The 57671-nt window shown below is 66.0% G+C and carries 39 protein-coding genes and 1 pseudogene (2 of these 40 running past the window's edge); 26 read left to right on the top strand and 14 right to left on the bottom strand.

Annotation, left to right across the window (positions count from 1 at the left end; genetic code table 11):
• On the bottom strand, positions 1–3462 hold the 5' portion of the coding sequence (locus ACPDIX_RS04980; RefSeq protein WP_423430680.1) for an autotransporter-associated beta strand repeat-containing protein. The gene continues 930 nt to the left of window position 1, outside the view; the window shows 3462 of its 4392 coding nt (coding positions 1–3462); its start codon is at positions 3460–3462; its stop codon lies off the left edge, out of view.
• Positions 3463–3759: 297 nt separating this feature from the next.
• Between ACPDIX_RS04980 and ACPDIX_RS04975 the strand changes: the two genes are divergently transcribed.
• The 5 genes from ACPDIX_RS04975 (at position 3760) to ACPDIX_RS04955 (ending at position 9554) form a co-directional block, all read left to right on the top strand.
• A complete protein-coding gene (locus ACPDIX_RS04975) occupies positions 3760–4581 on the top strand; it encodes a LysM peptidoglycan-binding domain-containing protein (protein WP_423430679.1) in 822 nt (273 codons plus the stop codon).
• Between the two features lie 361 nt (positions 4582–4942).
• On the top strand, positions 4943–6217 hold the full coding sequence (locus tag ACPDIX_RS04970) for an outer membrane beta-barrel protein (RefSeq protein ID WP_423430678.1): 1275 nt from the start codon (positions 4943–4945) through the stop codon (positions 6215–6217).
• Between the two features lie 59 nt (positions 6218–6276).
• Complete coding sequence (locus ACPDIX_RS04965) at positions 6277–8466, top strand: GumC family protein (RefSeq protein ID WP_423430677.1); 2190 nt, start codon at positions 6277–6279, stop codon at positions 8464–8466.
• A gap of 33 nt (positions 8467–8499) precedes the next feature.
• On the top strand, positions 8500–9165 hold the full coding sequence (locus ACPDIX_RS04960) for a polysaccharide biosynthesis/export family protein (protein ID WP_423430676.1): 666 nt from the start codon (positions 8500–8502) through the stop codon (positions 9163–9165).
• Positions 9165–9554, top strand: coding sequence for an FHA domain-containing protein (locus ACPDIX_RS04955; RefSeq protein WP_423430675.1), 390 nt, complete (start codon positions 9165–9167; stop codon positions 9552–9554). Before ACPDIX_RS04960 ends, ACPDIX_RS04955 begins: the two co-directional genes overlap by 1 nt.
• 20 nt (positions 9555–9574) lie before the next feature.
• Here the strand turns inward: ACPDIX_RS04955 and purH are convergent, their stop codons facing one another.
• Positions 9575–11131, bottom strand: coding sequence for a bifunctional phosphoribosylaminoimidazolecarboxamide formyltransferase/IMP cyclohydrolase (gene purH, locus ACPDIX_RS04950; RefSeq protein WP_423430674.1), 1557 nt, complete (start codon positions 11129–11131; stop codon positions 9575–9577).
• A gap of 180 nt (positions 11132–11311) precedes the next feature.
• On the bottom strand, positions 11312–14290 hold the full coding sequence (locus ACPDIX_RS04945) for a two-component regulator propeller domain-containing protein (protein ID WP_423430673.1): 2979 nt from the start codon (positions 14288–14290) through the stop codon (positions 11312–11314).
• A gap of 1381 nt (positions 14291–15671) precedes the next feature.
• Between ACPDIX_RS04945 and ACPDIX_RS04940 the strand changes: the two genes are divergently transcribed.
• Complete coding sequence (locus ACPDIX_RS04940) at positions 15672–16304, top strand: hypothetical protein (protein ID WP_423430672.1); 633 nt, start codon at positions 15672–15674, stop codon at positions 16302–16304.
• A gap of 53 nt (positions 16305–16357) precedes the next feature.
• Positions 16358–16996 carry a PEP-CTERM sorting domain-containing protein gene (locus tag ACPDIX_RS04935; RefSeq protein ID WP_423430671.1) on the top strand — a complete coding sequence of 213 codons (639 nt, stop codon included), beginning with the start codon at positions 16358–16360 and terminating at the stop codon, positions 16994–16996.
• A gap of 1812 nt (positions 16997–18808) precedes the next feature.
• Here ACPDIX_RS04935 and ACPDIX_RS04930 read toward each other — a convergent pair.
• The 3 genes from ACPDIX_RS04930 to ACPDIX_RS04920 all read right to left on the bottom strand — a co-directional run bounded on the left by ACPDIX_RS04930 (position 18809) and on the right by ACPDIX_RS04920 (position 23945).
• Positions 18809–20149, bottom strand: coding sequence for an MFS transporter (locus ACPDIX_RS04930; protein ID WP_423430670.1), 1341 nt, complete (start codon positions 20147–20149; stop codon positions 18809–18811).
• 615 nt (positions 20150–20764) lie between these two features.
• Positions 20765–21616, bottom strand: coding sequence for an HDOD domain-containing protein (locus ACPDIX_RS04925; RefSeq protein WP_423430669.1), 852 nt, complete (start codon positions 21614–21616; stop codon positions 20765–20767).
• 259 nt (positions 21617–21875) lie between these two features.
• Positions 21876–23945, bottom strand: a complete 2070-nt coding sequence (locus tag ACPDIX_RS04920; protein ID WP_423430668.1) for a prolyl oligopeptidase family serine peptidase — start codon at positions 23943–23945, stop codon at positions 21876–21878.
• Positions 23946–24112: 167 nt separating this feature from the next.
• Here ACPDIX_RS04920 and ACPDIX_RS04915 point away from each other — a divergent pair, with 167 nt between their 5' ends.
• Entirely contained in the window at positions 24113–25675 is a 1563-nt protein-coding gene (locus ACPDIX_RS04915; protein WP_423430667.1) for a hypothetical protein, read from the top strand.
• A 208-nt stretch (positions 25676–25883) separates the two neighbouring features.
• On the opposite strand, the gene ACPDIX_RS04910 is transcribed toward ACPDIX_RS04915, so the two are convergent.
• A complete protein-coding gene (locus ACPDIX_RS04910) occupies positions 25884–26117 on the bottom strand; it encodes a hypothetical protein (RefSeq protein ID WP_423430666.1) in 234 nt (77 codons plus the stop codon).
• A 580-nt stretch (positions 26118–26697) separates the two neighbouring features.
• On the opposite strand from ACPDIX_RS04910, the gene ACPDIX_RS04905 reads away from it, so the two are divergent.
• Both ACPDIX_RS04905 and ACPDIX_RS04900 read left to right on the top strand, forming a co-directional pair.
• The gene (locus ACPDIX_RS04905; RefSeq protein ID WP_423430665.1) at positions 26698–26877 is read left to right on the top strand and encodes a CPXCG motif-containing cysteine-rich protein; all 180 of its coding nucleotides are present in this window, start codon (positions 26698–26700) and stop codon (positions 26875–26877) included.
• Positions 26878–26892: 15 nt separating this feature from the next.
• Entirely contained in the window at positions 26893–27186 is a 294-nt protein-coding gene (locus ACPDIX_RS04900; RefSeq protein WP_423430664.1) for a TMEM14 family protein, read from the top strand.
• Positions 27187–27477: 291 nt separating this feature from the next.
• On the opposite strand, the gene metX is transcribed toward ACPDIX_RS04900, so the two are convergent.
• The 3 genes from metX to ACPDIX_RS04885 form a co-directional block, all read right to left on the bottom strand.
• Positions 27478–28629, bottom strand: coding sequence for a homoserine O-acetyltransferase MetX (gene metX / locus ACPDIX_RS04895; protein WP_423430663.1), 1152 nt, complete (start codon positions 28627–28629; stop codon positions 27478–27480).
• Positions 28630–28692: 63 nt separating this feature from the next.
• On the bottom strand, positions 28693–29982 hold the full coding sequence (locus tag ACPDIX_RS04890) for an O-acetylhomoserine aminocarboxypropyltransferase/cysteine synthase family protein (RefSeq protein ID WP_423430662.1): 1290 nt from the start codon (positions 29980–29982) through the stop codon (positions 28693–28695).
• A 1142-nt stretch (positions 29983–31124) separates the two neighbouring features.
• Positions 31125–31862 (bottom strand): PEP-CTERM sorting domain-containing protein, encoded by a 738-nt coding sequence (locus ACPDIX_RS04885; RefSeq protein WP_423430661.1) that lies wholly within the window; start codon positions 31860–31862, stop codon positions 31125–31127.
• 1269 nt (positions 31863–33131) lie between these two features.
• Here ACPDIX_RS04885 and ACPDIX_RS04880 point away from each other — a divergent pair.
• Positions 33132–33659 (top strand): S-adenosylmethionine decarboxylase family protein, encoded by a 528-nt coding sequence (locus ACPDIX_RS04880; protein WP_423430660.1) that lies wholly within the window; start codon positions 33132–33134, stop codon positions 33657–33659.
• Between the two features lie 3 nt (positions 33660–33662).
• Positions 33663–34754 (top strand): bis-aminopropyl spermidine synthase family protein, encoded by a 1092-nt coding sequence (locus ACPDIX_RS04875; protein ID WP_423430659.1) that lies wholly within the window; start codon positions 33663–33665, stop codon positions 34752–34754.
• A 67-nt stretch (positions 34755–34821) separates the two neighbouring features.
• On the opposite strand, the gene ACPDIX_RS04870 is transcribed toward ACPDIX_RS04875, so the two are convergent.
• Entirely contained in the window at positions 34822–36435 is a 1614-nt protein-coding gene (locus ACPDIX_RS04870; RefSeq protein ID WP_423430658.1) for a glycoside hydrolase, read from the bottom strand.
• Between the two features lie 175 nt (positions 36436–36610).
• Here ACPDIX_RS04870 and ACPDIX_RS04865 point away from each other — a divergent pair, with 175 nt between their 5' ends.
• Positions 36611–39379 (top strand): glycoside hydrolase family 95 protein, encoded by a 2769-nt coding sequence (locus ACPDIX_RS04865; RefSeq protein ID WP_423430657.1) that lies wholly within the window; start codon positions 36611–36613, stop codon positions 39377–39379.
• A gap of 158 nt (positions 39380–39537) precedes the next feature.
• Here the strand turns inward: ACPDIX_RS04865 and ACPDIX_RS04860 are convergent, their stop codons facing one another.
• Together ACPDIX_RS04860 and ACPDIX_RS04855 are read right to left on the bottom strand one after the other, a co-directional pair.
• The gene (locus ACPDIX_RS04860; RefSeq protein ID WP_423430761.1) at positions 39538–40161 is read right to left on the bottom strand and encodes a dihydroxy-acid dehydratase; all 624 of its coding nucleotides are present in this window, start codon (positions 40159–40161) and stop codon (positions 39538–39540) included.
• 528 nt (positions 40162–40689) lie between these two features.
• Positions 40690–41802, bottom strand: a pseudogene (locus ACPDIX_RS04855) (dihydroxy-acid dehydratase); the annotation flags it as partial.
• A gap of 181 nt (positions 41803–41983) precedes the next feature.
• On the opposite strand from ACPDIX_RS04855, the gene ACPDIX_RS04850 reads away from it, so the two are divergent.
• The 13 genes from ACPDIX_RS04850 (at position 41984) to ACPDIX_RS04790 (ending at position 57034) form a co-directional block, all read left to right on the top strand.
• Entirely contained in the window at positions 41984–42775 is a 792-nt protein-coding gene (locus tag ACPDIX_RS04850; RefSeq protein ID WP_423430656.1) for a response regulator, read from the top strand.
• A gap of 98 nt (positions 42776–42873) precedes the next feature.
• Complete coding sequence (locus tag ACPDIX_RS04845) at positions 42874–43506, top strand: prepilin-type N-terminal cleavage/methylation domain-containing protein (protein WP_423430655.1); 633 nt, start codon at positions 42874–42876, stop codon at positions 43504–43506.
• 3 nt (positions 43507–43509) lie between these two features.
• Positions 43510–44688: a B-box zinc finger protein gene (locus tag ACPDIX_RS04840; RefSeq protein WP_423430654.1), complete on the top strand. Its 1179-nt coding sequence runs from the start codon at positions 43510–43512 to the stop codon at positions 44686–44688.
• On the top strand, positions 44666–45565 hold the full coding sequence (locus tag ACPDIX_RS04835; RefSeq protein ID WP_423430653.1) for a hypothetical protein: 900 nt from the start codon (positions 44666–44668) through the stop codon (positions 45563–45565). Before ACPDIX_RS04840 ends, ACPDIX_RS04835 begins: the two co-directional genes overlap by 23 nt.
• 612 nt (positions 45566–46177) lie before the next feature.
• The gene (rpoD, locus tag ACPDIX_RS04830) at positions 46178–47989 is read left to right on the top strand and encodes an RNA polymerase sigma factor RpoD (protein WP_423430652.1); all 1812 of its coding nucleotides are present in this window, start codon (positions 46178–46180) and stop codon (positions 47987–47989) included.
• Positions 47990–48064: 75 nt separating this feature from the next.
• Positions 48065–48745, top strand: coding sequence for a metal-dependent hydrolase (locus ACPDIX_RS04825; RefSeq protein WP_423430651.1), 681 nt, complete (start codon positions 48065–48067; stop codon positions 48743–48745).
• A 180-nt stretch (positions 48746–48925) separates the two neighbouring features.
• Positions 48926–49741: a 3-deoxy-8-phosphooctulonate synthase gene (kdsA, locus tag ACPDIX_RS04820; protein ID WP_423430650.1), complete on the top strand. Its 816-nt coding sequence runs from the start codon at positions 48926–48928 to the stop codon at positions 49739–49741.
• 140 nt (positions 49742–49881) lie between these two features.
• A complete protein-coding gene (locus ACPDIX_RS04815; RefSeq protein ID WP_423430649.1) occupies positions 49882–51882 on the top strand; it encodes an LptA/OstA family protein in 2001 nt (666 codons plus the stop codon).
• 122 nt (positions 51883–52004) lie between these two features.
• Positions 52005–52721 carry an LPS export ABC transporter ATP-binding protein gene (gene lptB / locus ACPDIX_RS04810; RefSeq protein WP_423430648.1) on the top strand — a complete coding sequence of 239 codons (717 nt, stop codon included), beginning with the start codon at positions 52005–52007 and terminating at the stop codon, positions 52719–52721.
• 41 nt (positions 52722–52762) lie between these two features.
• A complete protein-coding gene (hprK, locus tag ACPDIX_RS04805; protein WP_423430647.1) occupies positions 52763–53719 on the top strand; it encodes an HPr(Ser) kinase/phosphatase in 957 nt (318 codons plus the stop codon).
• A 219-nt stretch (positions 53720–53938) separates the two neighbouring features.
• A complete protein-coding gene (locus ACPDIX_RS04800) occupies positions 53939–55144 on the top strand; it encodes a hypothetical protein (protein ID WP_423430646.1) in 1206 nt (401 codons plus the stop codon).
• An 18-nt stretch (positions 55145–55162) separates the two neighbouring features.
• Positions 55163–56164: a DUF72 domain-containing protein gene (locus ACPDIX_RS04795; protein ID WP_423430645.1), complete on the top strand. Its 1002-nt coding sequence runs from the start codon at positions 55163–55165 to the stop codon at positions 56162–56164.
• Between the two features lie 144 nt (positions 56165–56308).
• Entirely contained in the window at positions 56309–57034 is a 726-nt protein-coding gene (locus tag ACPDIX_RS04790; RefSeq protein WP_423430644.1) for a 3-keto-disaccharide hydrolase, read from the top strand.
• 41 nt (positions 57035–57075) lie between these two features.
• On the opposite strand, the gene recG is transcribed toward ACPDIX_RS04790, so the two are convergent.
• Positions 57076–57671, bottom strand: the final stretch of a protein-coding gene (gene recG / locus ACPDIX_RS04785; RefSeq protein ID WP_423430643.1) for an ATP-dependent DNA helicase RecG. It continues 1507 nt past the right edge of the window; only the last 596 of its 2103 coding nucleotides appear in the window; the start codon falls outside the window, past its right edge; its stop codon occupies positions 57076–57078.

Here is a 57671-nt window from a genome sequence, read left to right as displayed (position 1 = left end):
CACCTGGCTGCCCAGATGCACGCGCGCCAGGGGGAAGCCGGCCGGGTTGCCCACGCGGAAATCGTCATAGTTGGAGGATGCCCGCGTGCCGGGGCTGGCATGCACGCGCAGCAGACCGTTGAACGCGGTCCAGTCGCCGGTCACCTCGCCCCGCACGTAGTCCACGAACAGGTCCAGTGTTCCGCCGCCCAGGACGCGGCTGGCGAGGGTCTGTCGCGGCCCCGCACGAATCGTGCCGGTCTGCCCGGGCGGAACCAAAAGCAGGTTGGTCAGGGCACCGTAGGTGGCGGTGTTGTCCCGTTCACCATGGCCGAACAATTGCAGGGTGCCTCCGTAAAACTGGATCGGCCCGCTGCCCACGGCATATTGATTGGCCGTGTACGGGCCGGTGGCGCTGCCGCTCAAGGCGACCACACCGTTGCTGAGCATCAAACCGCCGCTGAAGGTGTTGGTCGTGGCCAGCACGAGCGTACCCGTCCCGGACTTGACCAGGCGGTTGGTGCCGGTCAGGGATCCCGTGCCGGTGAACTGGTAATCCACGTGTGCTTCCACGACGACCAGCGCCGGCGCCACCGCCTCCACCAGATTCACGACCGGCGCCTGCGAACCGGAGTTGTCGAAGCGCACCCGGTCGCCGTTCCAAAAAACCGTCGCTTGACCTTCATGCGTCCAGTTGGCCGTGCGACCGACGTCCCAGTCCGACCCCGCGCCCCGCCAGACCAGCCAACGACCTTCATCGGGCGGGGCTTCCGGAATGACCAGGGCAATGGCCCCCGGGAGCAACGCCAATTGCAGGCCGGGCAGCGGCGGCTCTCCTTCCCATTCGAGTTGCGAGAGGGAGCCGGTCAAGGGCCCGGTGAATTCGATCAGTGGATAAATCCCGGGTGGCGGCGGCACGTCCGTCCATCGGATGGTCACGCGGTTGGTCCCCTCCAGGTGCAGGGCGCCGTGCACGCGGACCTGGTCGTGCCCCTCGGATGCCCCGGGCGGCTGCGAAGACAGATCGAACCACAGGCGGGCCTGCCGAAGGACCAAATGGTTGGAAAACGTCAGCGTGCCGATCAGGCCATGGGCGGGACCGGGGTCCAGGATACAGCCTCGCTCCAGCACGGCGCCTGCGCCGGCCACGCCCGTTCCGCCCAGCCGGCTGTTCAACCAGACACCCGGCCGCACGCGGACAGGGCTGGCGGCCAGCAGGCCGTTGAGGATCAATCCGCCTTCGGACACCTCTGTGGGCCCGGCAAACGTGTGGAGACCCGGGAGCTTCAGGTCGCCGCTGCCGGCCTTTAGTAATGACATCGGCCCGGCCAGCGACCCGCCCAGGAATTCGAAGTCCACCGGCGCATGTACCCGCACACTCGAAGGCCGGAGTTCACCCCCCAACACCACCCGGGGATGAGCCGCACCGCGAAGATCGAACACCACGGATTGTCCGTCCTGGTACACCGAGGTCACCGACTGCGTCCAGACGTGGTTCAAGACCCAGCCGCTCCGGCCCGTCCCCCACACAGAGTCCGGGCCACCGGTCCACGCCAGTTCGGCGTCGCTGACCGGGTAGAGGGGTGGTTCGTCCATGCCGGGGCCGACGTAGAATCCGGGGTGGGGCGGTTGGTTGTAGGCGACGTTTTGCCAGGCCAGGGCCAGGCGATACTGCGGGTCGTGCAGGAGGGTACGGAACCGGTTGGTGGCCGGGACGACCGAGACGAACAGCATGAGACGCGTGTTGTCGGCGCTGCGCAGGAGGATTTCCTCGCGCCAATCGCCCACAAGGTCGCCACTGAGACACGGGTTGGCCTTGGTGCCGTTGATGTTCAACGCGCCCCCGTCCACGGAGTAGAAACTGACCAGCCGCTGAACCCCGTCGCCGGTCCACTTGTCCAGCTTGGCGGCGGTTCCGCCGCTGCCGGCGCTGTCGTGCAATTCGCGCAGCACGTCGGCGTCCCACCACACGGCAAAGTTGATCGAGGGCCGGCTCGAAGAAATCACCTGACCGGTCCGATCCAGCACGCCCGGTGAGGCCGATGACCAGAACTGATATCCGCGGTACCGACCGTCAATGGGCGAGGCCAGGCCGCGCCCCGTGTCGCCCGTACCTTCCAGACCCCAGAGCAAGGTGCCCGTGGCAGCATCGCGAAACGAGCCGCCGCCGACGGCCGACGGGGTTTCGTGGACCTGCCAGACCTCCAAGCCCGGATGGTCCGGATCCATGTCCGACACGTGCATTGCGTCGCCGTGTCCCCAGCCGGTGCTGTAAAGTCCGCGTCCGTCGTCGTCAATGACGCACGCCCCGTAGACGATTTCATCGCGACCGTCGCCGTCCACGTCGGCAACCGAGAGGTTGTGGTTGCCCTGTCCGGCATACTCGGGCCAGCCCTGGTTGCTGTCGAACGTCCATCGGCGGGTCAGTTGTCCGTCGCGCCAGTCCCAGGCCACCAGCACGGTGCGCGTGTAATAGCCGCGACACATCACCAGACTGGGACGGATGCCGTCGAGGTAGGCCACACACGCCAGGAACCGGTCCACGCGGTTGCCGTAGCTGTCGCCCCAGGCGCTGACCGGGCCGCGCGGCGGCAGGTAGTTGGTCGTCCAGAGGGCCGCGCCGGTCCGGCCGTCGAAGATCGTGAGATATTCCGGCCCGCTGAGGATGTAGCCCGAGCTGTTGCGATAGTCGGCCAGGGGATTGTCCCCCGGCATGAGAACCCAGCGGCCCAGGCCGTCGCGGGTGCCGGGCGCGGTCCTGCAGGCGACCTCGGCGCGGCCGTCGCCGTCGAGGTCGTACACCATGAACTGGGTGTAATGCGCACCGGCGCGGATGTTCCGGCCCAGATCGATCCGCCAGAGGCGCGTGCCGTCCATGCGATAGGCGTCCAGGTACACGTTGCCGGTGTAGCCGGACTGCGAATTGTCCTTGCTGTTCGAAGGGTCCCATTTCACGACCAGTTCATACTCGCCGTCGCCGTCGAGGTCGCCCGGACTGCAATCGTTCGGCGAGTAGGTGTAGTCCACGTCATCCGGGGTGGTGCCGGCGGGCGGCACGTCCAGCGGGATGGCCAGGTAGGGGGCGGTGCGCCGGCCCGAATCGGTGGGCACGTTCGGGTTGGCCGGCAACGTGTAGAGCGAGCGGCCAAGCGGGTGCGCCCAGCGGTCCTCCACTTCCGTGCCTTGCCGGACGGGCCGCAGGAAGTAGGTGTGCGGCACGGCGAACGTGGGCGGGCGATCCACGAAGTCGGTCGTCTGTTGCAACGGTTCGCTGTTGAGACGATTCGTGACGCCCGCCGTCACGCGGTAAAGGTTGAACGCCAGATCAGCCGGATCCTGCCCCAGCCAGCGCCAGCCCAACCAGACCTCGGTGGAGCTCCGACGCAGCGCGATCAGGCCGCGGCCGAGCCGTTCCATCTGGCGTTCGCCGGATGCCGGGAACGCCAGCACGCAAAGAAGCCCCACCCATCCGGCGCATGCCATCCCGCGGACCCCCGGGCGGACGTCGAGCCCTCGCCCCTTCCGAGCATGCCTCCCTGTTGACATCGTGTGCGCGGTTGCTTGGCGCCAATCTGCCCCAGCCTGGCCGCTCTCACAATGACCAGAATTGGCCATGCCACGCCGGAGACCGGAATCGCCTGCTGCCATTCGTCGGGTGGAACTGACTTCAGGGTTTCCTCCTCATTCCATCCGGTCGGAAGCGAAGAGGGAAGGAAACGGGTGAGGTGGCGGTTCAAGGGGACGTTGCGCGGTTCCGGCCGGCTGGTTTAGGTTCGGGCGATGCATCGCGGCGGTTGGGCATGGCAGGCGCTGCTGGGATGCGGGCTGGTGGCGGTGTGGATGGCGGGTTGCATGCCCGGGCCGGGAGGCCCCCTCGACGAACAGAAAGAGCCCCACTACCGCCTCGGCAAGGCCCGCGTCAACAGCATGGATTATGCTGGGGCGATCGAAGCCTTCCAGCGCGCCCTGGAGGTCAACCCCAGATCGGCTTCCGCCCATTTCGAACTGGGTTGGCTCTACGATGTCAAGGTGCCGGATCCGGCCGCGGCCGTGTACCACTACGAGCGTTATTTGAAGCTGCGACCGCGGGCCGAGAACGCCGACATCGTACGGCAACGAATCCAGGCCTGCAAACAAGAGCTGGCCCGAACGGTCCTGCCGCTGCCCATCGGTCCGGGACTTCAACGCGAGCTGGAACAACTGGTGGAGGAAAACCGCAGGCTCAAAGCCGACCTGGCCCGCTGGCAGGCTTACGCAGCGCAACTGGCCCGTGCACTTTCCAACGCTGCTGCCGTGAGTGAGCCGGACGACGCTCAACGCGCTGCCCCGCCACCGCCGGCCCCCACCGGCCCGGCGATTGCGGGTTCTTTCCAGGCAGGGCCCGCGCCCATCGCCGGTGCCCCGCGCCGGCCCGTGCCCGAGCCCCGGGAGACCGCACCCGGCTGGCGCATGCACGTGGTGCAGCCCGAAGAGACTTTGACCCGCATCGCCCGGCGATACGGCGTGAGCCTGCAGGCCCTGTTGGAGGCCAACCCCGGGATCGAACCCCGTCGGATGCGTGTCGGTCAGGAGGTTCGCATCCCGCCGGCGGGTCAACGTTGAGGCGCCCGCCACGCTGCTTCCCAACCCGATTTCCGCCCCGCCCCGGCCCAGGGTAGGGGGACAGGGCGTCATGCTGCAGGGGCGGCGGGATGGGGATGCCCGAGTCCGTACAGGACGAGAACGCGCATGGCGCAAGAGCCGCCAAACCGGTGCGGGGTGCATGTGGGGCGGAAATGAGGGCGGGTGCGGGCGGGCGTTTTTTTTCTTTTCACGCAAACATTTCGCTTGCAGGAAGCTGTGGAAGGCGTTAAATGGGCGCAAGATTTGTTGACGAACCCATCGAGCATGGTAGAAATGGAAGCGGCTTCGGTGGCGTAGGAACGTGGCGCCGGGGCGTGCATCAAACCAAAGGTCAAAGCTTATGAAAAGGATCGTGGCATCTGTCGGCTTGGTGACGGTCGGGATTTCGGGCGTCTCTGCCTATTCTCCCGGGCTGGTGGGGCCGGACGCAACCAAGACCTGGAGTGTCTCCGCCACGTTGCGTGGCTTCTACGACGACAACTACGCCTACGGCTACAGTAATCAGCAGGAGCGTGACAGCTTCGGCTTCAACATCGCGCCCTCGGTTCAGTTCAACCTGCCGCTGGAGCAGACCTACCTCGGTCTCCGCTACCTCTATTCCGGCAAATACTACGAGGACCGTAGCAGTGACGCCTGGGATCACAGCCATCAGGTGGATCTCCAGTTCAACCACGCGTTCAGCGAACGCTACAGCGTCGAGTTGAGCGACACCTTCGTGGTGGCCCAGGAACCCGAGCTGCTGGACAACGGGGTGCCCTACCGGACGGAAGGCGACAACATCCGCAACCGGGCCCGGCTGGTGGGGAACGCCCAGTTGACCCGCCTGCTGGGTGTCCAGCTCGGATACAACAATGTCTATTGGAACTACGACCAGGACCGCATCGTCACCGGGCCGGGCGGTGTGTTCCAGCGTGCCAGTCTTTCGGGTTTGCTGGACCGGGTGGAACACCTGATCGTGGGCAACCTTCGGTGGCAGGCCCTGCCCGAGACGACGGCGCTGGTCGGCTACAACCTGGGTCTCACTCACTACACGGGCGACCAGCAGATCGCATGGGTCGGCGCCACACCGGTGATGTCCGAGGATCGCGACAACATTTCCCACTACATCTATGCCGGTGTGAACCATGCGTTCCTGCGCAATGCCAGCGCGTCGTTGAAGTTGGGGGCCACCCAGATCGACTACGACAACGACCGGATCAACCAGGACAAATGGATCCCGTACGTGGACGTGAGCGCCAATTACGGGTACGCCCGCGGCGGCAACGTGCAGATCGGGTTCGTCCATTCGTTCTATGCGACCGACGTGATTGCTCCGTTCGCCGGGCGGATCACCGGTTCGCAGGAGAGCAGCACCGTCTATGGTTTGATCAGCCACCAGATCACCCCGAAACTGGTGGCCATTGCCAACGTGCGATACCAGGATTCCACGTTCGACGGTGGTCTCTACGGCGACCAGAGCGACCAGTTCTTCTCGGCTGGGATCAACTTGACCTACCAGATCAATCGCTTCCTTTCGTGCGAGGCCGGTTACAACTTTGACCGGCTGAATTCGGACATCCCGGGCCGGTCCTATGACCGCAACCGGGTGTACATCGGAGTCACGGCCAGCTACTGAACCGGATGTGAGTCGCAGGGGGCTGGATCGGTACGGGTTCTGGCCCCCTGCTTTTTTGTATGGAAGCCAACAAAGTCGCCCCTCCTCCCCCCGAAACCAAGCTGCACTTCCTGGACTACTGGCGGATCATCCGGATCCGCAAGACGGTCATCCTGGCCGTTTTCACCCTGGTGGTCCTGACGGCCATCCTGGTCACCTACATGATGCCCCAGCGGTACGCCAGTACCGCGCTCATCAAGGTGGAGCGGGACATCACCGACATCCGGGGCTTCGTGGACCCCCTCTACAACCCCGGGTACGATCCCTACTTCATCGAGACCGAGTTCCAGGTCATCAATTCGGAGGTCGTGCTGACCAACGTGGTCAACGAGCTCGACCTCATGCGCCGGTGGGGCGAGAAGTACAACGCGGGCCAGCCACTCACGATGACGGAAGCCCTCATGCTGTTGCGCAACCGCATGGATCTGAGCCCGCGGCGCAACACCAGCATCATCGAAATCCGCGTCGTCAGCGAAGACCCGCAGGAGGCCGCCGACATCGCCAATGCCATCGCCCGCAGTTACGAACACTACCGCATCGAGCAGCGCAAGAAGCTCAGCATGGGGGGGATCGCCGTGCTGATGGAACGCCTGGAGGAGCACCAGAAACGGATTGACGAGACCCAGCGTGAACTCGACCGCCTGCGGCGTGAACTGCAAATCTCGGACGTCGACGCTGCCGGCACCGGCCCCACGCTGTTGTTGGAGGCGGAAACCGTGCGCCGGCTCGAGGCGATGCGCATCGAGGCTCAGTCGCAGTACGAGGCGGAAGCCAAGCTGCTGGAGCAGCTGAAGTCGGTCCCGCGGGATCAGCTTCCCCAGGTCATCTCCGCCGCCATGCGGGACGATCCCCAGCTCACCGAACTGCTCCAGAGCCTCAATCTGGCGGAGCAGACCCTGATCCAGCTCCGGCGCGATTACGCCGACGAACACCCCACGGTGGTCACCGTGCGGAAGCAGATCGAGGAGTTGAAGCGCAAGATCACCAACCGCGTGGACGGTCTGTTGCTCGGGCTGGAGGTCCGGGTGGCGTCGTTGAAGGAACGGCTCGACTCGATCGTGGCCGCGTTCGAAGACGCCCGGAAAAAGGACATCGAGAAGGTGGAGAAGAGCCGCCCCTATTTCGAAAAGAAGCGCGAGCTGGAGAACCTGATTGCCTTCCAGCGCGTGCTCGAGAACAAACTCAAGGCCGAACGAATTGACGTGGACCTGCCCAAGACCGCCATGGTCACCATCGTGGAGCAGGCCAAGCCCGGCATCCGTCCCGTGCAGCCCAACAAGACCCTCAACATCGGGCTGGGCGTCATCATCGGTTTGGTTGTCGGCGTCGGCCTGGCGTTCTTCATCGAGTACCTCGACACCAGCGTGAAGACCATTGACGACGTGGAACGTGCGCTCGGTGCGCCCGTTCTGGGTGTCATCCCGCAGAACGTGGGTCTCCTGTTGGAAGAAGGTGCCGAAAGCCCGCATGCCGAGGCCTACCGGGTGCTGCGCACCAACATTCTCTTCTCGAGGAAGGACGAGCGACTCAACACGTTGGTGGTGGTCAGCGCCGGTGCGGGCGAGGGGAAGACCACCACGGTGCTGAACCTGGCCACCGTCTTTGCCCAGAGCAACCAGCGGGTGTTGATCGTCGACTCGGACCTTCGCCGGCCCGCCCTGCACAAGCGACTCAAGGTCAGCAACGCCATCGGCCTGACCAACTACCTGCTCCGTCAAAACAAACTCGAGGAGGTCATTCAAACCACGCAACTGCCCACGCTTGACTTCCTGCCCAGCGGCAAACTGCCCAGCAGCTCGCTCGGAATCCTCAGCTCGCAGGCCATGCGCGAGCTCATCAACGAACTGAAGCAACGGTACGATTTCGTCTTCTTCGATTCCCCGCCGATCATGGGTGTGAGCGACGCCTCCATCCTCGCCAGCGAGGTGGACATGGCCTTGCAGGTCATCCAATACCGCCGTTATCCCCAGCCGATGAACATCCGCGCCAAGCAGTTGATCGAAAAGGTCGGCGGCAACCTGATCGGCATCGTCCTGAACAACATCAACCTCTCGCAGGACGAAAGCTACTACTATTACAGCGGCTATTATCACGACTACTACTACCGGAGCGACGACTCGGAAAAAGCCGACTCCGGCAGGGACAAGGAGAAGACCGGCAAGGCGATCTCGGGCGAGGTGGCCCGGGCGGAGATCAAACCCAAGTACTGAGCCGGTCGGTCCAGCGGAATGGCAAAGGGACGCATGAAAAGCGCACGGGAGCGTTGGAGGGGATGGACTGTCCTCATCTGCGGGCTGATCCTCACAGGGATGCTGGCAGGTTGCGGTACCACGGACAACGGTTGGGCGACCTTCCCGGAGCCGGCCGCAGTGGGACCGTCCGTCTCCCAGGTCCAGTACACCTCCTCCACCAATGGCGCCAGCGGCGCAGTTGCCGTGGAGAGGTTCCGAATCGGCGACACGGTCACGGTCACCTTTTCCGGCGTGGAACCCCCGCCGCCCCCGCACGAGGAACGGATCAAGGAAGACGGCACCATCACCCTGCCGATGATCGGTTCGGTGATCGCCGCCGGGAAAACGGCGGGCGAACTCCAGAAGGAAATCCAGGAACGGTACTCCCGCTACTACACGCGGCTGACCGTCACCGTGAAGTCTCTGGAGCGGTTCTATTACGTCGGTGGCGAGGTCCGGTCCCCGGGGCGATACCCGTGGTTGGGTGAACTGACCGTGACCCAGGCCATTCAATCGGCTGGAGACTTCACGGATTTCGCCCGCAAAACCCGCGTGTTGTTGGTCCGGGCCAACGGCCAGACCGAGGTGGTGAACTGCCGCAAGGCGATCGAGAATCCCGAACTCGATCCCAAGGTCATGCCCGGCGACCGCATCCATGTCCCGCGGCGGTTCTGGTGATGATCGAACTGCTGGGACTGAGCGACCCGATCCGCAACCGCCGCATCACGATCGGGCGGTTTCCCGCCTCGCTCGGCCGGGCACCCGGCAACGGTGTTGTATGGGAGGCGCCGGGTGTGTGGGATCATCATCTCCGCTTCGAATGGGTCCGGGGCGACGGCATTCATGTGCGTGCGGTGGGCGAGGCCCCGTTGTGGGTCAACGATCGGTCGGTGCGGGAAGCCCGCCTCTCCAGCGGTGACATTCTGACGTTCGGCGGCGCGCGGGTCCGGTTCCAGCTTTCACCGCTCCGGGTCCGGCGCCGCGTTCTTGCGACAGCTGCGAGCTGGGCGCTGATCGTGGGGACCTTGGCGCTTGAACTCTGGCTGTTGAACCGGGCCGAAGGCTGAGCGCCGCATCCGCCGGCCGTTCAGTGCCGGAAATGCCGGACGCCTGTGAACACCATCGCCATGCCGCGGGCGTCGGCGGCAGCAATGACCTCCGGGTCCCTGACCGATCCGCCGGGTTGAATGGCGGCGGTGGCCCCCGCGTCGGCCGCCGCAATCAGGCCATCCGGGAAGGGGAAGAACGCATCGCTGCATACCACACTCCCGGCCAGCGACAACCCCGCCTCGTGCGCCTTCCAAACGGCAATGCGGCTGGCGTCCACCCGGCTCATCTGACCGGCGCCAATTCCCAGCGTCCGATCCGGGCCGGCATACACGATGGCATTCGATTTGACATGTTTGACCACACGCCAACCGAAACGCAGGGCCCGCCATTCGGTCTCGGTCGGGGCCCGGTGCGTCACCACCTTCACCCCGGACGGCGGTGTGGGCACGCGATCGCGCGTCTGATGCAGCCAGGACTCAAACCCCACGCTGCGGGTCTCCCATTCCGGTGCCGGCGGCTGCGGTTTCAACTGCCGGACCAATCGGAGGTTCTTCTTGCGCTGCAGGATCTCGAGCGCCTCATCGGCAAAGTCCGGAGCCACGATCACCTCGCTGAAGATCTCGGCGATGGCGGCGGCGCAGTCACCGTCCAGCGTCCGGTTGACGGCGATGATCCCGCCGAAAGGCGCCTGGCGGTCCGTGGCAAACGCCTTTTCCCATCCCTCGCGCAAGGTGGCTCCCTGGCCCACCCCGCACGGATTGGTGTGCTTGAGGATCGCTACCGTGGGCGGGTCCTCTGCGAATTCGGCCATCAACGCCGCGGCGGCCGTCAGATCCAGGATGTTGTTGTAGGAAAGCTCGCGACCGTGCAACTGGGCGAAGTACTCGCCAAAGCGACCGTACACCGCCGCGCTTTGGTGCGGGTTTTCCCCGTACCGAAGCAGCTGCACGCGCGGGGCGTGGATCCAGAGGTGCTCGGGCGGCCGGGTCCCGGGGTCCGTTTCAGGCTCCTGCTGCGCCAACCACGTGCGGATGGCGGCGTCGTAGGTGGCGGTCCGTTCGAACACCTTGCGGGCGAGCCGACGGCGCAGTTCCGGTGTGGTTTGCCCGTTCTGCCGGATCTGCTCGGCCACGATCGGGTAATCGGCCGGGTCCACCACCACCGTCACGCTGGCGTGGTTCTTGGCCGCACTGCGCAGCATCGCCGGGCCACCGATGTCAATGGTCTCGATGGCCTCCTCGTAGGTGACGCCGGGCCGGGCCACCGTCTGCTCGAACGGATAAAGGTTGACCACCACCAGGTCAATGGGCCGAATGCCGTGCGCGGCCACCGTGGCCTGATGCTCCGGGTTGTCCCGCACGAACAGCAGGCCGCCGTGGACCTTGGGATGCAGGGTCTTCACCCGCCCGTCGAGCATCTCCGGGAAGCCCGTGTAATCGCTCAACTCCACGACCGGCAACCCGGCCTCGCGCAGCACGCGGGCCGTTCCGCCGGTGGAAAGAATCTCGATGCCCGCCTCTGCCAGCGTTCGGGCAAAGGGAACCAAACCGGTCTTGTCCCACACCGAGATCAGCGCTCGCTCGATCCGTCCCATGGTGCGCCCCAGACTCGGCAAGCCCCCACAGGCCGTCAATCTTCGAATGGCCGTAGAGCCGCCCGGAAAAGCCGGGGCCGTGTTCGAAGCCACTGACCCGGGTGCCTTCCGGGGGCCTTTCATCGTGGCGGGGGAGAACCGGACTTCGTGTTCGCGTCCGGGCCGGGTACAGAAGCACACTCAGAAGATCACGCCGCCTCGATCAATCCTGAAGCGCACCCGCGTGCCGGCACCGGGCCGACTTTCGATTTCGCAACGGCCGCCCACGTCGGCGAGCCGTTGCCCCATGTTCTGCAGTCCTTGCCCCCGCCGCCGCAGCGGTTCGGTGGAGGGGGATTGCAGGGGGGCGGGGTCGAAGCCGCAGCCGTCGTCTTCCACCAGCAACGTGAATCCCTGTGGACAGGTTTCCAGCCGCACGCGGACCTCGGCGGCTCCCGCGTGCTTGACCGCGTTGTGGAGCGCTTCCTTGAAGGCCAGGAAGAGGTTGTGTCGCACCTCGGCCGTCAACGGCCAGGCCGGCAGATCCACCGGTACGTCCAACCGGCAACGGATTCGCGCCGCCGCCAGGTATTCCTGCGCGAATCGGCCGAGATACGTGGCCAGGCTGTCCAATGTGTCGTGGCGCGGATTCACCGCCCATACGATTTCATCGAGTGCACGGGTCAGTTCGCGTGCGGTGTCGAAGATGCGGTCCAATGTGGGTGCCACCGTTGCGGGGTCTCCCGGCTCGCCACGTGCGGTTTGACTCAGCAGGGTGATGCGCGTCAGGCCCGCACCCAGCTCGTCGTGCATGTCCTTGGCGATGCGGGCTCGTTCACGTTCCAGCGCCTGTTGCCGTTCCAGCCGCTCCAGTTTGCGTCGCATCCGGGCCCGGGCCCCGGCGGCCACGCCGCCCGCCACGGCGCCCGCCGCGCCCAGACCTGCCAGCAGCCGGAACCACCAGGTCTGCCAGAAGAAAGGCGCCACTGCGAAAACCACGCGCGCGCCCACCGGATTCCAGATTCCGTCGTTGTTGCAGGCGGTGACCTGAAAGGTGTACTGCCCCGGCGGCAGGTACTGGTAAACCGCACTTCGTTCGGTCCCTCCCTCGGTCCATTCCCGATCCACACCTTCCAGGCGGAAACGGAACCGCACCTTTTCAGGGACCGTGAAACTTAATCCTGTGAAGCGGAACTCGATTCGGTGTCGGCCGGGGGGGATCCGGACCACTGCCGCTGTCGAAATGGGCTGCTGTACGACGAGCGTCCCGTTGAGGCGGACCTCTTCGATGATCACGGGCGGGGGCTGGCGGTTGGTCTTGTTCATGGAAGGGTCCACGCCCACCAGTCCCTTGCTCGTGGCGAACCACAGCCGGCCGTCGGGTGTCCGGCACCCGGCCGGTTGGAGGCCGCCGGAGCATTCCAGCGTGGGCATGCCTTCGCCCTTGCCGAAGACCACTGCATGAAGGGGACCGGCGCCGCCCCCGGCCACGCGATCCAGCTCGCCCCGGGGCACACGGATCAACCCGCCAAAGGTCGACAGCCAGACCGCACCACGGTCGTCGGCCGTGATGTGACAAATGACTCCGTTCGGCAGCCCTTGCCGCGGCCCCACGGGCGCGAACCGCCCGTCAAGGAACCGGACCAGTCCTTCGCCGGCCGTGCCGAGCCAGAGTGCGCCCCGCTCATCCCGCCACAACGCCTGCACGTAGTCGCTGGGCAACCCGTCCCTCCGCTGCCACTGTTCCAAAAGGCCTTCTCGCAAGCGTCCCAGCCCGCCTCCGGACATCCCGAACCACAACGTTCCGTCGCCCTCTTGCAACAGGGCACGCACATCGGGCGAACGCAGTCCCTCCGCACGGCCGAAGCGTTGCACGCGCCCATCCTGATACCGCAGGAGGCCGTCCCCGGTCCCCAGCCACATCTCGCCCCGTTGCCCGCGCAACATCGCCAGCACCGGCACGGTCAGGTTCGTCAATCCGGGTGGAGGCGCGAATCGCCCGTCCGCGCCCCGCACGAACACCCCGCCGCCCCAGGTGCCCACCCACAACCGGCCGTGGCTGTCCTCGGCCAGGGACCAGATGAAGGGATTGGCCAGACCCGCCTCGCTTCCGAACCTGTCCCACTGCCCCTGGTGCCACCGGTAAAGACCCGCACCCTCGGTGCCCATCCACAACGCACCGTCCCGGCCGTACAGGACGCTGAGCACTGGCCGGCCCTCCCAGCGGTCCGGCGGTGTCAATGTGCGGACCTTGGCCGCGCGAACCGCCACCAGCCCCGCACTTCCCACGCCCACCCAGAGATTCCCTTCACGATCCTCACACAGCGAGCGCACCCAGTCCTGCGGCAGGCCGTTCGTCCGCGTGAAGTGCAACGGCGGATCCCCGACCGGCAGGAGAAACAACCCGGCTTCGGTCGTTCCGGCCGCCAAGGTGCCGTCCTGCAGCTCCAACATCACCGGCACGCCATGCTCTCCCCAGGGCGCCTCACCGGGCGCCTGTGCCCATTCGGTCCCCGTCCAACGTCCCACCCGCCCGTTTCGAGAGACCCACACCCCCCCTCGGCGCGCAGGACAGATGCCTTGGACAAAGCCTTCCGCGCCGGGTTCATGGAAATCCTCGGGTTCCAACCGCCCGTTGCGCAGCGCCGAAAGCCGGCCATTTCGGGCGAGCCATACCTCGCCACGGTCCGTCCGCGCTACCGCGACCAACCCGCGTCCGGGGCCGCTCTCCGGCACCAGGCGCCGCCCCTCGTTCACGCTGTACAGCACCCCTTCCTCATCCACCAACCACACCCGATCCCTTTCGTCCGCCACGATCGCCAACACCTTGCCCGTGCCCCAGGACTCCGGCAGGGGCACCGGTCGAAACCGACCCGACTCGTACACCGTTGCCGATCCGTTCTCGTGCCCGAGCCACAATCGCCCCTGCGGATCTTCGTAAAGCGCTGTGACCCGGCTGCTGGAGAGCCCGGGCGTGGTGCTCGCGTCGAAAGCCACAAACCGAACCCCGTCGAAACGGACCAGGCCGCCGTAGGTCCCCAACCACAAATAACCGTCGCGCGACTGCACAATGGCCGACACCGAACTTTGTGGCAGCCCTTCGTCCGTGCCCCACCATTGGAAGAAATAGGCGGGTTCCCCGCATGCCCACGGCAGGATCCGGCCCAGGGTCGTCAGCACGCACAGCAGAACTGCGAGCCACGGGGTTCCTTGGGTTGCCCCTGGACAGGCACGGGCCTGGCATCGTCCGTTGCTGCGGAACACTGGTTGCATTCTGTCCACCCCAAGCACGAGCGGCAAGCCGGAGGGCCCTGTTCCCGTGCAGGTGCCACTCCCGTCATTTACGGCGGCGCAACCACCGCCGGGGATGCGTGCGAACCCGATCCACGCGTCTGCTCCCTGCACTGGCCACAGCGGCCTGCTGCGATTCAGGACGAACTGAGCACGGCCCACCCACGACGGTAGAGCGAAGACGCCTTCACCGTGGAACCGTCGAGCCTCCGCGAATGCCATTGCGCGGAGAGCCGCGGGTTTTGCTGGCCTCCGGAGGGATGGATGGAGAAACCGCCACTGCTGCCGCGAACCAGGTCGCCCGGGCCACTCCGCACAAAGAGAGCAACTGGAAGAAGCCGTGCCATGGGACGAGCAGAACGGAAAAGCCCGGCCGCGCACGACGGATGATCGGACCCGGCTTGCCTCCGGCGGATTTGCACAGGTGCCTTGCACTTGTCCGGGAATTCGGGGGTCGGCCTGAGGACCGCGACAGGATGGTGAGTACGTTCGCATCGCCGGCTTGGAGGGGACACAGCCCGGCGCAGCCGCGGGATGGAAGAAGACGCAAAGCCGGACGAAATTGGGCTCCGACACGGTGGCGCCCTTGGGAACCCCGCCACTGGAGCGACTTCCTTTGCGTCGGCACCGCGGCGGTCCCCTGGCGTCCCTGACCGGCTGGAAACCCCGGCCATGGCCGGTGACGTGCGAATGGAGTTTGTTGGGGTGGGGGTCCGTCCCATCCGTTCATGCGGTTCGCGATGTTTGGGCAGGGGCGATGCGGGAAAAGGAGTGCAAACGAACGCTGGCAGAGTTGGCGCCGGCATCCGCATCCATGCGTCCGGCCCCCGGGACTTCCCACGGGATCCGGCCGGGCAGGGTGCGGTCGGCGCCTGACGTTTGGGTTGTATTCTTGTCGAATTGCTGCACATGGCATGCCTTCTGCTGTATGGCGCGGGTGCAGGTGTGGCGTCGGACGTCGCGCTCAGGTTGCGGACAGGGAGGTGGCGATTGAATTCGCAAGGTGCTGGTGATCAGCGTGTTGACGACAGGGCAGGCGCGGTGAGCCCTGGCTGGAGGAGGTCAATTCGGCGGATGCTTGGAGGTGCGTTGTCCGGGCGGGCGGGCCGGGCGTTGTATGGGGATCGGTCAGGGGACCGGTGGATGGGAACGGACGGGCGTGGCTGGTGAGGCGTTCAAATTTTTTCCGAAAAACTATTGACAGTTTTGGGCCGCTCTGGGAAAGTGGCCTCGCACACGGTAGAGAAAACCAACAACAGCACAGAGGACCATGAGAACCAAAGCACTACTGGCAGCTGCGGCCTTCGCAGCAGGTCTCGCCGCCTCGATGGCGCAAAACGTGTACTCCCTCAACGTGGTGGGGTACTACAACATCACGATTCCGCCGAACAGCTTCGCGCTGATCGCGAATCAGTTGAATACGACCAACAACACACTCGGCTCATTGATCCCGAGTGCACCTGACGGCACACAGTTCTTTAAGTTTAGCGGCACAGGCTGGGACACCTACACTTACGATGAGCTGGAGGGTGGATGGCTGCCCAATGGGAACGTGTCTCTCAACCCTGGCGAAGGTGGGTTCGTTAGAAACAACACTGCCAACGCATTGACCATTACCTTTGTTGGAGAAGTGCTTCAGGGATCTCTCACCAACCCTGTTCCTGCTGGCTTCTCTGTGCGAAGCTCCATGGTTCCGCAGGCAGGCACGCTTACCCAGCTTGCTTTCCCCGCGGCCGACGGCGACCAAGTGTTCGTTTATCGGGGTGGCTCCTACGTAGGCGCGACGTACGACGAACTGGAGCAAGGCTGGCTGCCTGCTGAACCCAACTTGGGTGTTGGCGAGGCTTTCTTTAGCCGGAAATCTGCGCCTGCTACGTGGGTGCGCAATTTTACAGTCCAGTGAAGAACCAATTGTACTTGAAACCTCAGTTGGCTAGCTAGACGAGCACTCTGACTATGAAAACCACAGCTGTAGTCGCATTGGCCACGGTGTTTGCCGTGGGAGCTCTGGCGCAGGGCACCATCACATTCAACAACCGAGTTGCAGGTGTTGTGATTGCGCCGATCTACGGACCTCTAGGCCCGAACGACACCGTCAGCATCATCGGTAATACGAGCAGTGGCCTTCCTGCGGGGTCGGCTGACTATGGTGGCAGGCCGCTGTTGGCCGGCTCCGGTTTTACGGCGCAGCTGTTTGCCGCTCCGGGCAACAACCAGCCAGAGTCGAGCTTGCAACCCGCAACGCCAACGACCACCTTCCGTACGGGTGCAGCAGCTGGATTTGTCGTCCCCACGACTGCTACTCTGCCGAACGTGGCTCCGGATGCTCCTGCCGCTACGGTGCAGTTGCGTGTGTGGGACAATTTGGGGGGTACGGTGACTACTTGGGCGCAGGCTGAAGCACTTTGGCTCAGTGGTCAAATCGCTGCTGGCAAGTCGGCGTTGTTCAACGTTGCAGCGATCGGCGGCACGTTTAACACCCCGCCCAACTTGGTGGGTCTGCAGAGCTTCAACATCTACTATGTCCCCGAGCCGGGCACGCTGGCCCTGCTCGGTCTGGGCGCGCTCGGGCTGATGGTCTTCCGCCGGAAGTAATCGCCTGACCGCCGTTTTCAAGGCCGCACGGCAAACGCTGTGCGGCCTTTTTGTTTGGCACACCCTGGCACACCCCGGGCACAGGCACTGGCGCTTCGCGTGAAAGGAACCACGGTACCGGTCAAACGTACGACTCCGACCGGTCGTGCCCGGGCTCTCCACAAATCAAGCGACGGCAAATCCGGTCAGACCTCTCGAGGGTTGCTGGTTGCGGTGTTCTCAGCAGGGCCTTTCGACGTTTGCGGACGGGCCGATGCCATCGTTTTGAAGGACGGCAGCGGGGAACCAGCTCATCGGAGAAACGGGCTGTCCGAAGCGGGGGGCCGGGAAAGGGTGTCCGCCGACAACTCCAGATTGAGCCTCCTCAGATGCACGGGTGATGCCTGCAGCACCGCTTGCCGGGAAACGATGACCCGAAAAAAAGAGCCGGCGCCCGAAAGCTTGGCCGTGGCGAATAAGCCGGGGCGATTCGTATCCCACCGCAGGTTTGCTCAGCAGTCCGATCCGCCGACCTCACCGCGCCGTTTCCTTCAAGGCCCAAGGCGATCTTTGGCGAGCTTTCGAGCCTCCTGCTCCCCGCGCACACCGTTCTCGGGGATGAAGGCTGGGCGCTGATCAGTTTCGACGGTTCTCTTTCGCGGCGGCTACAAATCCCCGGCCTCTGACTGTGGGGCTTGCCCCGGGAGCTTTCCATTGCGGCGGGTGAAGTGCCGAAGATGCGCCACGTTCGTCCTATGAATGGACCAGCCTGAGCGGGTGAAATCCGCGGACTTCGAAGGGCGGACACAGCCCTCGGAAAAGCCGGGTGGGTTGCAGCGTGTCTGCGGGCGGGACGTGACGAGGAACCGCAGGGGGCCGCGAGCCGTTGGAAACGGAATTCCGCGAATCCGCAATCCGGCGGAGGGACACTCCTTGGCGCCTGACCGGCGGCTTCGAAACCGGCGCATCACGGCGTGCCTGCGAAACGACTTTCTCGATCCTTCCGTGCGATGGCACCCGCGTTGGCTCGGCCAGGTTCATGCAGCAAGCCTGTCACGGTTCGGTTTTCGACGGTTGCCCTGTTGAGGCCCGCGGGCTGGGAATCGGCAGTCGGTGGGGCGGCGGGGCTTGTGCCGGGCGCGCGGGAAACACCGGGAGCCAACGACCTCGAAGACGGCTGTTGGCCGGGCCGTTCGCGGACGGGGGGGTTTGCATGAAATTGCGTGTCTTGGCGAGCCGGCGAGCCAAGCGGCCGAAACCGGATGACGAAACAGGCCATCTGTAGGGTTGTAGGGAGAGTCACGTCAAAGGCCGGGGCGCGTGCATCGGGCTGCGCGCCGCCAGCAGATCGGGTTCTCTTGCTGTGCGCCCGTGGGTGATTCGGGGGTTGGACCCGTGTCGCCGCGGATCGCGAACGACTGGCACCGCAGAGCCGCGCCAGCCGGCGGGGTTCGCCCGGCGCCGGCTCCGGTCTTGCGTCGGTACGGAATTCCGGACCACCGCGTTGGGCCCTCCCATGCAGACACGGCAGCCCTCGGAACGGGAGCCCGGGCAAGTCCGCCCGAGGTTGTGAGGGGGAGGGTGCGAACGCGCATCAGCTGGTGGAGAGAGCGCAAAGCCGGCGGACACTCTGCAATGTTATCGAGTCCGGTCGTCAGCCGCGACTGGTCGAAGCGGGGTTTTGCTACGGTGCAGGGCAAGTTCTATCGGTTCGATCGGGACCTCGTTCGGGAGCCCAGGGAACCGCCGTGATGAGGCTCTCCCGGGCGGTATGAATGCCCGTCAGGTTGTGGAGTGGGCCGGCGTGCACAAGGGCGGTGTTCGGGAGGCCGGTCAGGTGGCCCCGGCCGGTGCCGGGCTTGCAGTGGCCTGGTCGGCCAGTTCCGGCTGTGGGGGTGGGCGGAAGAGCGCGGCCAGCGCGAGGGCGGCGAGCACGGAAATCACGGTGGGCACGAGGAACAGTCCCCGGTAATCCGTGACGCCGTCGTGGGTGAAGACCTCCTGTCGCAACCAGGGACAGACAAAGTTGGCCGCGATGTTGCCGAACCCGAAGATCATCATGTTGAAGAGGCCCTGGGCGCTGGCCCGGCTGTCCTTGGGGAAATAAGCGTCCACGAAGATGTAGACGGTGGCGAAGAAGAAGGCGTAGCAGACTCCATGCAGCATCTGGACCAGGATGATGAACCACTGGTTTTGGGGGAAGAATGCGTACACGGCGAAACGCGCGGCGTGGCCGAGGATGCCGAGGGTCATGGTGGCCCTCCAGCCGAGCCGTTTGAGCGTGGCGCCCAAAATGAGCATGGTGAGGATTTCCATGACCTGTCCGATGCTCATCACCGGCATGATCCAGTTGCCGGGGATGCCGGGCCCTCCCTCTTGAGGCCGGGCCGCCAGGAAGGCGCCGGTCCAGTTGAAGTAGCAGTAGAGGAGGAACGCGTCCACGAACGTGAGGATCCAGAGCACCAACACATAGGGCCGACGCAACAACCGCATGGCCTTGAGCCAGGCCAGGCGGTCGAGCCCTTCGGCGGTTCGGCGTGGGGGTGTATGCGGCAGGGTGAGGCTGTAGGCGGCCATGAGCAGTGAGGTGAGGCCGGCGACCACGAAGGTCCAGCGAATGGACCGAAACAGGGCTTCGCCCTGGAGGCCGTGTCCGAGCACGGTGCCCAGCCATTCGATCCAGCCCTCCGGCGTGGCCGCGCGCACCGCGTCCCAATCCACGAGAATGAACGTGAACGGCCAGGCTGCCAGGATCCAGCCGATGGTCCCGCCCATGCGTACCGGGCCGAACTCCCGCTGGGGATCGCGCATGTGGGCAAATGCGATGGAGTTGCAGATGGAGATGGTGGGGACGTACAGGAGGCAGTGCAGCAACATCAACCCGAAAAACGGCCAGAAGGAACGTGTCAACGCCAGGCCCAGCATGGCCAGCCCGCCCACGGCGTGACTGAAGGCCAGAAAGCGCTCGGCAGCGAAGTTACGGTCGGCGAATTGATTGCTGAAGAACATGCCGACAATGGCGGCGATGGGAAAGGCATTCAGGATCCAGGACTGTTGCAGTGGGGAGAAGCCCAGGCTGGGCAGGTAGGTGTAGATCAGCGGAAGCCAGGCGCCCCAGATGGCAAACTCCAGGACCATCATTCCGAACAGTCGGAGTCGGGTGGAAGAGTGCATAGGCAGCGGCAGCTTATGTGGGCCTGCGAGATCGAAGCAAGTCCGGGCGGCCCGGACAAGGATGGCGTCGCGGAACCGGGTAACTGGTGGGGTGGATTCCGGTGATGCGGGGCAGGAGGTCGGCGTTCGAGCGATCGGTTGCCTCGAAGGATGTGGGACGAGAACCGGCAGTCGAATGCGAAAACCTGATGCCCGCCGATGTTAGCGGCCTTGTGCGTAAGTTTCCAGGTGCGGGCTTGTGGTCTGGCGTTCGAGACCGCCCCGGAGGCCTTCCAGGTTGTTCAGGCGGGGAGCCGCCGGCGCGAGGGGTGCGACGATCGAGCGGGCCCTGAGCCCCGGCAGACACGCAGCGGAAGATTCGGCGGCGGGCCGGCCACTTGCAGAACAGCATGGGTCGTCCACGTTTCAGGCAGGCGCGCGACGGCAGTTGTGTCGGAAGTGCCAGTGCAACGCCGGCGGTTCGGTTGTAGGCGTTTTACGAGGGACCGGGGCCGGTGGTGGAGCAGCGCACCTCCGCTAGGTTTGTGGCGAATGCTGCGTTGCGCAGGCCGCCGGCGCCGGTTGCAGGAGGTTCAAAGGGCTCCGGACAGCGTCGGATGGGGTCCTCCGCGGCGATTATCCCAGGCGCATGAGATGTTCGATTTTCTCGAACTGGTCCTGGAGGCGGCGGGTCAGTTCGTCGAGCCGGGGTTCGTCGAGGTTGAAATGCTGTTGAAAGGCCGGGTCGAGCAGGCCTGTGCCGGGCACGACGGGTGCGTCCGACCGTGCGCGGTGGGCGACCACGTTGGCCACGTGGGCCACCACCGAGAGGCAGCCTGGATCGTCCAGACGGGGCCGATGATGATGTCGAACGCCCTCGACGAGGCTTTCCGGCAGGCGCCAGGCCCGCAGGAGTTCGCCTCCCACTTCTGCGTGGTCGGTGCCGATGACGTCTTGTTCGGCTTCCGAGCGCGACATGCCGGCCAGGGCAACGCGTGCCCGGATCTCGGCCTGTTGCTCGGCGGTGAGGACCTGGGCCAGAACGAGCTTGCCCAAGTCATGCAGCAGGCCGACGGTGAAGGCCACCGAAGGCTCGACATCCAGGTCGAGTCCGCCGTCCAGGATGGTTTCCGCGGCCTGGGCGGTCGTCACGGAGTGTCGCCAGAGGTCTTCGGTTTCCATCGCGTGGCGTGGGAGGACGACCGACATGGCACCGCCGAAGGCCAGGCTGAGGACGATGTGGAGGATCTGTTGATGGCCCAGGAGGAAGACGGCCTGGTCCACGGAAGCCACGGGCTCTTCGAGTCCGAAAAACGGTGAGTTGCAGGCTCGCAGCAACTTGGCCGTCAGCACGTTGTCGCACTTGAGTACTTCGACGATCTCCTCGTTGCTGATGGCCGGTTGGTCGAGCAAGGTCACGAGCCGAAGTGCCGCCTGGGAGACCGGCGGCAGATTTCGGACCTTGCCCACAATCTCTTGCGCATTCATATCCAGTCGTCCGAATTCTGATACACCCGCTCCGCGGCTTGCCCGCCACCGATGGCAGGTACGCGGACCACCCTCCCCCGCAACGGTTCTCCGGGCCGGGGAATGGGCATCCGGTTTCGTGTCCGGCTTGGCCTGACGCACCCAGAATGAACACTCTCGCGCCGGAAAGGAAGTCCCGTGAGAACGATTTTGCCGGTGGTCCGGTTTGGCGGGCTTTCCAGGGGCTTTGGCCCCGGCGGGTGGGGACCCGGGCCGCGATTCATTCTTCCGTGGGCTCCGGCAGATCGTATTCGAGGTGGAAAGGTGGCGGGGGACCACCGGGGCCGAGCAGGTAATGCTCGAACCACCGCAGTGTACGCAGGTGGTAATCGTATCGGGTGGCGGCGCGTTGGTTGCCGTGGCCTTCGCCCGGATAAAGGATCAGTCGCACCGGTGCGGCACTGCGGAGTTTCAGGTGCCGGTACATCTCCAGTGCCTGGCTCACGTGCACGCGCGGGTCTTCCTTGCCGTGCAGGATGAGCAGGGGAGTGCGACCATTGCCGGCGTGATGGATCGGGCTGCGCTCGAGCAGCAGCGACCAGTTCTCCCAGGGCCGGAAGCGCGCGTGGACGAGGTATTCTTCGTCCGGGATGTCCGTCGTGCCGACCTTCGAGATCTTGTCGCTGATTCCCATGAACATGACGCCGGCGGCGAACCGGTCCGAGTACCGGGTCGCGCACCAGGCCGTGGCATATCCGCCGTAGGAGCCGCCGGTGACTCCCACGCGGTTGCTCTGGGCCACGCCGATGCGAATCAGATGATCCACCGCGTCGACGAGGTCGTCGAATTCCCGGCCGGCCGGATCGCGCTGGCCGAGCCGGGAGAACTCGACGCCGCGGCCGGTGCTGCCGCGATAGTTGGGATAAAAGACCGCCATGCCCCGTGCGGCTGCGACCTGGCCGGGCAGACTGTAGGAGGTGAGCCAGCCGTTGCGAATGTGCGCTTCCGGGCCGCCGTGAACGGAGAGGATCAGCGGACCGGGCCGGCCGTCCTCGTCGAGCCTCCGGATGAGCACGCCCTCCAGTTCAAGTCCATCGCGCGCGGTCCAGCGAACCACCTCCTGCGGTGCCAGCCGTCGTTGTGCCAGCCAAGGGTTGCTGTCGGTCACGCGGCGGGGCCGGGACACGTCAGGGGAGGCGATGAAGAGTTCCGGCGGATGTGTGGCGTGACTGCCCACGAGTGCCGTCGTGGCGTTCGAGCCACTTGTGGAAAGGGCACTGAATACGGGGCCTTCGGATGAGAGAAGGCGGCGCACCCGTGCTTCGGAACCGTTCCATGAGACCTCGTACAGGGCGGAGCCGACTCCCTGGCTGGCCAGCACGCAAAGCCGATCCGGCGCCGTCCAGTCGCAGTCCTCCACATGGCCCGGAAAGTCCGGGAGCAGATCGGTGAACGTTCCGGTGACAGGATCCACGAGCATGAGCCGGCCCGGGGCAGGATCGTGCGGGTCGCCTGCCGCGATCATGACCAGATGCCGTCCGTCGGGGCTCCATCGGAACGTGCCGAGTTTCCCCGGGTTGTCCACCCGCCTGAGGACCGCGCCGGTGGCGGCGTCCACGATATGCAGGCGCTGCCGCACGTAGCTGTCGTCCACGGAGGGCGTGGGCGCGAGGCTGACGGCCAGTTGTTCGCTGCCGGGACGCCAGGTCACCCGATGGACATGCCCGGTGAGGGGCAGGGGCGCGGGAGGATCTGCGGCGGGCTCGAATAGGGTGAGGATCCAAACCCGGTTGGTGGCCCAGTCTTCCTCGTAAACCTGGGGGAGGAAGCCTTTCTCTTTCCACTTGCGACGGTTTTTCGGTTCTGGTTCGGGCGCGACCACGGCGACGCGTCGTCCGTCTGGTGCGAATGCGTAGTGGACGAGGTCGGTGGGGAGTTCGGCGGCTTTGCGGGCTTCGCCGCCGTCCACCGGTATCAGGTAAAGCGCCTTGTGTTTGTCGTCTCCGCGTTTGGCCAGGAAGGCCAGGGCGCTGCCATCGGGTGTCCAGGACGGATGGGAAAGTTCCACCTTGCCGGTGACAAAAGGGCGTTCGCGGCCGGCTTGGAGGTCGTACACCCACAGTTCCGACCAGGCCGGGCCGTTGGGGTCGTCCTGGAGGTCCCTGGGGACGATGCGCAGGAAGGCCACGTGCCGTCCATCGGGTGAGACCGTGGCGGTCTGGATCCACCGAAGCCGGGCCACGTCGCGAGGATCGAGCCCGCGTGGAGGACGGGTTTCCGGTTCGGCGGCCGGGACGTTCACCCAGCTGAGGATCAGCAGGACCACCGGGAAGTGCGTGCGCGACGTCATGAACTCATCGTTGGGCCCGGACCACAGCCTGGCAAGGCCGGAGAGGGCCTTCGGCGGCGGGGAGAAAGACCGGGTGCCGTGCCCGCGAGGTTCGTGAAGTTCGGGTCTGGCGCGGGGCGTGCCCGGGCTCCATCATCGGTAGGGAAGCTGATTCGGTGAATGGGGACATGAGCCGGTTGAACCATAGCTGGCGATTCTTTCGCGCGGGCGGCGTTTGTCAGGTGCGTCTGGACAGCGGCGCAGACCTGCTTGCACTGGACCAGTTGGACCAGACGCTGTGGATGGCTCTGGCATGTCCGGTGGAAGGCCTGGCCTTCGACCGGCGGACGTTGGCCCTGCTGGACGCGGATGGCGATGGGCGCATTCGGGCCCCCGATGTGATCGCCGCGGTCCGGTGGGTCGCCCGGCGGCTGAAACATCCGGATGACCTGCTCAAGCATACGGACTTCGTGCCGCTGGATGCGTTGGATGACAGCACGCCGGAGGGCGGGACGCTTCGGGCTGCGGCGCTCAAGGTGCTTGCCAGTCTGGGCAAGCCGGATGCGACCGGCATCTGTCTGGCGGATGTTGAGGATCTGGAGCGGATCCTGGCCGGGACGAAGCTCAATGGCGACGGTGTGATTGTGCCGGAGACCGCGGCGGATGAGGCCACGCGGTCGTTGATCGAGGAGATCCTCTCGTGCACGGGCACGGTGAAGGATCGCTCCGGTCGCGCAGGTGTGGACGAGGCGCTGGTGAAGAGGTTTTTCGCCGAGTGCGCCGCCTGGGAGGCATGGATCCGGGAGGGCGAGACGCGTACGGCCGAGCTGTGGCCGTTGGGCGAAAAGACGGACGCGGCGGTGGCGGCCTGGTCGGCGGTGCGCGCCAAGGTGGACGATTATTTCCAACGGTGTCGGCTCGTGGCTTTCGATCCGCAGGCTCATGCCCAGTTGAATCCCGGCCCGGCTTCGTACCAGGCGCTGGGCGGGGCGAATCTGGCCGAGCTGCCGGATTCGGTGCGCGCGCTGCCGCTGGCGCGCGTGGCACCGGGCAGGCCCCTGCCCTTGCGGGAAGGTGTGAACCCGGCGTGGGTGGAGCCGATCCGGGAACTGGACCGAAGGGTGGTACGACCGCTGCTGGGCGAACGGACCGAATTGACCGAGGAGGACTGGGTGAGGGTGTGTGAGCAGCTGGGCCCGGCGGCGGCCTGGCGCGCGGCGAGACCTGTGACCTCCGTGGAGAAGCTCGGCATCCGGCGCGTGCGCGAGATCCTGGCGGGGCGAGGGCGGGAAGAGTTGCGACGGCTCATCGCGCTGGATCGGGCCGAGGAACCCGCGGTGCAAGCGATTCGGGACCTGGAAAAGCTGTTGCGGTTTCACCGGGATCTGCACCTGTTCTGCCAGAACTTCGTCAATTTCCGGGATTTCTACGATCGGGGCGAGCCTGCGATTTTTCAGTTTGGCACGCTGTATCTGGACCAGCGGGCCTGTTCGCTCTGCCTGCGTGTGGAAGACCCGGCCCGGCACGCCGGCCTGGCCAGTGCCGCCGGGGCGTTTCTGGCCTACTGCGAGTGCGTGCGAAAGGCCACCGGGGAGAAGATGTACATTGTGGCCGCGTTTACTGACGGGGATTCGGATCACCTGGCCGTGGGGCGCAACGGGGTGTTTTACGACCGGCAGGGGCGGGACTGGGACGCGACCATTGTGAGGCTGGTGGAGCACCCCATCAGTCTGCGCGAGGCGTTTTGGTGACCGTACAAGAAGCTGGCCAGATTCGTGGAGGAGCAGGTGGCTCAGCGCGCGGCCGCGACGGAGAAGAACGTGCCCTTGCCGCTGCCGGTGGGCGGCGAACCGGCTGCCGCGGCGAAAAAAGACCGGACTGGGTCGGGCAGACCTGGGCTTGGTGGCGCGCTGGGATTGACGGTGGGGGCCTCGGGCACGGCTTCGGCACGCTGGCCGGCTACATAACCGGGTTCGTGAAGCTGCCGTTTTGGAAGGTATGCGTCGCGCTGGCGGCTTTGATGATGGTGGTTTCGGGCCCGTATGTCGTGCTGGCCTGGTTGAAACTGCGAAAACGGAACCTGGGACCTTTGCTGGACGCCAACGGTTGGGCGTTGAACACCCGGGCGCGGATCAACGTGCCGTTTGGGACCTCGCTGACACGGGTGGGCAAGGTCCCGGTGAGCGCTGTCATCGGTGCGGGGGATCCTTTTGCCGAGCGACGGCCGTGGGCCCCCCTGGGTGTCTGCCTTGGTTCTGGTGGTTTGCTTCCTCTACAGCCTTTTCAACAGCCACGGTTGGATTCATCGGTGGACGGGAGGGCGTTGGGGCCAGCTGCCTCCCACGGTGCAGGGCCGGGCCGCAGCCAAGGGCGGTTCGCCTGCGGCGGGCGGGGCGGCCTCTGCGGCCCAAGGCGCCCCGGGGCCGCTTCAACCGACCGGACCGGCCGCACACGCCTCCGGTTCCGGGACGACCGGCGTACCTGCTGGCCAACCGTGAGAGATCCGGGACCGTGGCAGGAGCCCATGCCACCGGCGGCTGGGGCATGCGCCTGTGACGGACCCGCGCCGGATCTCCCGGCGAGTTTCGAGGAGCTCGGGTTCGGGTTGCCTGAGGCCGTCGGCCGGGGGTGGCTCGGGGGCGCCACCGGGATGATGGAAGATCACCGGGCCGGTCTCCGCGTGACCGGGCAGGCCCGGCAGGGTCATCCGAAGTTGGCGTGGATCTGCCCGAGGTGGCCCTTGCCTTTTCGGAGCCCGGGCGTAGGGTTCGGCATGGAAGTGACCCAAACAGTGACCTGCCCCCATTGCGGCCAGAAATTCGATCTGGTCATCGACACCAGCGAGGGATTCCAGCGATTCGACACCGACTGCGAGATCTGTTGCCGGCCGTTGGAGGTGGTGGTGGAGTGCGAGCCGGGGCTCATCATCAGTCTGGACGTCGTGCCCCAATGACGTAGAGTGGGGCCGATGACACCGGATCGGGTGCTGTGGGTTTACATCGTGCTGCTGGTGGTGGGCGGTCTGGTTGGCTGGCTCAAGGCCGGCAGCAAGGTGTCGCTGGTGGTGTCCGTGCTGTTTGCCGCCGCGCTGAGCGCGTGTGCGCTGGGGTGGCTACAGCTTCCACTGGGGCCTGATCTTCTGTTGGTTGCCCTGTTGCTGGTCTTCGGCTGGCGCCTGTTGAAGAGCAAGAAATTCATGCCGTCCGGTCTGATGCTGGCACTGACCGTGGTGGCGCTGGCGCTGCGGCACTGGCGTTGGTGAAAATGCCGGGCTGCTGACTTTCCTCCGGGGCCGGCGCTTGGCTGGCTGGTTGCCGGATCCGCGCGGCGATGGTTGCACGCGCAGGCAGGCCCTTGACCGCGCTTGGAGCGGGGCCGAAGCGGCTTCCCGGCCGGGTCGGGAGGAGTCCTTCACTTGTCAGAGGCTTGTTGGTGACCATGCCCGGCGCGTGCAGGACAAGCGCGCCTCCCTCCCGAGCGTGTCCGCGGTTCGTGGTCGCGGGATGGTCGGGTCCGCGGGTCGGGGTGGGTGTCCATGCCGGCGGGGCTGGGCTCAGGAACCCAGTTCCTGTTGGAGATGCGGCGTGTACAGGCGGGGTTCGAGCAGGAACGAATCATGTCCCTTCTCGGAGTGCACCGTGATCCAGATGCAGGGGACGTGGGCCCGTTTGAGCAACTGCACCAGTTTCTCCTGTTCCGACCTGGGGAAAGAGAGGTCGGAATCGATGCTGAAGACGAGGTACTTCTGGCCGCGACAACGTTCGAAGGCGGCGGACAGGTCGGGTGCCCCGGCCTCGGCTGCCAGGTCGAACCATTGCCAGGCGTCCAGGATGCGGAGGTAGCTGTTGGCATCGAACCGCTTCACGAATTTCAGCCCCTGGTGGAGCATGTAGGATTCCACCGGGTGATTCATTTCGTACCAGCCGTGCGGGGGCTTGTGGGGCACGATCTCGCTGCGGGCCCGTTCGCTGAGCATCTCCAGGGAGACGAAGGTCTTGTGTGCGATACGGCGGGCCAGGGCCAGGCCGGTCTCCGGCGGGGGGCCGTCGTAGTAGTTGCCGCCCCGGAAGTTGGGGTCGCTCTCGATGGCGGTGATCTGTTCGAAGTTGATGATGCGATGGTAGATGGTGGTTTCCGGGCCCGTCCCGATGGGCACGACCACCCGGACGCGGTCGGGATAACGCGTGGCCAGGGTGAGCGCCAGGAAACCTCCGATGGAGGCTCCGATGACCGCGTGCAGCTGGCGCACGCCCAGCTCGTCCAGCAACCGGATCTGCGAATCCACGATGTCGCACATCCGGAGGACGGGGAAGTCGGCTGCCCAACGGCGTCCGGTCTTCGGGTTGATGGAGGCCGGTCCGGTGGAGCCGTAGCAGCCGCCGAGGTAATTGACACACAGCACGCAAAACACACGGGTGTCCAACGCCTTGCCCGGCCCGATGAAGGCGTCCCACCAGCCGATGTGATTTTCCTCGGTCCAGCGTCCGTCCAGACCGGGCACGTGCGGATTGTACCCGGCGGCGTGCTGGCTGCCGGTCATGGCATGGAAGAGGAGGATGACGTTGGAACGGTCCGAGTTCATCCGGCCGTACATTTCGTAGGCCAGCGTGAAATCATCCAATTCGCCACCCACGCGCAGTCGCAGGGGGTTCTTGCGGCTGCGGAACCGGATGAACTGGGTTTTGACTCGCGTCAGTTTCTGCATCGCACAGGAATGCCGGCGGGCGGGCGGCGGGGCCTGTCGGGCGTGCCCCGTGCGCCGGCCCGGTCAGGCGGCCGACTTCTGCAAGGCCTGGTCGAGGTCGGCCAGAATATCATCAATATGCTCGAGCCCCACGCACAAGCGCACCAGATCGGGAGTGATCCCGCCGGCCCGTTGCTGTTCCTCCGTCAGTTGCGAATGGGTGGTGGTGGCGGGGTGGATGGCCAGGGACTTGGCGTCGCCCATGTTGGCGAGGTGGGAGAACAGGCGCAGGCTGTCGATGAACTTTTGTCCGGCCTGGCGGCCGCCCTTGATGCCAAAGACCACCATGGCTCCGCCCATGCCGCGAAGGTATTTCTGATTCCGGGCGTATTCGGGGTCGTCCGGCAGGCCCGGATACCGCACCCAGCAAACGCGGGGATGTTCCTTGAGCCAGCGGGCCACCGCGAGGGCATTGGCGCAGTGGCGTTCCATGCGGAGCGGCAGCGTTTCGATGCCCTGCAGGAACATCCAGCTGTTGTCGGGCGAGATGCAGGCGCCCAGATTGCGCAAGGGCACCGTACGCATCCGAAGGATGTAGGCCAGCGGCTGCAACGGTTCGGGCAGATCCAGCCCCCAGCGCAGTCCGTGGTAACTGGTGTCCGGCACGGTGTACAGGGGGTGTTTGCCGGCGGCCCAGGGAAACCGGCCGCTGTCCACCACGATCCCGCCGATGCCGGTGCCGTGTCCGCCCAACCATTTCGTGAGCGAATGGACCACGATGTCCGCGCCAAAATCCAGCGGCCGCGTCAGGTAGGGCGTGCTGGCCGTGGCGTCCACGATCAACGGCAGGCCGTGCGCGTGAGCGATCCCGGCCACGGCCTCCAGGTCCGTGACATCCAGTGCGGGATTGGACAGCGTCTCGCAAAACAGGGCACGGGTGCGGTCATCAATGGCGGCGGCAAAGTTCTCGGGCCGGGTGGAGTCCACGAACTTCACCTGGATCCCCAGCGTGGGCAGGATGTCGTTGAACATCGTGTAGGTGCCGCCGTAGAGGTTGCGCGCGGAGACGATGTTGTCGCCGGCCTGGGCGAGGTTGATGATCGAGTAAAAGACCGCGCTGGTTCCGGAGGCCAGGGCCAACCCTCCCAGTTCGGGCGCCCCTTCGAGCAGGGCCACCCGCTTTTCCAGCACCTCCGTGGTGGGGTTCATGATGCGGGTGTAGATGTTGCCCAGCTCTTTCAGGGCGAAGAGGTTTGCCGCGTGCTCGGTGTTCCGGAACACGTACGACGAGGTCCGGTGCACCGGCACGCCCCGCGCCAGCGTGACCGGATCCGGTTGGGTGCCGCCGTGCAAACAAAGCGTCTCCAGCTTCATAGGAGCGCGAGCTTACTCCAGCGGACCCCCTCAGGCAACGGCGCGGCCCGGCCTGATCCCCCAGGGGCGGGCACGGATCGTACGGATCGCCGGGCGGCCTGGGGTCGGCCCCGCAGGCGGTTCAGAAGACGGTCACTTGTGAAAGGGTAGCGCGCACCCGGTGCGACCGCCGGATGATTGGCACGATGCCCGGCCACCCGGGCCAGGGGGGCGGCTCCGGGAATGCGGCCGCGGCTTGGAAGGGGAGTGTGGGCCTTTGTCTGCGCCCGACACCGCCGGCGACCAGGCGGGTGCCCGTGGGTTGCTGCGGCAGAATGTGCCATGCGCCGTGGAGAGCCGAATCCATTCACCCGCGTGCGCACCGCGGGCCTGCGCCAAACCGGCGCGCAGAAAAGCCGGCCGGTACCCGCTTGCACTGATACGGAGGGGCACGAATGCCTCCCGGCCAACCCGGGTCTTCCAGCCCGGGCCCCTCGGCGCAGGTGGACGGCTGAAGACAATGCGAGACCCGCGTCCGATCGGTCTGCGGCAGCTTGGCGTTGCTCCGAACGAACGCCCCGACGCTGCTCGTGTCGATTGGACCCCTGCCGGGAGCGGTTGGTTCCCTGAGCGCTTTTTCGGTTGCGGCGTTCGATCCGCGTGGAGGTTCCCCGGAGAAACGGTTGCGCCCGACTTGCCTCGGACACGACAGTTCGCCTTTCTCAGCCGGCCGAAGCTCCTCCATTTGACGGCGGAGCCCCTGCAAAAAGGCAAAGCATGGGAGCGACGATGAACGGGACCTCCCCGGTTCGCAGACCAGGACTTTCCGTGCGGATCATGATGCCTGCAGCTCATTCGGTGTGAGGGTGAGGGTGGTCTCCGTTCTTCCGCTGGTGGCGGTGCCCGGGCGCGTGGGTGCGCTCGGAGCGGCTGAGGGGTCGTCTCACGCGGCAGGTGGGAAGGCTGCGGCAGGTGCCTTGTGCGGCTGGATGAAGGCGGCCGGGCATTGGCTTGGTCACCGGGGCACGGACACCGCGTGTGGGGAGACTCTTCCGGCACGGACCCAGCCCTTGGCGGAAGGGCTGGATTCGGCCCGCGTGGAAAAAAGAAGAAGGGCGGAGCCGACCCGGCTCCGCCCTGTGAGCGAGAGTCTGCGGATACGTTCAGGCGTCGCGCCGGCGCAACCCGAGCGCCAGCAGACCGCCCAACGTGAGCAGCGAAAGGCTCGTGGGTTCAGGCACGGCCAGGGCGTAGCCGTCCAGAACGAAGCGGTCTTGTACGCGGCCGTCGGACAAGAGCTCCGGCAAACGCACGTCGATGCGCACGTTCCCGCTGGCATCCGACGTGACTTTGTTCATCAGGACGACGTAGAACCGGGTGTCGCCATTGGGACCTTCCAAAGGCGTGCCCAAATCGGTCGAGTTGTCCACCCAGACCAGACGGCCGAGCACGTCGTCCGAGGTGTCCACGTATTCCCACGTGGTGCCGCTGTCCAGGCTGAACTCGGCACCCCACCGGGCGCGGTTGCTGATGGCATTGGTGGCCGACTGGGGGAACACCCCGTAGACGCGGACGAAATAGTCCGTCAGGGGAGTCAACCCGGTGAGAACGGTGTAGATGGGAACGTCACCTTCGGAGAAACGGCCTTGATAAGCGTTGCCGTCCCAGGCTTTCGGTCCGGGACCGGTGTTGCGATAGCGCCATTCGGGTGTACCGTCGCCGGTTACGACCCAGTCGGTCGCGCTGTCGGTGGTGGCGTTGAAGGTGTTCGGGTTGGCCGAGGAGGGGTGTTGGACCCCGTCAATGACGTCGAAATACGTCCACTGCGCCTGCGCGGTGCTCTGCCCCAGCACCAGCGCGCCCACGAATCCTGCCAGGAAGAGGAGGGATGTTTTTTTCATTGTTCCGCGCTCAGGGTTGTCGGTTTTCTCTTCGGGGTGAGTTCAGGTTTTGCGTCTTGATGTTCTGCGTTCCATCTGCTCGGACCGGTCGGTCGTCCCGGAGCCGGCTCACGACCGCGGTTTGGTTTTCACCCACAGGCAGCATTCCACCTGCGCGTTACAAGGCCTTTCTAGCACCCTCAAGGGACCTGATGAATTCCAAAGCTGTCAAAATCGATTCGAAAAGTGACAACGCGAGCCTGTGCATGTGCCGGCGTCACAGGGTTGGAGCGGTTTGCCTGCGTCGGCAGTTGGTACTGGTTGTCAAGAAGGCCTCTGGTCCGGCTCCGGAAAGGGGTCGGAGACAGCAGGATCTGCCCAATGGCCCGGGCTGGTCGGCTTGGGGATGGGAGGAAACGGGGATGGCGGTGCGGTGTGCAGGGCCCGGGCGAGACGCTGCCGGGGATGGATGCGGTGACCGGACCGTCCGTGGTCGGAGGGATGGGAGACTTCCGATCATGCTGCCGGCCTGGTTTCGCAGGGAAGGTGGGAACCGCGGCGGGCGGGGACTCTTGAGCCAGGGCAAGGTCGTCGTCGGCCGGATGGCCGCAAGGATCTGTTCGTCGGGCTGTTCGGTTGGGGTGTCTTCCCGAGGCTGGTCGGCGTGTTGGTGAGCCCGGGCCCGGGGGGGGCGGCGTGGGCTTCATTGGCTCGGGGCCCGTTGACTTGGACCGATCGCGGGGGCCGCCCTGTCGTGGATCGTCCGGTTTCCGTCTGCGCACCGGCCCGGGTATCCGCATGGAGAGGTCCGGCAGGTGCATCCGGCGGAGACCACGGATCGCCAGGGCGCGCAGGCCGGAGGGAAAGCTGCAGAACGGACAGTTGCTGCGAGGCGGCTCTCGTTGGCCGGAACGACAGTTGCGGGATGGACCTGGTCCTTCCGGCGTCGGCGCGCCGGATCGAGCGGGCCCATCTGCGTCCGGGGCTGGTGAGGCGGGCGGGCTGGCAGTTTTGGTTGTTCATGAGGCAGGCGAAGTTGGAGTTGTGGGCCGCGGTCTGCTGCTGTGCCAGCCACAGGATGTGTGACCCGTGGTTGAAGAACCCTGCGCGACGTGACCAAGGGAGCGGGTTCCCGCTGTTGACCGACCGGCCTTGGCAGGCGGCGACCGGAGCGCCGATTGGCCTGCCGCGGGTTCTGCCAGACCCGGGGTGCTCTGCACGACGTCAAATGACGTTCCCTGGGCGCGTCAGGGGACGGGTGAGGGCAGGTTCCGGCGATGGGCGAGCTGCATGCAGCCATCGCGTGCATGGGCGGGGAACCGTATCCCGGCAGGACCGCCCAATCTGTCCGGGACACGCGGACGCTTTTCTGCTTGTGTGATTGGAGGAGCGAGGTCTTTAGAGTACTGGCTCCGGGTGTGGCATCGCTGCGAAGTGTTGGATGGTCCGATGAAAGCGATGTGCGCAACCAAGCAAAGCAGGCAAATCTTGGCAGACTTCGAAGGATGTGAGTTTGATCTGAGGCAGAAAATGCGTTTGAAGAAGGCCGTGAGGGATCTGCTCGTGCGCAATCGGGTGCACGTTCTCAAGACAAGTGCTCATTGCTTTCCCCATGATGGCATGACGCTGGTTTGCATTCTGGCCGAGTCTCACCTCGCGCTCCATACCTGGCCGGAGAAGGGCCTGGTCAACGTGGATCTGTTTCTATGCAACTATTCCCGCGACAACGCGGACAAGGTGAAAGGGATTGAGGAGGACCTGGTCGAACTGTTGAAACCGAAAAAGGTCAGCCGACATACGGTTATACGACTCAGCTGATCCATGAGCAGCCATCGATTCGATCTGGTGATCGAGGCCGCATCGCAACGATGCGGTGCGCGTGTTCCCAGGCCGGCTTTGGAGCGCGTGCTGTCCCTGCTGCTTGCGGAGCCGTCCGTGTGGGCCTTGTACAGACTCGGCGCGCAGCCCATCAAACAGATCCAGGCCCTGCTGGCTGCCCTGGAAGAGGCCGGGCTGTTGGAATGGGGCGCAGACGGGCCCAGATTGACGAAGGACGGGCTGGCCGTGACGAGGGGAGCCGGTCTGCAGCCATTGGAGGATCCGGGGTGCCCGATGTGCAACGGGCGCGGCATACTGGCCGGTCTGGACCGGTCGGTACAGGAACAATTCTTCGAGATAGCGCGGCATCGCCCGGGCGCGGACAGCCGGTTCGTGCAGGGCTTCGTGACGCCGGAGTCCACGCTTGCGCGGGTACGGCTGGCTATGGCCCGCGGCGATGTGGTGGGCAAAAGCATCCTGGTCCTGGGCGCGGAGGACGATCTGGTCGGTCTGGTGCTGGCGCTGACACGCAAGCCGGCCCACGTGACAGTTGTGGATCTCGACGAGCGGCTTGTGGCATTTGACAATGAGTGGGCCGAGAAACTCCGGTTACCGCTCCAGGCGCATGTGCATGACCTGCGCCATCCGCTTCCGGAGAGCTGGTTGGGGAAGTTTGATACGTTCATCACCGACCCGCCGGAGACTGACCTCGCCATCCGTGGATTCATCCTCAGGGGTGTTGCCGCACTGAGGGAGGCCGGCAGTGCCGGCTATTTCGGGTTCACGTTCCATGACAGTTCCCTGGAAAAGTGGTGGCGCCTCCAGCAGACACTCAACCGGCATCGGCTCGTGCTGACGGACCTCCTGCCCGGTTTCAACCTGTACCAGAACTTTGGCTACCTCGAGCGAACGCCGGCTTACACCGGCCTGCCTCCGCAGCCCCTGCCGCGGGAACCTTGGTTTGTTTCGCACTGGTACAGGGTCGTTGCACTTGACGGGTTCACGGGCGAGAACCCGGACCTGGGCCGGTTCGGGGCCGAGTTTTGCGGAGACGATGAGACCATGACAGATGTGAGGGAAGAGGGGTGTTTGTGAGTTCACCCGGGGCAGACCTGCGATCAAGGGCAGGCCAGGACCAAGGCCGGGCTCCCGGCCTGGTTGCTCATCGGCTGCGGTGCGCCGGGGCGGGCTGCTTTTCTAGCGTGCGCTGGGATCCGGCCAGAACCCAGGTGACGAGACTGAGGGGCGGCAGGGTCCAGGGGTGGCCCGGTTCGAGCGGCGGGCCGGGTTGGAGGTTGGTTTCCGGGTCCGCCGTGGTGAGGTAGGACCGGAAGGTTTGTTCTTCAGCGCCGATGATACGGAGGGTAATGGACACGGGTTGGTCTCTTCGGTTGATGGCCACCACGACGCAGCTTTGCGTTTCGGGGTGCCAGTAGGCCGAGACCCAGGGGCCCTCGGTTTCCTGCGGGTCCGGGGCTTCCGGTGAGGGCCGAATGGCCACGCGACGTGCGCCGGGCCGGACGAATCGCGAGAAATGGCCCAGGGCCCAGAGCAGCTTGGATTCGTACACCTGACCGCCTTCGGGGCTGCGATCCACGTAGATCAGGCCATCCTTGTAGTTGTAGGGGCTGATGGCCAGCCACCACTGCCAGGAGGTGGCCTGGGCGAGTGTGAGGTCATGATGGATCAGTTCCGCGACGAACAGCGCGGGTTCCATTCCGAGGTCCCGACCGGGGCCGCGCAGCCTGCCGTCATCGGCCTCGCCCAGGATGCAGTATTCGCTCATCCAGTAGCGCAGGGGCGGCTGGGTCTGGCGGAGTCGTTGGCCCAATTCCCGCCGGATGTCCCGGGTTCGGTCCCGGGTGTCGGTGGTGCCGTAGCCATGGGCGGCGACAATGGGGGCCACTGCAGGAGTGCGGAGGATGGCGTCGGGCCGGGTTCCGTAGAGTTCCCGCAACTGATCCGAGCAGAGCGGTTCGCCGTCTGTCCGGCGGAGCAGATGGGTGAGGTGGGCGGCCTCGGGAAGGACCAGCCGGACCTTCAGGCCACGTGCCCGGAGTGCCTGTCCCAACACAGGCACCAGGGCGCGGAGTTCCTCGTTGGTCCAGGGGCAACCTTCCTGTCCGTTTCGGCGCGACCAACGCCATTGGGGTTCGTTTACGGGGCTCAAGTAATCGAAGGGGCGGCCGGTTCGTTCGAAATGCTCGCAGACGGTTGCCAGGAAGTCGGCAAATGCCTCGTACCGTTCCGGTGCCAGATTGCTGTAGGCGCTTCCGTCGCCCCAGGCGCGGCCGTTGCGTGTGAGATGGACGGGCGGGCTGTTGACGAAGGCCACCACGGTTTCCACGCCATGTTGACGAGCCGCCTCCAGGAACCATTGTTGCCCCGCCTGCCTGGACCAGTCCCATTGTCCCTGCGCGTCCTGAAAACATTCCGCCCGGCGCCATGGATCCCGGATGCCGCTCGCGGCACCCTGCTCGGCGCTGCCGGCTCCGATGTTGAAGCGCCAGATTGAAAGGCCGATTCCCCGGGGCCGTCCGGAAGGGTCGAAGGCCCGGCTGAACAACCGTTCTGCGATGCGCCGCCTCGCCGGGTCCGGCCACCGGCCGACGAACTGGGCGGCCCAGGCATCGGAAGCGCCAAAACCCTCGATGGTTTGAAATTGCTGGTTCAAATCCACCGTCCAAACCGGCCCGCCGCGGCCGGAGGAATCGGTTTCAGCGGTTTGGCCCGGCCCGGCCAGGCTGGTCGCCAGCAGCACGGCAAAGAGACGCAAGACTCTCCGTCCCCTTGCCGGTTGTTGCCGATATTCCCTGCCGGGCTGCGGGCGCCGGGGCTTGCCTCCGGGGCGATGTGTCACGTCCATCTTGGAAAGGGACGCATGCGTTTGCCGGACTTATTCATTGGCGGCCGCCATTGCCCTCAGCGAGGCCCCGGGCTAGGCTCGGCGCATGCGAATACTCGCCGGCCAACCCTGGAGCTGTTCCGCGGCTCTCTGCGTGTTCCTCACCCTGCCGTTGTCGGCCGGTCAGGGGCAGGTGATTCGGTTCGATCGTCCGGCGTCTGAATGGGTGGAAGCCCTGCCCGTGGGCAACGGAAAACTCGGGGCCATGATCTTCGGCGGGGTTGCCCGCGAGCGTCTCCAACTCAACGAGGATTCCGTCTGGGCGGGCCCGCCGGTTCCGACCAACGCTCCCGATCTGGCGCCCAAGCTGGCCGAGATCCGCAAACTCTTCTTCGAGGGGCGCAACGCCGAGGGACAGGACCGGGTGGCGCGCGAGATCCTGGCACCGCGGATCTCCCCGCGTTCCTACCAACCGTTGGGCGATCTGTGGATCGAGCATCTTGACGGTGCAGGAGCCGGTTCACAGGTTCGGTTGACGCAGTGGCGGCGTTCGCCGGAGGACGCCCGGCTCGAGCCGGAGATGCATCGGCCGGGGTTCGACTCTCCCGGGTGGCAGCCGGCCGAAACGTCCGGCGGGCGGGAGGTTCCGCCCGGCCGGTCCGTGGTCTTTCGAACCGAGTTCGTCCTCACGGCCGAGCAGGTCCGGGCTTCAGACGGCCGGTTTGTCCTTCAACTCGCGCCCGTGGATGACCGGAGCGTGTGGTATCTGGACGGGGTCGAGGTGGGCCGGACGGGGGATTACGCGCGCGCACACCGCCTGCGGTTGCCCGTGTTGCAGCCCGGCACGCACGTTCTGGTGGCTCTTGTGACCAACGAAGGCGGCCCGGGCCACTTTGCTGAAGAGGTGCTCCTTCTGGCCGAGGAGACCGGGGGGCCGGAGTACGATCGCCGCCTGGATCTTCAAACTGCGATCGCCACCACGCAGTACCGCTGGCAGGGACACCGCGTGACGCGCGAGGTGTTTGCCTCCGCACCGGATGAGGTCCTGGCCGGCCGGATCCGCATCGAAGGGCAGGGCGGCTTGCAGCTCCGCTTCCGCCTTGACCGCGCCGCCGATTTCCGCACCCGGGTTGCGGATCCCGACCTGCTTATCATGGAGGGGCGGGCGCAGCACAATGGCCGTCACCTTGGTGTGCGCTGGTTGGCGGCGCTCAAGGTGATCCCGGACGGCGGGCACGTGATCACCGGGACAAACGAGTTGACCGTCCGCGATGCCCGGTCGGTGCGTTTCTTCCTGGCCGCGGCGACCGATTACAACTTCGACGATCCTTACCGGCCACTTTCCAACGATCGGGAAGCGGTGTGCCGGAGCCGGCTCGACCGCGCGGCGGCCCGCTCTTGGGAGGATCTCCGCGAACGGAGCGTGGCCGACCATCGCCGCCTGTTCGACCGGTGCCGGCTGGAGCTGGGTGACACGCCGCCCGATCGCGCCGCGCTGCCCACGCCGGTGCGGTTGGAAGCTTTCCGTCGGGATCCCTCGGACCCCGACCTGGTCGAGACCTATTTCCAGTTCGGTCGATATCTCCTGATTGCGTCGTCCCGGCCCGGCTCGCTGCCGGCCAACCTTCAGGGTTTGTGGAATGAGCATTTGGAGGCTCCTTGGAACGCGGACTATCACATCAACATCAACCTCCAGATGAATTACTGGCCGGCCGAGGTGACCGGGTTGCCGGAACTGACGGAGCCGTTTTTCCGGTTGCTCCAGGGGCTGCGCCGGAGCGGGGGTGAACTGGCCCGGAAACTCGGTTGCCGCGGATTCGCCGCCACGCATACGACCGACGCCTGGCAATGGGCGGCGTTGATTGGCGCGCCGGGTTACGGGATGTGGCCGCTGGGCGCCGCATGGTGTACGGCGCATGCGATGGAACATTACCGGTTCACGGGAGATCGGCGGTTTTTGGAGACCGTGGGCTATCCGTTGTTACGCGAGTCTGCCGCGTTCCTGCTGGACTGGCTTGTGGAAGATCCCGAAACGGGGCTGCTGGTTTCGGGTCCCACCACCTCACCCGAGAACACTTACCTGTACCAAGGGCGCCGGCTCAATCTGGCCATGGGCAATGCCATGGACCAGATGATCATTCGCGAGAACTTCGAGAACCTTCTCGAAGCTGCAAGGATCCTGAACCGGGATGACCCGATGCTGGAGGAGGTCCGCGTGGCGCTTTCCCGGCTCGCCCGACCGCGCATCGGCCCGGATGGCCGGATCCTCGAATGGGGCCGGCCCTACGAGGAAGCCGAGCCCGGTCACCGTCATGTCTCCCACCTTTACGGGCTGCACCCGGCGAATCAGATCAACCCGTGGGACGAACCCGAGTTGTGCGAGGCCGCGCGCAAGGTCCTGGAGCACCGGCTCCGCCACGGTGGTGGTCACACCGGCTGGAGTCGTGCATGGATCATCAACTTTTACGCCCGCTTGCTCGACGGGGACAGGGCTTGGGAAAACCTCGTGGCGCTGCTTCAGAAGTCCACGCTGCCCAATCTGTTCGACACGCACCCGCCTTTCCAGATTGACGGCAATTTCGGCGGATGCGCCGGCATTGCAGAGATGTTGCTGCAGAGTCACGATCGCCGCGGAACGCTGCGGCTGCTGCCGGCGTTGCCCTCGGCCTGGGCTGGCGGCGAGGTTCGCGGATTGCGTGCCCGGGGCGGGTTCGAGGTGGACATCCGCTGGCGCGATCACCGCCCGGAGCGGGTGCGGATCCGCTCCTTGCTCGGCAACCGGTGTCGGGTGGCCTGGGGCGAGAACGTGAGGGAATGGCCCACGCGAGCCGGGGAAGTGATCGAGTTGGACGGGCGACTGGAGCGGCTCCGATGAGGTTCTCAAGCGTGGCCCGAAGACCGTTCCCGGCAGCCACGGGGCAGGGCCCGTCTTTTCCTGCCTTGTGAAAGGGGCCGGCCTGTGTGTCCGGGAGAGCCGGCATGCGGCTTTTGCTCACCTGTGGCGGGTGAGCGGGGCCGGCCGGCGAGCGGGGCTCAGGCCCGGAGGACGGCGCCCTGACTGGCGTTGGTGACGAGTTTCTGGTAGCGGGCCAACCAGCCGGTGAGCTCGCGCCGAACCGGTTGCCAGGAGCGACGCCGTTCTTCCCACTCGGCTTCGGGCACGAGGATGTCCATCCGCCGGTTGGGGAAATCCACCCGGACACGATCGCCCGGCCGCAGCAGGCCGATGGGCCCGCCTTCGGCGGCCTCGGGCGAGACATGTCCGATACAGGCACCTGAGGTGCCGCCGCTGAACCGGCCGTCGGTGATGAGCACGACGTGGTCGCCGAGGCCCATGCCCATGATGTAGCTGGTGGGGGCCAGCATCTCCTGCATGCCGGGGCCACCCCGCGGGCCTTCGTTGCGGATGATCACGACGTCGCCGGGTTTGACCTTCCCCGCCAGGATGCCTGCGCAGGCGTCCTCCTGGCTCTCGAAAATGACGCAGGGTCCTTCGAAGACGAACTCCGGTCCGCACCGGTCCTTGAAGGCCTGGCTGATGCCGGCGGTTTTCACCACTGCGCCCTCCGGGGCCAGTTGCCCGTAGAGGATGGCCAGGCCGCCGTCGGGTGAGTAGGCACGAGCTGGCGACCGGATGCAGTCTGCGGGGTCGAACATGAAGGCCGGGTCGTGGGGCATCAGGCCACCGGGCTTGACCTTGTTGAGTTTTTGGGGCTGGGAGATCCACTCGGCGCGATGGATCATCCACTGATCGAACCGGCGCACGCGGAGCATGGCATGGCGGAGCCGGGTGGTGTCGCGCTGGTACTGCCAGAGCAGCAGGACCGGCTCGTCCTTGAGCTGGGCCAGCTCGGCACGGATCCATCCGCGTGATTCCTGAAGGAGGCGGCCCAGTTCGGTACGCAAGGCGTCAGGGCCGCGGAGTGTGGAGCCGTCGGGCATGCGGAGGGAGGCCCGCGGCGCGAACAAAAGGGGCAGGACGTCGGCGTCTCCGGCGTTCCAGGCTGCGGCGAAGCGCCAGAGGGTGATCGCCAGCGGATCGGCGGGGAAGAAGAGCAGCGGTTTGGGAACGAGGTTGCCCGCGGACGTACGGGCCGCCGGGCCGAGGGGATCGTTGGGGTCCAGGACGAGTGCCGATGCGCCGGAAACCCGGACGGCGCGGGCCCAGGCGCTGCAGGTGGGCGAGCGCAGGTCCCATTCGTCAATGTTTTCCCCCAGTGTCCTGCCGGTCACGGTTTTGCAATCCGGGTGCAGCAGGCCGGCGCGTTTGAGTTCGCCGAGGATGGTGTGGATGCCGCCGGCCCGGTGCACGTCCTGGATGTGGTAATCCGACGAGGGGGAAACCTTGCACAGGCAGGGCACGCGCCGCGAGATCGCGTCAATGCGGCCGATGTCGTAGGGGATGCCCGCTTCGCGGGCGATGGCCAGGGTGTGGAGGATGGTGTTGGTGGAGCCGCCCATGGCGACGTCGAGCGTGATGGCGTTGTCGAAGGCCTCCAGCGTGGCGATGTCACGGGGTTTCAGGTCCCATTCGATGAGTTTGAGGATCTGCCGTGCGGCACGTTCGTAGAGGGCCTCGCGTTCCTTGGAGACGGCCAGGATGGTGCCGTTGCCGGGCAGGGCCAGTCCGAGCGCCTCGCAGAGGCAGTTCATGGAATTGGCGGTGAACATGCCGGAGCAGGAACCGCAGGTCGGACAGGCCACTTGCTCGAGCTGCCGGAGTTGTTCCTCGGTTAGTTGACCGGTTTGAACCCCACCCACGGCCTTGAAGACGGAGATGAGGTCGGCTTTGGCCGTGGCGGGTCGCAGATGGGCGGGCAAGTCACTCTGGTCGTTCGTCTGGGCCACGCCGGCGGCCATGGGACCGCCGCTGACGAAGATCGTGGGGATGTTCAACCGCATGGCCGCCATCAACATGCCGGGCACGATCTTGTCGCAGTTCGGGATGCAGATCATGCCGTCGAAGCAGTGGGCCCGGATCATGGATTCCACGCAGTCGGCGATCAGCTCGCGTGAGGGGAGCGAGTACTTCATGCCGGAGTGGCCCATGGCGATGCCGTCGTCCACGCCGATGGTGTTGAACAGAAAGGGCACGCCGCCGGCCGCCCGGACGAGCCGTTTCATCAGCTGGCCGACCTCGTTGAGGTGGGCGTGTCCGGGGATGCAATCGGTGTAGGAGTTGCAGATGGCGATGAACGGCTTGTCCCAGTCCGCCTCGGATTCGATGACCCCCGTGGCGCGCAGCAGGGCCCGGTGCGGTGCGCGTTCCAACCCGCGTTTGATGATGTCCGATCGCATGTCTCTGCCTGGTTTGTTGTTCCCGCCGGTCGGATGACCGGCCGATGGTTGCGAACGATCAACGTAGGAGCCGGCGGGCTGGTTGTCACGCTTCCGAGTCGTGCGAAGGTCGGGCAAGGCGGCGGCCGGTGGTGGCGAAGTTGGTCGGTTGACAGGCCCGGGTTGTGGGAGTAAGCGGGGGATGATGAAAGCAGCGGAAGCCGGATCGGGGTCGGTGCCGTACCGGGTGCTGGTGGTGGACGAGGCGCCGTTGATGCGGGAGGCGATCCGCTGCTGTCTGGAGCGCGACGGTCGGTTCGCGGTGGTGGGGGAGGCCGGCACGGCGGCGACGGCGCTGGAGTTCGTCTCGAGCCATCGTCCTGCCCTGGTGGTCACAGACCTGGCGTTGCCGGGGCGGAGCGGTCTGGAGTTGATCCGGGATTTGCGGAGCCAGCATCCGGAGGTGCGTGTGCTGGTGTTCACTTTTTGCGACGAGCGGCTGTATGCGGGCCGGGCGTTGCGGGCCGGCGCACGAGGGTTCCTGCACAAACGGGCGGAGGCTCGCACCCTGGTTGCGGCGGCGTGGCAGGTGGTTTCGGGTCGGCTTGCGGTGGAGACGGAGCTGGCGCTGCATCTGGTGGAGGAGCTGATCGGGGGCGAAACGCGGCGCGGCGGGGACATGCAGGCTCTGACGGATCGGGAGCTGGAGGTCCTGCGTTTGCTGGGGCGCGCGCGAACGGTGCGCGAAATCGCCGCCACGTTGCATTTGAGCCCGAAAACGGTCGAAACCCACAAGGTCAACCTGATGCGCAAACTGGGGCTGAAATCGTCGGCGGAGCTGCTCCGGTTTGCGCTGCAATGGGCCGAACAGGAGCTCGTGGGCGGGCCTTTTCCGCGTGTTGCGTCCGTGCCGCAGCGACCGGTGGAAGGAATCGAGACCGCGGCAGTGTCAACCGCCGCCAAGGCGGGGGATGTTTCCCGAAAGCGCTCATGACTTGCAGGACCGCATGGGGACGTGCGTTCGTGCCGGAGCCTTGCCGGCGCGAACCGGTCGGGGCCGCATTCCGATGTTGCCTGGAACTCCGGGGATGGATGAACCACCTGCCGGGTCATGTGCGATCCGCCGGGACGGGGTTCACGCGGGCGGGGTTCAGTGTACTGGAGTTGATGGTCGTTTTGGTCGTGTTCGGAGTTGTGATGTTCCTGATGTGGGGGCCGGTGACGCGCGGTCGGGCGGAGCGGGCACGGGCCGCCTGCGCGGCGCAGCTGATGCAGTTGCATGTGGCGCTGGCGATGTACGCGTTCGACGCCGGAGGCCGGTTCCCCGCCGTTCTGAACGCGCGCAGCAGTGAGGAACCGCTGAGCCTGTTGGTGCCGGGGTACCTCAGCGAGACGCGGTGGTTCGTCTGCCCGGGCAGCCGGGACGCCGCTCCGCCGGCGCGACCGGGTTTTGCCGGAGGACGTGTGAGCTTCGCCTACTACGAGGGTTTGGGAACCAACCGGCCTCCCTCCCAGCCTTTGCTGAGTGACGAACAGGTGAACGGGAAGGCCAAGGGACCGGGTGAGGTGGTGTTTTCCACGGATGGAGGTGCGCCGGCAAACAATCATGGCGACAGCGGGGGCAACGTGTTGTTCCTGGACGGATCGGTGCGTTTCACGCCGCCCCGCGCGGCCTTTTCGCTGCCTCTGCCCGGCGGGGTGCAACTGCTCAACCCGAGGCGATGAACGATGGCGAGGACGGTCAAGGTCCAATGCGGTTGCGGGGCCCGGTTTGCGTTTGAGGTGGAACCTGTGGAGGGCCGCATGCCGGTGCCGGTTCGCTGTCCCGTGTGCGGAACCGACGCGACCGACCAGGCCAACCGGATCCTGGCCACGGAGACGGGCGGAGCATCGGGAGAGGCCGTGGCGAGCGCAGGTTCGAGAACCACCCTGCGCCTGCGCCGGTCCGAAACCCCGGGCGGGACCGGTGAGCCCGCCGCCCGCGAGGTGGACGAGGGAGAAACCGCGCCGCTCCCCTGCCCGCAGCATCCGGGCGAAACGGCCGTGGAACATTGCCGGGTGTGCGGCAAGCCGATCTGTCACCGGTGCATGGAACTGCACGGGTACACCTGCTCGGTGCTGTGCCGGGGTCGGGCGGAACGGGAAGGGATTCCACTGCCGGTTTATGCGGGGGAGCGAAGGATCCGGCAGGCGCGAAAACGCCGGCTTTTGCGGTGGGCGGGCCTGGCGACGGCCGCCGTGGTCTTTGCGTGGCTGGGTTACGCTGCGTGGTGGCGGTGGGTGGGATCCGGCCCGCGGGTGCTTTTCTCGCACTCCGTTTCCACGGATCGGGCGGAGGCCTGGGACTTGGTGGACGGCGATCATTTGCTGAGTTGGACCGGCACGGAGGCCGTGCTGCGGTCGTTGCCCGAGGGCAGGGTGTTGTGGCGCGTGTCGTTCCAGGCTGCCGGGAATGAAGAACTGCCGCAATTGGTGTCCACCCGACCCTGGTTGTGCTGGCTGCAGGGAGGGCGCCTGGAGGCGCGGGATCGCGCAGACGGTCGGGTCCGATGGGCCGTGGAGCTGCCGATGCCCCTGACCCAGGTTCGGTGGAACGATCGCGCGCTGGTGTCGGCCAGTGAACGTCCCGATGGCTCGGCCGAGGTGTGGCGGGTGGATCTGGACACAGGGACAACCTGGCGCCGGACGGTGCCTGCCAGACCGGTGGCCATTCGCCCGGTCTCCCCCGGCGGGGGGCGGTGCCGCACGAACGGCTGCGCGGGTGCCCACGGCCTCGGACGCCAATCGTTGGTTGGAGGAGGAGGAAGCACGAGAGACGCCGCTGCCGCCGCCCCAGCGGTGGTTCGTGCCGGCCGGGGAGGGCGTGGCCGAGTTCCAGTGGTGGATGATGGAACGGAACATCGTTGAACGGGAAGGTATGCGGCCGCGCGAAGGCCGATCCGTGCTGGAAGATGGACAAATGACCGTCGGGCGCAGCTGGCAATCCGTGGGGCAGGCGTTGAATGAGATCGAACGAATCCGATCCGGCGGCGTCGTTCGTGAAGATCGGAGCCGTTACGGGATCCGGCTCTGGCGTTGGCCGGGGGACCCGGCGCAGGCTTGGACCGGGGAAGGAATCGGCCGGCCTTGGTTTGTTTCGCTGCGGACGGTGGACGTGATCGGGGTGGGCACGCACCTGACCGTGTTGGACCGGCAGAACCGTGTTCGCTGGACGGCCACCCTGGCCTTCGACGTGTCCGAGGAAGTTCTGGAGGAAGCCGCTGCCGGCCGCGGCGACGGACCCTGCCTGGAATGGGACGACCGGTTGGTGGTCTTCGACCGCGGCATGTTGACCTGTTTCGATTCACAGACAGGCCGTGTGAACTGGCGCCTGCCCAGTGTGGGGATTCGTCGCGTGGTACCCGACGGCCGGGGGGCGCTGTACGTCAGCTCGACCACCGCCACGGTTGAGGACCTCAAGTATCCGCTCGAAATCCGGCTGTGGGACAAGGCACGTCCCCTGATCCTGAAAGTGGACGCCGGTACCGGCCGGGAGATCTGGCGTCGGGTCGGTTTGGCGGATCGGTGCCATTGGTCGGATCCGGTGCTGTATGCCTGGTGGTTGGCTCGCGGGATGAGCGGGGAGGGGACCTTTTTCCATCTGTACCGTTTGGACCCCGCCGGAGGGCAACCCCGCTGGCATCTGTATGAGGAACGCTGGCCGCGCCGGCTGGCCTTTCAGGGGAGGCGGCTCTTGTTGCAATGGGAGGACGCCATCGAAGTGCGGGAGTTCCGGTACCGCTGACGCGGATGCGCCGGGAGCCGCAATGGCTGGTGATCGGCCAACCTGTTGAACGTGTGCGCGTTCCGCGTGGTCGGGATGCTGAACCGGCGCCGTGCAACCGGGCTTGGGAGGCTTGCCGAGGCAAAATTTACATTGCAAAGCCGGCTGTCCCACTGCTATATTGCGCGTCGCCCGCGGGGCGAAACAAAGGCGGGCGAATCCCGGCCCACACGACAAACAGGAGCGCCCTGATGAGTTGCCGGCGCGGTCCTTGGGTTCTGCGCATCCTGCCACGGAACCAGGCTCGGTGCAGTGCAGAAGGCCAGGAACTTTTGCCTCTGGGGATCGTGATCGGCGGGGTTGACCGAAGGCGCGAACAAGGAAAGGAGCGCGCGCGAGGTGCTGAGGCGGCACCGCGGCGGCGGCTCGGCCGGTGGCGGGCGCATGCGTGAACAGACCGGGCACGGGAACGTCTCAAGGGGTATGGCGACCAAAAAAGTGGCGAGCAAAAAAGGCGAACTGAAGCGGAAGTCGCAAAAGACAGGCAAGGCAGGGAAGACCGGAGCCGGCCGAAAGGCGGCCGGAACCCAGAAGACCGCGTCCAAGGCTTCGGGCGAAAAGCCGGCGCCGAAGATGCGGCGGCGCTTCGTGCTGGGCAGCTTGAAGCGCCGCCCAGCACAGCCGGAGACCGCACCGGCGAACTCGGGCACCCGTCGGGGCACCGCGGCACGAAAATCCGAGCCCACACCCGCTCCATCCGCAGCCTCTGCGGCCCCTCAACCTGAAACCGCCGCCGGGGGCGAGGTGGTCCGGCGCCAGGCCGCCGACATGAACGAGGCCTTGAAGATTCTGCTGCAGTTGGCGCGCGAAAACGGACGGATCACCTACGACGACATCAACGACGTCCTGCCCGACGGCCTGACTCCTGACGAGCTCGACGAGCTGTACACCAAGCTCCGCAACATGGACGTGGAGATCGCCGAGGATGCCGATGCCGACCTCGGGCGCACGGTGGAAGCGGAGGAGGACGAGGAGGACCGCCTGGATGCCCTGGACGATCCGGTCCGCATGTACATGAACCAGATGGGCAAGGTCCCCCTGCTGACCCGCGAACAGGAGATCGAGATCTGCAAGCGCATCGAGGAGGCCGAACTGGAGATGCAGCGCATCATCTACAGCTTCGGCTTTGCCGCCAAGGAGCACATCGCCATCGCGGAAAAGCTGCTGAGCGAACCGCCCAAGGAACGGTTCGACCGCGTGGTGGTGGACAAAAAGGTGGCCAACCGGGAGGGACACCTCCGCGAGCTGCGCAAGCTGGTCAAGACCGTGCGCAACCTGGACCAACAGGTGGACGCCCAATATGCGCTGCTGCAGAAGGCCGCCACCCCGGAGGAAGAGGCCACCGCCCGCGCCGCCTTTGAGAAACTCGACAAGAAACTCCGCTCCTACTTCCCCAAGTTCGCCTACAAACAGAAGGTGCTGGAAGAGATGGTGGTGGTGGCCGGTAACATCCATGAAAAGTTCCAGCAGAGCGTGCGGAACCTGGAGCAGTTGCAGGCGCAGCCGGCCTCGCCCGAGCGGGACGCCGCCGTTCAGGCCGAAAAGGACAAGATCGCCGCACTCGAACTGTTCGTGCGCATGCCGCGCGAGGAGTTTTACAAGGCCTTCGAAGCCCTGAAAAACGCGGCCGACCGGGCGCACCAGGCCAAGACCCACATGGCCGAGGCCAACCTGCGCCTGGTGGTCTCGGTGGCCAAGAAATACACCAACCGCGGCCAGTCGTTCCTGGACCTGATCCAGGAGGGGAACATCGGCCTGATGAAGGGCGTGGAGAAGTTCGAATACCGCCGCGGGTACAAGTTTTCCACCTACGCCATCTGGTGGATCCGGCAGGCCATCACCCGCAGCATCGCTGATCAGGCCCGCACCATCCGCATCCCGGTGCACATGATCGAGACGATGAACAAGCTCTGGCGGGTGCAGAAACAACTCACCCAGGAACTGGGACGGGAACCCACCCCCGAGGAGATCGCCGACGAGATGCACCTGCCGGTCAGCCGGGTCAACAGCCTGCTGAAGATGGCCCAGCAACCCATCTCGCTGCATGCCCCGGTGGGCGACGACGGCGACGTCAGCGTGGGCGATTTCATCGAGGACAAGACCGCCGAAAACCCGCTGGAGGTCACCAGTTACAGTCTCCTGCGCGAGAAACTGGCCGAGGTGCTGGCCACGCTGACCGAGCGGGAACGCAAGATTTTGGAAATGCGGTTCGGTCTGGTGGACGGCTACGAGCGGACCCTGGAGGAGATCGGCAAGATGTACAATGTCACGCGGGAACGGATCCGCCAGATCGAGGCCAAGGCCCTGCGCAAGCTGCGGCATCCGACGCGCCTGCGCCATCTCCAGGGCTTCCTGGAGGGTGCCGAGGAAGAGGCCGCCGCCTGAGCCGTGGCCGCCCGCCGGTGGGGCCGGGCCCTGCCGGTCTGCCGGACCGGAACCGCGCCGGAACGAGGAGGTACCATGAAAGTCACGTACTACGGACACTCCTGTTTTGCAGTGGAAACCGGGGGGCGGACCCTCCTGTTCGATCCCTTCATCACGCCGAACGAACTGGCCAAGGGCATTGACATCAACCGGGTGGAGGCAGATTACATCCTGATTTCCCACGGTCATTTCGACCACATTGCCGACGCGGTCGCCCTGGCCCAGCGGACCGGGGCCACGGTCATCTCCAATTACGAGATCACCGTGTGGCTCGGCCGGCAGGGGGTCCAGCGCACGCATCCCATGAACCACGGCGGAGCCGCCCGGTTCGATTTCGGTCGGGTCAAATACACGCCGGCCGTGCACTCCAGCAGCCTGCCGGATGGTAGCTATGGCGGCAACCCGGGCGGATTCCTGGTGGAGACCGCCCATGGGGCGTTCTACTACGCGGGGGACACCGCGCTGACCTATGACCTGCGCCTGATCGGCGAAAGCACCCGGCTCCGCTTCGCCGCCCTGCCCATCGGTGACAATTTCACCATGGGCGTGGACGACGCCATCAAGGCGGCGGAATTCCTCCGGTGCGACGAAATCCTGGGCGTGCACTACAACACCTTCCCTCCCATTCGCATTGACACAGCCGACGCGGTTCGCCGGTTCAAGGCCGCCCACAAGAACCTCTACCTGTTGCTGCCGGGGGAGAGCCACAACTTCTGACCCGGCCGCCCGGGCCGGGGGAACGGAACCGGCGCCTTCCTGCCACGACGGGCGCCCCATCGGCCGGCCCCTCCACCGGAGGCGATCAGTCCTTTCCGACGAAGGGCCTGTCGCAACGTAACGACCCTTGCCCCGGATTTACAGTCCGCAGCAACCCTGCTAGAAAGACCGGACACGACGATGAACCAGACGCGCTTGTGGAAAACACTGACGGGGCGGCGATCCTTGTTTCTCATCGCCGGGCCATGCGTGATCGAGAGTGAAGAACTGTGCCTGGAGGTGGCCGGCCACCTGAAAAAGGTGTGCCGCCGGCTGGGCATCCCCTACGTCTTCAAAGCCAGCTTCGACAAGGCCAACCGCACCAGCGCCGATTCCTTCCGCGGGCCCGGCCTGACCGCCGGATTGGCCGTGCTCGACCGGGTCCGGACCCGTCTGGACATCCCGGTTCTTACCGACATTCACACCGAGATCCAGGTCAAACCGGCTGCCCAGGTGGTGGACATCCTCCAGATCCCGGCCTTCCTTTGCCGGCAAACCGACCTGGTCCAGACCGCGGCCGCCTCGGGTCGGATCCTGAACCTCAAGAAGGGGCAGTTCCTCTCGCCCATGGAGATGGAGCACGTGGTGGCCAAGGCACGAAAGGCCGGTGGTGAACGACTCCTCCTGACCGAACGCGGCAGCTGTTTCGGATACCAAAACCTGGTGGCCGACATGCGCAGCATCCCCATCCTGCGGCGACTGGGTTGCCCGGTGGTGTTCGATGCCACCCATTCCGTGCAATTGCCGGGCGCCGGCGGGACCGCCTCGGGCGGCCAGCGCGAGTTCGCTCCGGTCCTGGCGCGGGCGGCCGTTGCCGCCGGGGCCGACGGGGTCTTCATCGAAACCCATCCGGAGCCGGACCGCGCGCTCAGTGACGGACCCAACATGATCCCGCTGGCGGCAATGTCGGACCTCTTGCGCACGCTCGTCCGGCTCTTCGAGTGCGTGCGCCGCTGAGCAGGGTTTGACACCGTTCCGCATCCGCGCAATCCGGCGCCGTGTTTGCCCCGGCAGCCCTGCCCTTGGGGCGGCCGCCGGTGGTGTTTTTCGTTCAGGGCTGGCCAAGGCCCCGGGAATGCGCCAGCTTAGGGCCAGGCATGGCGGCCAATCGGATGCCCAACCTTTCCGGGTCGGCCCCGGTGCAGCGGAGCGTGTGGCGGCCGGGCGGTGGTCTCCTCACCGGTGCCCGGCTGGTCCCGGTGCGTGGGGGCCTGCCGGAGGTTTCTCCCATCCCGGGCCGCAGGGTGTCGTGCCCGGTGCTGGTCGTGCTCGGGGTTTGCCTGGGTGTGGCGGCGGGCCGGGCCGCAGGGCCGGAATCCTCCCCCGGCATCCTTCTGCCGGGCTTGGTGCTGAAGGATTTTGTCTGGCCGGAGTACCACCCGCCGCCTCACGAGAAACAACTCCGGTTCCGCCTGCAGGCCGCCGAGGCCGAGCCGGGCGAGGGTGCCTGGGTTCGGGCTCGCGAGGTGGTGGCGGAACGATTCGGCACGGATGGTGGGGTGGAGTTGCAGGTGCGCGCGCCGCGCTGCGAGTTCCACACCGCCACGCAGGAGGCACGGTCCGACGGACCGCTCGAAGTGCGCCTGCAGTCCGATCGGCTCGTGCTGGAAGGACAGGGCTTTTTGTGGCGTCAGACCAACGCCTGTCTGGTGGTGTCCAACCAGGTGCGCACGCTGTTGCGAGGCGGCTGGCTGGCCGAAAAGGTCTCGCCGCTGGCCACCAACGCGCGTCCCCTCCGTTTGCCCGGTGTGGCGGAAAACGAGGTGCGAATCGAATCGGACCGGTTTCTCTTCGAAGGCGCCACCGGAAGGGTGGAATTTTCCGGCAGGGTGCGGGCCACGGGCCGGCAGGGAGACCTCCGATGCGATCGGTTGCGGTTCGTGCTTGCCGGCGGTGCCACGGGCAGGGTGGACCGCGTGGAAGCCACCGGCGGCGTGACGTTGGAGCGGCAGGACCTGTTGGCGTCGGCCGAACGCGCCGTTTATTTGCCGGCCCGGGACCGGGTGGAGTTGGAGGGGGACGTCCGCTGGCGAAAGGCCGACGCAAACGGACGGGCCGACCGTCTGAGTTGGGACCTGCGCCAGGAGACCCTGCAGGCCCGGGGGAACACGGTGCTGCACTGGATCCGGCCTGCCGGCGGGCTGGTGCCCGGCCAATCCCTTCTGTCAGGGCACGAGACCGGGCCGGTGCAGTTGACCATCTCGGCCGGGACCTGCGACCTGGGCCCGCGCCTGGCCCGGTTCGAAGGTGGCGTGGAGGTGGTGGAGTCACCCTCCAACCGGCCGGAAGCGCGCCTGCTTTGTGCGGTGCTGGTGGTCCGCACCGATGCCGCCGGGTCGTTGGAATCCGTGGATGCCACCGGCGGCGTGGACTTCGAACGCGAGGAACTCCACGTGACCGGCAGCGCCTGTACCTATCAGGCCCGGCTGAACCGTGTGGAGGTGGCCGGCCCGGTGGAATGGGAGGAGGGTCCTCGCTCGGGCGCGGGCGACCGTCTGTGGATGGAGCCTGACCGCCAGCGGTTCGGGATCGAAGGAAACGCTGAGTTGGTCTGGCCGCGGCCGCCCGGCCGGGTTCTGCTGGCCGGGGCAGGGAACCCGCCCGGCGCGCCCGCCCCCTCAACCGGGGTCGTCACAGGATCGGCAGAAGAGGACCCCGCCGAGCCTGTGTGGACGCGCGTGCACAGCGGTTCTTACGTCTGGTCGGGTTCCCAGCTCGAGTTCACCGGCGGTGTGGAGGTGGAGGATCCGGAGTTGGAGCTGACCTGCGAGCGGCTGAGGATTCAGCCTCCCCCGGAGGACCAGGGTGAGCCGGATCTGTGGGCTGACGGCGGGGTGATCATCCGGTTGGCCGGGCCACCCGATTCCCGCATCACGGCCACGGCGCAGCGGATGGAATATGAAGCGGCTGCGGCCAGGTTGCGGTTGACTGGCCAGCCGGTGGTCGAACGCGGTGATGGCAGCCGGTTCACCGCCGACGAAATCGTTTACCACCGTCGCACGGGGGTGATCTCCACCGTGGGAACCTACCGGGCCCGGGTGGAACGCCCGGTGGAGACCGGCACCAATGGATTGCCGGCGCTTCCCTGGCCCCGTTAAGTTCCCGGTGCGCACAGCCGCGGCTCATCATGCAAGGCCGGAATCCAGAGACCGCCACGAGAACCGCCCCGCAGACCGGGTCGGGTGGGGCCCCTGCCGTCCTGGCCCACGCGCCCGAAACTTTGCTGGAAACACGCAACCTGGTGAAACAGTACCGGCGCCGCCGGGTGGTTGCCGGCGTGTCGCTGCGCGTGGGCGCCGGCGAAATCGTCGGGCTCCTCGGTCCCAACGGCGCCGGCAAAACCACCACCTTCCAAATGGTGGTGGGATTGGTCCGGCCCGACGAGGGACGAATCCTTTTTTGCGGCCGGGACATCACCCGCCTGCCGATGCACCGGCGCGCCCGGGCCGGGATCGGTTATCTGACGCAGGAACCTTCGGTGTTCCGGAAACTGACGGTGGAACAGAACATCCTGGCCATCCTGGAAACCTGTGCCCTTGGCCGCGCCGAACGCCGGCTGCGGCTGCAATATCTGCTCGAGGAACTCGACCTGACGTCGCTGGCCAAGCAGCGTGCCTGGCAGCTCAGCGGCGGGGAGAAACGCCGTTTGGAAATCACCCGTGCCCTCGTCACCAGCCCCCGGTTGCTGCTGCTGGACGAGCCGTTCAGCGGCATCGATCCCATCGCAGTCTACGAGGTGCAAAAGATCCTTCGGGGCCTGAAAGAACGGGGGTTGGGCATTTTGATCACGGACCACAACGTTCGCGAGACGCTGAAGCTGGTGGACCGCGCCTACCTCATTCATCGCGGTGAGGTGGTTTACGAAGGATTGGGCGTGCAGATGTTGGAAGATCCGAAGGCCCGCGACATCTACCTGGGACCGGAATTCAACCTCTGACCAGCCTGGAGGCCGCGCCCTTGAGACAACTGTTTGCCCGTATGGCCAAGCGACTACACGACACGGTCACGGTCAAGCGGTTCTACACCGAGTTTGCCGGGGAACTGGGGTTGCGGCTGATCGCCGGCGCCGGCGGCCTGCAGCGGATCATTCGCGAGCCCGCCATCAACCGGCCCGGCCTGGTCCTGACCGGGTTCACCCGCTATTTCGCCTACAAACGCATCCAGGTCATCGGCAACGCCGAGGCGCATTACCTGCGATCGCTGGATCCGGCCGAGCGACTCAAACGCTACAGGCTCCTCTATTCCAAACCGATTCCATGCGTGGTGTTCAGCCGGAACCTGCGTCCGGACGCCGATCTGGTCCGGCTGACCGAGCAGCGCGACGTGCCCCTGCTGCAGTGTCCGCTGATCACCATGCAGTTCATCAACCGCGCCACCATGGCGTTGGAATCCCTCTTTGCCCCCCGGTGCACCGAACTGGGCAGCATGGTGGACATCCTCGGCATCGGCGTCCTGATCCGCGGCGAAAGCGGCATCGGCAAGAGCGAGAGCGTGCTGGCCCTCATCGAACGCGGCTACAGCCTCGTCTCAGACGACGCCACGCGGTTCACGCTGGTGGACGGACACCGCCTGGTGGGGACCAGCCCCGAGCTGACCCGCGGGTACATGGAGGTGCGGGGGATCGGGATCCTCAACGTGGGCGCCATGTTCGGCGTGCGCAGCGTCCGGCTGAGCAAGGAGCTGGATCTGGTGGTCACCCTCAAGCCTTGGGAGGAAGTGCCGGACGTGGACCGCCTGGGGATGGAACAGGAATACACCGAGATCCTGGGCCAGAAAGTTCCCCACATCACGTTGCCGGTTCGGCCGGGTCGCGACCTGGCACGGTTGATCGAGGTGGCCGCGCTCCACATCAAACTGGTGCAGTCCGGCCACAATCCGGCCAAGGAAATGAACAATCAGTTGCTCAGCCTCATGGCCAAGGAACGAAGACTGTAGGGGACCGCCCTCGCGCCGGCGTTCGTCTCCCGGCCCGCTGGCATCCAGGGCGGAGGTTCCTCGGGCCTGTACTCGGCGGCGCGGCCGGCCGGGCGGTCGCAACCGGCTCTGTCAAGTTGCCATTTCGATTCCGCCGGGACTAAATCAATGTGAACCCGGCCCGGAGAATCGACCTGTGTTGCCTGACGCAAGGGTGGGACAACGCGGCACCGACCGGACATGCAGGACAAACCGACATCCTACCTGGCAGGCCCGGATCAGGTGCGGGTGGACTCCGAACCTGTGGCGGGGGGCATGCGTTTCGTCTTGCCCCCGCGCCCGGGGGGCCTGCTCGCACGGGTCGCCGGCGTTATGATGCTCGCGGCGGTGGGTGAGCTTTTGCTGGGGTACTTCCTGTTGAACCAGATTGTTTCGCGGCCTGCAAAGTCCGAAGGTTCGTTTCTGTCCCAAGGGCCGGCGATTTGGGTCCTGGCTTTTTTGCTGTTCCTGCCTGCGGCGGTGCTGTTCGTGTTGGGGGCGATTTGGCGCTGGGGGCGCACGGAAATCACCTGCGTGGAGGGCCGGTTGCAGGTGCGTGGACGCTGGCGGGCCTTTGCCCTGCGCAAATGGACCCCGGACGAACCTGTCGCCGCTCTGGAGATCCGGCCGTCAGCAAGGACGGCGGGGCAGGGAACCGATCCGACACGTTCGAAGGATTGGATCCTGGTGGCGTGGTACGGGCGGTCGCCGCCGGTCCCGATTGTGGTCGGTTATCCACGGGAATGGTTGCTGCGGCTCGTGGAAGAAATGCAACCCTTGTTGACCGGCCCGGGGGCGGCGCCGATTCCCGTGTGGGACCGGGGCGATCCCGCCGCCGTGGCCGCGGCCGATGCCGTCTGGGCGGATCACCTGCCGCCGGGAGCGAATGTGGAATGCGAAGAGCTCGGTCACGAGCTGCGCATCCATGTGCGTCCCGGTGGTTGGCGCGGTCCCTCGGTGGCCATGTTGGGTATCGGGCTGGTATTCACGATCGTCGGAAGTGCCCTGGCTGCGCTGTGGGTATTCGGCGTGGTGGGTCGGCCGGGCCAATCGCAGGGGCCGCCGCCGGCGGTGGTGGTGGCCTTTGCCGGCGCAAGCCTGCTGGTGGGTACTGCATGCTGCTTGCAGGCCCTGACCATGGCCCGGCGCAGGGCCACGCTGATTTTGACCCCGGGGGAACTGCGGGTTCACACAAGTGGCGGATGGCGATCCAGGGAATACTGCTGGCCGCGCAACGAGGTGACCTCCGTGGAGGTCGGTCCGACCCAGCTCGAGGTTAACCGTCGGCCGGTCTCCGAGCTGAAGGTTGTACTGGCTTCAGGTGAAAGACGCGGACTCCTGATGGGCATGCCCGATGCCACCCTGAGCTGGCTGGCTGCGCGGCTGCGGCGCGAACTGAGACGCTGACGCTTCCATCCTGCTGGCGTGACCGGCCCTGATCCATCCCCACTCGAGCCGAAACCGGCGGACGTGCCGTTCGACCGTGAACGCGTCAGATGCCGGTTGGCCCGGCTGGCCGAAGCCGGCGTCCACGTCGGGACATCCTCCTGGAAATACACTGGCTGGCTCGGCCAGGTGTACGACCGGGATCGTTACCTTTGGCAGGGACGTTTCGCCGAGCGCAGGTTCCAGCGAGAATGCCTCGCCGAGTACGCGGAGGTTTTTCCCACCGTCTGCGTGGATGCGGCCTATTACACCTTTCCCACGCGCCGCAGTTTGGAGACGCTGACGGCGCAGGTGCCGCCCCGGTTCCGCTTCGCCTTCAAGGTCACCGACACCATCACGGTCAAACGGTTCCCGAACCTCGATCGATTCGGCCCGCGCGCGGGTCAACCCAACCCGGACTTCCTCAATGCCGACCTGTTTCAGGAGGCTTACCTCGGCCCGATGCAGGTCATCCGTGATCGTGTGGGCCTGTTGATTTTTGAGTTCTCGCGGTTCTACCCCTCGGACTTTGCGCGGGGCCGGGATTTCGTGGAGGCGTTGGACACATTTCTGGGGCGGTTGCCGGGTGAATGGCCGTACGGGGTGGAGATCCGCAACCGCACGTTTTTCCAGCCCGAATACTTCGACTGCCTGCGGCGGCATCGCGTGGCGCCGGTGCTGAACAGTTGGGAGGCCACACCGCCCCTGGCCGAGCAGGTCCGGCGCGCCCACGCACACGCGTGGGAAGGCCCGCTGGGCGTGCGACTGTTGTTGCGGCCCGGGCGCCGCTACGAAGATGCCGTCAAGGCGTTCAGCCCGTACGATCAGGTTCGGGATCCCCAGCCGGAAACCCGCGCGGCCACCGCCGACCTCATGCGCAGCGCCCTTCGCGCGGGCCGGCCCCGACCGCTCTGGGTGTATGTCAACAACCGGTTCGAAGGGAACGCCCCGGGTACCATCGCCGCCATTTTGGACATGTTGTCCCCGGAGCTGGGCGGCTGATCCCGGCGCGGCGGACGGGATCTGCCATGCACGCATGGGACAGGTCGGGTGTCCCCGCGGCCGACACGATCCCCCGTGCCGGAGCGGCAGACGCGCAGGACTTCGAGGTTGCGTCCTCGGGCTGATGGCGATTGACTGCCGGGCATGAACGAACCGGTGGAGTCCTCGAGGGTGCGATCCTGGCGGTGGCACGTGCTGTTGTGGGGGATTTGTCTCTCCATCAGGACTGCCGAGTCTTCAGAGTCAAAGGAACCGCGGATGGTGGATCCCGGGCCGCCGCCCGCGGATGCCGTGGTCCTCTTCGACGGCACCAGCCTGGACGCATGGGAGGACGAACATGGCGGGCCCGCCCGGTGGCGGTTGGAGGCGGGAGCCATGGTCGTCAACGGCACCGGCAGCATTCGAACCCGCCGTTCGTTTGGCGACTGCCAATTGCACATCGAATGGGCCACGCCGGCCAGGGTGGAGGGCGAAGGCCAGGGCCGCGGCAACAGCGGCGTCTTTCTGATGGGCCGGTACGAGGTGCAGATCCTGGACTCGTGGCACAACCCCACCTATTTCAACGGCCAGGCCGGTGCCGTCTACGGGCAATCGCCGCCTCTGGTCAACGCCTCGCGGCCGCCCGGTCAGTGGCAATCGTTCGACATCTTCTTCCGTGCGCCCCGACGCGACGCTGCAGGGCGCGTGATTCAGCCGGCCACGATCACCGTCCTGCACAACGGGGTTTTGGTACAGGACCATTTCCTCATTCGCGGCAGCACCTACCTGGACCCGCCCCGGTATGAGCCCCACCCGGACAAGGCACCGTTGGTCCTGCAGGATCACGGGAATCCGGTTCGGTTCCGGAACATCTGGATCCGCGAACTCTGAGGTGCGGATCGGCTGGCCGCCCGACGGGGACGAGGCGGACTTCAGTCGGATGGGGGAGAGGACGTTGCCGGGGCCGGGTTCACCCCGCTGCCCGGCTGCTTCGCAGCGCCTGGAGCGATCGTGCGATCCTCGGACGGACGCACGAGTCGCCGGGCCAGCTCGATCAACGGCAGATCGGCCAGGAGGTCACCAAATCTGAGGCGTGGCATGCCGCTCTGCTGCTGGCCGAGCAGCTCGCCCGGACCGCGCAACTTGAGGTCGGCTTCGGCAAGGGCGAAACCGTCCTGGGTCTCCACCAGCACGCGCAGCCGTTGCCGGGCCTCCGGATGGCGCGCGTCGGAGATGAGAAAACAGTGCGCCGGCAGATCGCTCCGGCCGATGCGCCCGCGCAATTGGTGGAGTTGCGCCAGGCCGAAAGTCTCGGCGTTCAGGATCACCATGACCGTGGCCTTCGGCACGTCCACGCCCACCTCGATCACGGTGGTGCTGACCAGTGCCGCGATGGTCCCGCTTCGGAAGGCCTCCATGACCCGGTCTTTCTCGCGCTCGGGGAGTCGTCCGTGCATCAACCCCACACGATGCGGATGGAGCGCCCTGCACACCGCGTCGTACTCCTGCTGGACGGCCCGGACCGCAC

Origin of the sequence: Limisphaera sp. 4302-co (assembly GCF_049537155.1) — a bacterium.
In the GTDB taxonomy this organism is placed as follows: Bacteria; Verrucomicrobiota; Verrucomicrobiia; order Limisphaerales; family Limisphaeraceae; genus Limisphaera.
This window is presented reverse-complemented; position numbering and strand designations above follow the sequence as displayed.

What these genes read in the sequence shown, in the direction of transcription:
- ACPDIX_RS04975 (WP_423430679.1), top strand. Translation starts at nt 3,760, where the DNA reads ATGCATCGCGGCGGTTGGGCATGGCAGGCGCTGCTGGGATGCGGGCTG.
- ACPDIX_RS04970 (WP_423430678.1), top strand. Translation starts at nt 4,943, where the DNA reads ATGAAAAGGATCGTGGCATCTGTCGGCTTGGTGACGGTCGGGATTTCG.
- ACPDIX_RS04965 (WP_423430677.1), top strand. Translation starts at nt 6,277, where the DNA reads ATGGAAGCCAACAAAGTCGCCCCTCCTCCCCCCGAAACCAAGCTGCAC.
- ACPDIX_RS04960 (WP_423430676.1), top strand. Translation starts at nt 8,500, where the DNA reads ATGAAAAGCGCACGGGAGCGTTGGAGGGGATGGACTGTCCTCATCTGC.
- ACPDIX_RS04955 (WP_423430675.1), top strand. Translation starts at nt 9,165, where the DNA reads ATGATCGAACTGCTGGGACTGAGCGACCCGATCCGCAACCGCCGCATC.
- purH (WP_423430674.1), bottom strand. Translation starts at nt 11,131, where the DNA reads ATGGGACGGATCGAGCGAGCGCTGATCTCGGTGTGGGACAAGACCGGT.
- ACPDIX_RS04940 (WP_423430672.1), top strand. Translation starts at nt 15,672, where the DNA reads ATGAGAACCAAAGCACTACTGGCAGCTGCGGCCTTCGCAGCAGGTCTC.
- ACPDIX_RS04935 (WP_423430671.1), top strand. Translation starts at nt 16,358, where the DNA reads ATGAAAACCACAGCTGTAGTCGCATTGGCCACGGTGTTTGCCGTGGGA.
- ACPDIX_RS04930 (WP_423430670.1), bottom strand. Translation starts at nt 20,149, where the DNA reads ATGCACTCTTCCACCCGACTCCGACTGTTCGGAATGATGGTCCTGGAG.
- ACPDIX_RS04925 (WP_423430669.1), bottom strand. Translation starts at nt 21,616, where the DNA reads ATGAATGCGCAAGAGATTGTGGGCAAGGTCCGAAATCTGCCGCCGGTC.
- ACPDIX_RS04920 (WP_423430668.1), bottom strand. Translation starts at nt 23,945, where the DNA reads ATGACGTCGCGCACGCACTTCCCGGTGGTCCTGCTGATCCTCAGCTGG.
- ACPDIX_RS04915 (WP_423430667.1), top strand. Translation starts at nt 24,113, where the DNA reads ATGAGCCGGTTGAACCATAGCTGGCGATTCTTTCGCGCGGGCGGCGTT.
- ACPDIX_RS04910 (WP_423430666.1), bottom strand. Translation starts at nt 26,117, where the DNA reads ATGACAGCGCTCACCGGGACCTTGCCCACCCGTGTCAGCGAGGTCCCA.
- ACPDIX_RS04905 (WP_423430665.1), top strand. Translation starts at nt 26,698, where the DNA reads ATGGAAGTGACCCAAACAGTGACCTGCCCCCATTGCGGCCAGAAATTC.
- ACPDIX_RS04900 (WP_423430664.1), top strand. Translation starts at nt 26,893, where the DNA reads ATGACACCGGATCGGGTGCTGTGGGTTTACATCGTGCTGCTGGTGGTG.
- metX (WP_423430663.1), bottom strand. Translation starts at nt 28,629, where the DNA reads ATGCAGAAACTGACGCGAGTCAAAACCCAGTTCATCCGGTTCCGCAGC.
- ACPDIX_RS04890 (WP_423430662.1), bottom strand. Translation starts at nt 29,982, where the DNA reads ATGAAGCTGGAGACGCTTTGTTTGCACGGCGGCACCCAACCGGATCCG.
- ACPDIX_RS04885 (WP_423430661.1), bottom strand. Translation starts at nt 31,862, where the DNA reads ATGAAAAAAACATCCCTCCTCTTCCTGGCAGGATTCGTGGGCGCGCTG.
- ACPDIX_RS04880 (WP_423430660.1), top strand. Translation starts at nt 33,132, where the DNA reads ATGCAGCCATCGCGTGCATGGGCGGGGAACCGTATCCCGGCAGGACCG.
- ACPDIX_RS04875 (WP_423430659.1), top strand. Translation starts at nt 33,663, where the DNA reads ATGAGCAGCCATCGATTCGATCTGGTGATCGAGGCCGCATCGCAACGA.
- ACPDIX_RS04865 (WP_423430657.1), top strand. Translation starts at nt 36,611, where the DNA reads ATGCGAATACTCGCCGGCCAACCCTGGAGCTGTTCCGCGGCTCTCTGC.
- ACPDIX_RS04860 (WP_423430761.1), bottom strand. Translation starts at nt 40,161, where the DNA reads ATGTTCGACCCCGCAGACTGCATCCGGTCGCCAGCTCGTGCCTACTCA.
- ACPDIX_RS04850 (WP_423430656.1), top strand. Translation starts at nt 41,984, where the DNA reads ATGATGAAAGCAGCGGAAGCCGGATCGGGGTCGGTGCCGTACCGGGTG.
- ACPDIX_RS04845 (WP_423430655.1), top strand. Translation starts at nt 42,874, where the DNA reads ATGAACCACCTGCCGGGTCATGTGCGATCCGCCGGGACGGGGTTCACG.
- ACPDIX_RS04840 (WP_423430654.1), top strand. Translation starts at nt 43,510, where the DNA reads ATGGCGAGGACGGTCAAGGTCCAATGCGGTTGCGGGGCCCGGTTTGCG.
- ACPDIX_RS04835 (WP_423430653.1), top strand. Translation starts at nt 44,666, where the DNA reads ATGATGGAACGGAACATCGTTGAACGGGAAGGTATGCGGCCGCGCGAA.
- rpoD (WP_423430652.1), top strand. Translation starts at nt 46,178, where the DNA reads ATGCGGCGGCGCTTCGTGCTGGGCAGCTTGAAGCGCCGCCCAGCACAG.
- ACPDIX_RS04825 (WP_423430651.1), top strand. Translation starts at nt 48,065, where the DNA reads ATGAAAGTCACGTACTACGGACACTCCTGTTTTGCAGTGGAAACCGGG.
- kdsA (WP_423430650.1), top strand. Translation starts at nt 48,926, where the DNA reads ATGAACCAGACGCGCTTGTGGAAAACACTGACGGGGCGGCGATCCTTG.
- ACPDIX_RS04815 (WP_423430649.1), top strand. Translation starts at nt 49,882, where the DNA reads ATGGCGGCCAATCGGATGCCCAACCTTTCCGGGTCGGCCCCGGTGCAG.
- hprK (WP_423430647.1), top strand. Translation starts at nt 52,763, where the DNA reads ATGGCCAAGCGACTACACGACACGGTCACGGTCAAGCGGTTCTACACC.
- ACPDIX_RS04800 (WP_423430646.1), top strand. Translation starts at nt 53,939, where the DNA reads ATGCAGGACAAACCGACATCCTACCTGGCAGGCCCGGATCAGGTGCGG.
- ACPDIX_RS04790 (WP_423430644.1), top strand. Translation starts at nt 56,309, where the DNA reads ATGAACGAACCGGTGGAGTCCTCGAGGGTGCGATCCTGGCGGTGGCAC.